This window comes from Rhizobium sp. CFBP 8762 (assembly GCF_014841565.1).
Taxonomy (GTDB): domain Bacteria; phylum Pseudomonadota; class Alphaproteobacteria; order Rhizobiales; family Rhizobiaceae; genus CFBP-8762.
In genome coordinates, this window is the sequence record NZ_JACYUD010000012.1 from 1 (window position 1) to 53,750 (window position 53,750).

Here is a 53,750-nt window from a genome sequence, read left to right on the forward strand (position 1 = left end):
TAGCGTTCCCGGAAGACTCACATCTTGCAGGTTCTTAAAATCTCACCTATGTTGGGAATGAATTGAGACGGTTGTCTTTTCCCAACTTAGATTGCTGTCATCCAAAAACCCCTGCCGCTTCCAACGGCGGGGTTTTTATTTATGCCCTCATGTTTTCAAAATAAAACCTCACGGCTTCCTCGATCAGCGGCGCGCGCGAGGCGACGCCACGTTCTTTCTTCAGAGCGTCCAGCTTCTGGATCATCTCCGTTGATAGGTATGTGTTGACTTCCGAACGACCAGCAGCCGCCTGCTTCGCCCGATGGGCGGCGACCTTTTTACGAATCGTTTCGGCTTTATCTGTTGATCTGTTCATAGTTACTCGTAACTTGTTTTCAATTGATTCTACAACTGATCAATTCGACGTATCACTCATCACCCGGAAAATAGGGTAATTGCAAGGGCGGGGAGGGCAGGGCCAGTTGGTCAGACTTCGCTTTGCCTTTCGCCGGCCGAGGTTTACGCGCGGCGGCTTTCTGTTCGGCCTCGATCTCGTCCAGATGCCGCAACAAATAACCAAGGCTATAGTGATCGCGCACATCGATCTCGATACGCAGCATGGACTTGCCGCCCTTCGTGGTGGCGGAATAGCTTTTCAGGGAGCAATGCTCGTCCAGCCAGATAGAACTCATGATGCTTGATCCTCAATCCATGTTTCCAGCGCACCTTCCAGCGTATGAAGGGCATCATTCCAGCCTTCGCGGTAGCCTGCAGGCTTGGCGTCAAGGACGTTATCTTTCATCATCTCGGCCTTGGTGAGCGCGTAGTGCTTGGAGCACCAGGTGCAAAACTCGCGCATCTTCACCTCAAAGAGGGCTTCAATGTCTTGTTCGAGATTGAGACCCATCACCGGGCGTCCGCATCAATGTTGCGGCGCTCAACCCTGTAGCGATAAACAACGACCCACGGGTCTCTATCCCATGCGCCCGGGCCGTTGATCGTGTCCCAAAGCGCTGCATACCAGCCGATGGGATAAGCGTCACGGATCTCGGCAACGCCTGCCTGCGCCCTGTTTTCCGGCGCTGGCCAGCCTTCCGCCGCCGCATCTTCCTCGCTGATATTCTGCAGCCGCTCAATGCGGACCTCTTCAACCACAAGCGTCATGCGCGAAGCCCATCGGGGCATGTACCGCCCTGTTTTCCAAATCATCTGGACGTCATCCCACGTGGGATCGGCGCGGTATATGCAATGCGCTGGCTTGCGCAGTGCGTTCGGCACATCGGCCGCCTTGCATCCGCAGCCGCTCCATTGAACATAGGTGTAGGAATGATCGTCCCATGCGTCGTCGTCCGACGGTGGATCGGGAAGAAAGCACTCCTTGACCCAAAAACGGTCGCCGACGTTAACGGTCAACCGACCTTGCCATTGCGCCATCACGGCCGAGATTTGATGCGGCGCGGGATCTGTAACCCAAGTCAAAATCCCATTCAGATTTTGCGTTAATTCCACAGTTCGTGCCGGCTCCGATCTCGGATTTACGATGACTATTGTGCGGGATGCTGTGCTTGGCTTCGATATGCCTTCCGCTCATCTCTCTGCGCGTACGATCTTTGATGTGACGATGGCACACCTTGAATCCGATTTTGCCAAAGTTGTCGACGCTGCCTCTCTGTTCGCCGAGTAAGCAGCGCGCGCCTCAAACGCCGTTCTCAATCCGTTCTAAAAAGCCGGACAATCACATTACTTTCGTGTCGTGATGCCTTAGAGTGTCTTTTCGCCCCCAGCCGGAACCGACCCCATCATCGGGCACACCTATCTTTTCAATAAGCAGCCAAGCCAAAACCTCTTCCGCTGCTGTCATACGAGTATCACCACCATCTGCCATGGGAACGGTTCCATCGTAGAGGCGGGCATCAATCGCTTCCTGTTGTATCTTGCTCATGACTGTGCCCTCAAATTACGTTGCGCACGGCGCTGGCGCTTTGCCTCTGCGCGGCTAAGGTGAAGCTGTTTGCTTTCGTCTGATTGTTTTGGCGGGGCTGGTGGCAGCACGAGGTGTTGATCGGTCAAGCTCAAATTTACAACTGTGCCAAATATGCCAGCGGCACCCAGAGCATATAGCTCTCTCATGACTGTGTTCCTTCCTCAATAATCCAATCTGTGAGGCAGTCTTCACAAAGCGCTTCACCGTCGTCGTTGAAAGCAACAGCTACTTCCCCGCAACTTCTTGCTTCGCAAATTTGATTGCCAGAACCTTCGCAAGCTTCACATTCACGGTCCCGCCAGACGTCAGGATCGTTGCCGCCGTACTTCGATTTGTAGATAGCGCCTTCACCGGCGCACGTTGAGCACGCTAGTCTCATGACTGTGTTCCTTCATGGGGAGAGGCGGGGAGAGGCGCAGGCGGCAAGGGCTGCCAGTGGGTTGGTAGGTGCCAATTGCCTTCGTTGATAGAACTGTCAAAATAGTTGTCCCGGCCTGTACCAGCCCACCACCATTCGCCGTCTTCTGCACCATTATCGGGCTCCGGGTCGAAATACGCCTCGCCGACTAGGTAACCGTCCTGATCCTTGGTAGGCACAGCAATAAAGATGTGTGTCTTATCGCGCGGCGCTGTTTTAATAAGCCGCCACTGGCGCTCTGCTTCAAGCTCTGCGATGCGCTGGGCCATCTTGTCGAAAAGACCCTCAACCGCATTTACCCATTCTTGGCCTGTCACGTCTGCCGTTATATCCGCCAGCAATTGGCGGGCGTCTTTGTGGTTGGCCATCGCGTTGGCGATATCCAGCTGGTAGTGCAGCTGATCGCGAATGCGCATTGCTGTCAGGTCTGCCCAATGCGCCGGGTGGAATGACAGCCGTCGCCGACCCTGTTGGGTAATATCAAGCGGGTGATGTTCGGTGTCGTCGCAAATCTCGTTCCAGGCATTGAGCATCGCCGAGCGAACGATCTCGTTCGTCACGCTCTCGGGCAAAAGCGTCTCGGCGCAAGACGCTTTCTGCGCTGGCTGGGCAACGGCGATGGGCAGTGCTGACCCCGTGGGTTTCGCGGCCTGCTTTGCACGTATCTTGTCGATCTTCTCCCATACACGGGCAAGCTCCGCTTCCCCGCAGGTGTCCATGTCGAGGCCATTGGCCAGGCACAGGGACGCAAATGTCAGCTGGACGCCGCCCGCTTCCTGCTCGGGATCTCCGACCGGGCGGTTGAACACATACTCGACCAGCGCATGGGCGCGGCCGGCGCTATAGCCGGTGGCCTGCACCAGCTCCAGCGCCTCTTCGATAAAGCGGTCGTTCCGCTCTTGCCTGTCGGCCGCGATGGCTGGGCCAAAGCAGGCATCCAGCCAACGGCCGACGCGTTCCTGAAAACTGGCTTGGCCCATGGCCACAACGCCGTGATGCTCGATCTCGCTCATGCTGACGCCTCCTGAATGAAGCAACCAATGCCGTTGATGATGTCGAAGCGGAAATGGTACGGGCCGCTCCAGTGATAAGCGTTCACGTCAATCGGGCCGGGAGCGGCCTCTGCGGACTCAACCGCCCCTTTCACTGTGTCACTGAGAAATTCATCGTCATCATTGACGACAAAGTGGGTCGCATCGGCTGGAATGCCGCCTATGCCTTCGATAGTGCCGTCCTCGTGTAGAGTGGCCTCAAAATAACCGTAGGCGCGGTTAAGGTCGAACGGCACGATCTGGCCGGGCGTGAGCTGTTCGGACCAGCCGAAACGCTCTCTGTCATCTTCCGTCGCCGGCCGCATCCACCATTCGCCGTTGTCGCAATGCAGGAAGGCGTTGATATAGGCCTGCGGATCGGGGATGTGTTCACACACCCAATCATGAGGAAGCCACGTGTTGACTGCGGTCGCGGCGCTCATTTCGCACCGCCTTGCATGTACGGTCGGACAAGGTCCAGTCCGGTCTCAACGTCGCCTTCGTCCACACCGTCATCGCCATTTTCCATCACGGCATCGGCGGCTGCATCCAGCATGCGGTGCACCGCTGTCGTTCCATCTTCCTCTTCGCGCTTCAGCTGCTGGGCCATAGACTTGGCGAACTTACTGAGATCGCTCACATAGAAATCTTCCGGCCACGCATCCTGCATCTGAACAGTCCACGCTAGGGTGGCGATGCCTATCGAGATATGTAGCTGTCCCTCTTTGATGGATACGGATAACGCCTTCGCCATCTGCTTCTTAGTCGGCGCAACGGGCTTAAGCTTCAGGCCGCGATACATCGTGGTGCCAGTCGAGCGGTCGCTTTCAAACTTGGCCGACATTTCCCGCGCAAAGGCCGCAGGCCCTACGAAGTTTTCGGGGGCTGTGCACATGAAATCGCGATAGGCTTGATATAGCTCCCTCGTTGAAATCGCAGGCGCGTCAGGATCGAGCGCAATACGGGCCTCAACAAACGTGGACGTGTGGTCCAGCTTGAAATATCCACGGCCATCGCTGGCAACTCTGAACCGGAAATACAGCGGGCCGGACCAAAAGTTGCATTCGGCTTCATGGTGACCTGGTTCAAGTTCTTCCCATGTCGCCAGTTCGGCCAGCGTGTCGCTGCAGGTGTCACCATCTCCGGCAAGCCAAAACAAATTGGCGTCGTCAGGGATTTCGCGGTCGACCTTTATTGATAAGTCATCTGTCAAGGTGAAGGTGAATTTGCCGTACAGCCGCACCTGATCAAATGCGATGGCATCGCCCGGCGTCAGTCCAATGACATGCTGGGTGAAGTTCTCAGGATCGGCTGCATGCTCTGTGGGTTGAAGTGTCCACTGACCATCGACACGATGCAAAAAGTCGTTTGGGTTGATTTGAGGCGCGGGATATTTTTTCTCTACCCATTCGCGCGGCACATAAAGGGTGGGTGCATCGGGATTCATTTCGCTTCACCTTTGAGGAGTTCGCCAAGAGCCTTGAATGTGGCTGTCAGGCGCTGGTTTTCGTTCAATGCTTCAGTCAGGAGAGAACTGCTGTCCCCGGCGGGGCCGTAGTCTTCAAAGAACCATGCCGGGGGAATGCCGAGCGCCTTGGCGATCTGCACGAGGCGAGAGCAGCCCACGCGGTTCGCGCCGCTCTCGTATTTCTGGATCTGCTGAAAGGTGACGCCGCATTTGTGACCGAGCGCAATTTGCGACAAGCCGCGCTGATTGCGCATGAGCCGGATGCGGGCACCTATCGCGACATCGATGTGATGAGGATCGCGGGCGGACATCAGGCGTAGCCCTCCATGCGCGCTGTTTTAGTGTTGCGGAATACAGGTCCGGTCTGCATACTCGTGGGGCGGAGACGAGCGCCTTCACACGACGCCCGCCTCCTGTCATTCATCACTACAGGAGCCATCATGATGAACGATTTTGTAACCTCAAATCGCTTCGCAAAATGATACGCAGTCCGTATTCGAACGCGCCGGGGAAACCTGCGACGCACTATAGCTTCAGATGCCAGCATGGAATCGCGGAGATCATTTGGCGCTTCGACCGCGGTAGAATTGCGTGGCATTGCTACTTCAACGGGGAGTGGCTGGGCGCATATGTTACGAAGTATGTCGCCGTAGAGCAGGTTGCTGGCGGTTCCTGCAACTGGCCGTCCGCAGGCAACATCTACGAGTTTGGGATATCGGATGATCTTTCCGACTGGGCCTCGCGGTAGTACGTGCAAGCGTGCCGCACGTCCTTGGCTGCCGTTTCGTCGAGCAGGAGACGCAATACACCTTCCGGTGTTTCGAGCATGATTGCCACGACCTGCTTCACGCCGTTCCGCTCGGTATGTGTCGGAAAGCTTGTTCCAAGCCATTGAGCGGTGATGAAATTCGCAAAGGGTTGTTTTGGTGACATTGGAAAAGCGTTCCTTTCTCATGAATTGTCCCCTTTGATGACAAGGCGTTGGCGCGGCTTGGCGGTTGACCTCCAGAGTGACCAGACGCTGAATCCGACCCGATTTCTGTAGGCACCCGTATGCCTAATGCGGATTAAATTACGCGTCAATACAATGTGCGTAATAAATTACTTATCCGCGCGTAATATATTCCCGATTGAAGCGCTGCGGAAACCTGCTCTATGGTTGCAATTCAGCTTGGGAGAGGTGAGATGTTAAAGTTCGCAGTGAAGGGCACCACGAATCAATATGTTGTCACAGCTGACGGCCGGGGCGCGAACCTTCGGATGTTCTGCACGTGTCCGGCTGGGCGAAAAGGGGGGCTTTTTTGTAAGCACTCGCAAGCACTTGTGTTGGGTGACGTGACATCTCTTTTACAGCCTTCAGACGATGTCATGTTGCTGAAGGAGGCTGTTGTCGGAAGTAACTATGAACAGAAAGCTTTGAACCACGTGTCGCTCGAAGAGCGCAGGCCCAAAGTTGAGGGGATGAAGACCATCCATGATGTCAATGCAAAGTACGGCGACGCGCTCCGCAACGCTGGATACGTTGTGGAGTTGGTTGAAGAAACCGACCCTTGGCATTCTGTCCGACTAAACTGCTATGGCAGAGGCAAAAGCGGAAAGATGCTCAAGTATCCAGTTGTGGTTTTGGAATGGGAAGAAAAAATCGCTGATCATTCCCACGATGAACACGGAAAGCCTGCACTAATCAGGGTCCGGCCGCGTGTAAGGCCATATAGCGTTCGTGGTAAAAAAGGAGGGAATTGGGGCGATATCGGGAAAGCTACACATGCCTTTTTAATTGAGGCTGGCATCCCCGTCTAAGCACTACACCCCAAACAATTCGTTTATCGTCAACACCCTATGAATGCCCTTGACGATATCGCATTTTATTTCGATTTCAGCAGGCGGATTGTGTTTTCCGATGACAATCGCCTTCTCAGTCCTGCGGCGATATATGCCAATGCTGGCCTCATGTGGCTCGTGGTCACCGTTCTTACATTCTACCACGACAATATCGCCTGCTCTCGGAGGTTTGCGCGGGTTAACGTAAATGAGGTCTCCAGGGTGATATTGTGGCTCCATAGACGTACCTTCGACAAAAAGCGCATAGATATCCCTTGCCTCTGTCAATGCGGGAGGCCTCCGAACATAGTCGACAATCCCCCCTTCGAACTGAAAAGCACCTCTAGTGTGAGAGCCTGCAGCAGTTCCCATAACTGGTATGTCTAACGGCATAGTTACGCGAGACGGAAGGGTTGGTATCTCGCGGGTTGAGTTCTGAAGAATAGTGTTTACTTGCTCCGGCGTTCCGTCCTCCCCGGTTAGATACTGAGATGTCGTGCCCAGCACCGACGCCAACTTAGACACCGTATCAACTCTCGGGTTTTTTGTTGTCCCATCCAATATTTTTCGGACAGTATCGCGAGCGCCGGTCGCTTGGATCGACAGGCGGTTTGCGCTTATGCCATTCTCCTTCATTAGAGAATTAAGCCGATTTATCAAAGTGTTATTCATCAAGCGTAACATAGTACGCGATACCTCTCGGAGAAAGCGGATTAAATTATGTTGACCGGCGTATAAAATTACGCATATTCGCATGTATGAAGTTACGAGATCAGCTCCTTACTGCCGCCGATGCATACTGCGCAGCCACTGGCCTAAGCCGTGGTCGGGTATCGACTCTCGTCCTATCTGGAGGGCGGCGAATTGATACAATAGCGGCAGGCGGCGATATCGGAGTTGATCGTTTTGAGCAGGCGATGCTTTGGTTTTCTTATAACTGGCCAGACAACGCCCCTTGGCCGGGTGATGTACCCCGTCCCGCACACTGCATAGAGGCCGCCGAATGATGCGCCTCTTTCCCCTTTTCCATTCGCGGCTGGGCAAGTCCTCCCAAGGCTTGGCTGCGCATAGCCGGTGCGGCGCGTCCATTGCGCCTTTGGGGCTGCGCCGCACCGGCGTTTTGAACCTGCGGCAACTTTTATCCTGCGCAGTTGCCGCAATACATTGCCGGCGGGGTTTGAACATTGGCCCTGTCGGCAATGGTCCGTTTGATGTGGTGCGCGCATGTGGCCCTCCATGAGTTGATGCGCTGATCCTGACAGTTTCGAGAATTTCCCACTACGGGAAAACCCGCCACATTTTCCCATGGCGGGAATGACCTTTTTTTGCCTAGAGGACGCCGCGCCATGAAAGACGCCATGACAGACGCCTGGTTCCACCAGTTGAAAGCCGCGAACCGCCAGTTGATCAAGAAAAACGGTGGAATCGAACCTTCCGCCGAACTGACATCCCTTTCGAAAAGTCAGATCGGCCGCTGCAATTCATCCAACGACACGGAGTTGCTGCCCATACCCGCTGTGCTGCGGCTGGAGATGGAATGCGAAGACCCGGTCGTTACCCGCGTCATGGCTGCTTTGAATGGGTGCAAGCTGACCGATCCGAAAGCAATCGTGGGGGAGGGTGCCTGCCTGCTTCGCGAATCCATGGAGCTTTCCACCCGCCAGAACGCCTATCAAATGAATGCGTCTATTGCGTTCGCAGACCTCAATGTCAGCCCGAACGAAGGGCGCAAGTGCATGTCCGACCTCGACCGCGTGATTGAGCAGGCGACGGCGCTAAAGCGTGAGTATGCAACCATTGTGGCCAAGGGCGGCGTGGACGCGCCTGCGTTGAGGATTGTCGGCGAAGCGGAGTAAGTTTCCGTGTCGCCCTTGCCCCCATCCACTCGCGATCAAGTCCGCCTCCGGAAATTATCCGAGGCGGTCCTCGATCTATGGGCCAAGGGCGGCAAAAGCACGTTCTGCATTGCGCAGGAGCTGCGCGCCGATGAGCGCGACGTGTGCCAGATCATTCAGGACGCGCAGGAGCACGGGCCGAAAGGCGGGCGCGCATGACAGATATTCTCCTCCACATCGTGACTGACGATCCGGCGTTTGCCGCAATGGAGGTGCTCCAGTGCCGTCCGGCCGAGGTGCCCCTGTGGGCGAAGCTGGTAAGCGATCCGAAACGGATACTGGCTTTGCCAAAGGGCGCGAAGTGCATCGGCATCATGCACTCCATGCGTCCGCACCTCACTCTGGCGCACTGCGCGTGGCTGGAGCGTCAGGAGCGCAACGATCTCGCCCGGGGGCTGACCGATCAAGAGATCGATATCTACCGGGATTGGGTGCGGCGGGGACACACGCTGACCCCGCCGTCCGGCGACCGGAACCCTGCACCAGCGCAATCTGCCCCGCCCACTGCGCCGCCAGCGCCAGCCACAGACCATATCACGCCGCTACCGCCAGCCGTGGAGCCATCCAAGCCCAAACAACCGAGGTGGAAATGATCGGGATTTACGCGTTCGGGCAGCACTCGATACCGATCAGCCCCCATCTGTTTGCTGCCATGCCTCCGGTCATGCAGACGCTGGCCGTACGGCATATGGCCGACATTGGAATGCCCGCCGCGTTCATTCGATGGGCAACCGGGCTGAACCAGCGCCAGTTCGATGAGATCGCGCAAATGCACCATTGCGTGCCTGCAGCGGGCCTGATTGCCGACGAGGCCAGCGCCAAAGCCAAGGCGGGCCGTGAACCCGGCAGGCTCTATCCCGTGAATGCCGAAAAGGCTTTGCTTTGGCTGTGCAGTGAGGGTGGCCGGGTGCGGATTTCCTTCAAGGGTCTCGAAGCCTCGGCCGCACTTGCGCGGGGCAGCGGACGCGAAGCGCTCGGCTGGCTCCTGGACCGGGGCTATCTCGGCATTCTCGGCGACCAGCGCAACAATGCAGCCTCCACCTATCAGGTAACCCGACCCGGCTGGCGTCTTGCCAGAGCACTCGAAAAGGCAGGTGCGCCATGACGACTTCCACCGCCCCGAACATGGACATGCTTGTGCGGCTGCAGAACGGCCGCAGACTGATGCGGGCAACCGGCCCCGGCAAGGTTGTTCGCCATGGGCGGGATTATCCGTTTATCGAAGGCGATATTCTCATGTTGGGCGTCGGCGGCGAAATCATTGGCCCAACCGATAGCAAGCGACTGGTGCAGAATGCATTCGACATTCTCGGAGCAGCTCTGGGCGTTTACCCCATGGCATTGGTCGAGTTTGCAGCGGTCTTTTGCGCCTGTGGTTTTGATCTGCGCGAGTGCCCTCAAAATTTTGTCAGGTTCAGCAATGGCAGCGTTCTATCGGTTGCCGACCCTGACGAAATAACACGCGACCTCGGCGATCCGCTTTGCGGCGCGTCTGTTTTGCTGGTTTCCAAAAAGGGTGTGGCGCTCACCGACGCGGTGGATTTCAGCCAGGCGGTGCTGAAAGCCATTACGCTCTTGAACCAGCCCCGCATTGTCTATCCCGCCCTGCAGGTGGATTTCGCGATGACCCTGCTGGCCTTCGAAATCATCTCGGAAATGAACAGGCCCGCGCAACCGGCGCCGGCAAAAGCAGAGAGGGCGCACTGATGGCTGGATCGGTCAACAAAGTCATCCTCATTGGCAACCTCGGCGCAGATCCCGACATCCGCCGCACCCAAGATGGGCGGATTATCGTCAGCCTGAGTATCGCCACCTCGGAGACATGGCGCGACAAGGCCACAGGCGACCGGAAGGAAAAGGTCGAGTGGCACAAGGTTGTCATTTTCAATGAAAACCTTGCCAAACTGGCCGAACAGTATCTCAAAAAGGGTGCGAAGGTTTACATTGAGGGCCAGCTTGCGACCCGCAAGTGGCAGGACCGGGATGGTGCCGACCGCTATGCCACCGAGATCCTGCTACAGGGTTACAGCGGCAGCCTGACCATGCTGGAAGGCCGTCGCGACGGCTCCCGCCCACCCGCTGGTGACGCCGACGATTACGGCTATGACAGCAACCGCGCAGCCGGTCGTTCCTCCACATCATCATCCGGGGCAGGCTCCTACAGCCAGTCAATGGATGATGACGTGCCGTTCTAGCGGTGCAGGCAATGAACGCCCTTGCGCCGATCAGTCCCGCTTCTACCGATCTCGTCGGCGACCTCGACCGTGCACGGGCGCTGTTTGACGCCGGCGATGTGCAGGCGGCAAAGCAGCTGGCCGATCTCGTCTATTCCACCGTGAAGCCGTTGGGCGATGCGGTGGCTAAACTTAAACTGCAAGAATCCCTTGCCGCCTGCCGGCGCATTCAGGCCGATGCGCTGGAGCTGGTTAGCTATTCCGAAATCCGCATTGCAGATGAATGGGACCGGCTGGCCAAGGAAGGCAAGACGCTGCGCGGTCGCCCCAAAAGCGTCGTCAACGAAGACACTTTAACCGCCGATAGCATTGGCCTGACCCGTGACCAGATCCACAAGGCCCGCAAGCTGCGCGATAAGGAGGCGGCAAACCCCGGCTTTATCCGCCTCGTGATCGAGGAGAAGGTGCGCGAAGGGGTTTCACCCACGAAAGCCGCCATTCGCCACGCCATCGGCACCAAATCGCACACGGCGGCGGAGAAGGGCGACCAGCTTTACCAGACGCCGATTGAAGCCATGCGCACGTTGCTGGCGCTGGAATCCTTTTCCGGCGTGGTGAAGGAACCGGCCGTCGGCCTCGGCGCTTGCCTGCGCCCGCTGGAGGCGGCGGGCTACCGCGTCATGATTGCGGATCTGGTTGACCGGGGAATCGTCACGCAAGAGGGCGACTATCAGCAGGTTGGGGATTTCCTGCTGTCAGATGCAACGGGGTCTGAAGGTGTCGATATCGTCACCAACCCGCCTTACGACGATCTCGCCAATGCCTTTGCAGCCCATGCGCTGCGCGTTCACAAGCCGGGCAAGATGGCGTTGCTGTTGAACCTGAATTTCATGTGCGGTTTTGAGGATAAGAACCGCCGCTACGTGATGGATGAACACCCGCCATCGCGGATCTACGTATTTGCCCACCGCCTGCCCATGATGCACCGGGAAGGCTGGGAGGGAAACAAGGTCTCCAGCCAGATGAACACGGCGTGGTTCGTTTGGGAGCGCAATGAAGACGGCTCCTACGGGCAGGGCAATCCGCAGATTATCCGCGTCATGTGGGACGATTACATGAAGGCGGACCCCCGGCCCCCCGGCGCTGGCGGTCATGTTGCGCCGATGTCGTTTCGCGCGGCGTCTCCTCGTTCCGGGCCGGATGATGAATTTGCGCGTGAGACGGTGCGCAAGACCATGGAGGAGCGGATCGAGGAAGCGCAGGCGCGGGCCTTGATCTGGATCGGCGAACACGACCAGCCGTTCGACGCTGGCACCTTGCGACGCGGGATCGGCGTTCGGCCGTCCGTGGCGGATGCGTTGATTGCGGATTTTGCGGAGCGGGCGCTGATTGCGGCCGATCAAGATACATCCGGCGCGCCGAGCACCTGGAGCATCACAAATTACGGCTGGGAAGCGCTGCGCACGGCGGCGGCCGTGGTGCACCTGCGCGCCAGCTATCCAGCGGAGGATTCACGGCTATGACGCGTCTTGTAATTTTGGAAAGCCCCTATGCGGGTGATGTGCTCACGAATGAGACCTACGGGCGGGAGTGCCTGCGCGATTGCCTGCGCCGGGGCGAGGCTCCGATAGCCTCCCACTTGCTCTACACGCAACCGGGCGTGCTGGATGACGATGTGCCGGACGAGCGGGCGCTCGGCATTGCCGCCGGTTTGGCGTGGGGCCGCGTGGCGGATGCGACGGTGGTTTACACGGATCGCGGCATATCCAAGGGCATGCTGGAAGGCATTGAACACGCCAAGGATGCAGGCAGGCCGATAGAATATCGGGTGCTTGGGGGGTGGTGGTCATGACGCCAAAGCGCTTGCTCGCATCCTTTTCTTTTGCAATCGCGCCGGCGTCACCAAGAAGCGCGACGAGTTGCGGCCGCTGTTTTCCACCACGGAGATCTATCCATGAAAAACCGACTTATCGACCTCAACAACCACCTGTTCTCGCAGCTTGAGCGGTTGAGCGACGAGGGAATGACCGCTGAACAGATCGAGCAGGAGGTCAAACGCGCGGACGCCATCGTAGGTGTGAGCGAGCAGATCATCCGCAACGCGGACCTGTCGCTGAAAGCCGTGGCGCTTGTTGCCACACACGGCGACCGTTTCGCTTCAGCGCTGCCGATGATTTCGCCGCCGACCGCCCCGTCTCGAGACGAACCGCAAGTGCGCACACAGCGTCCACTGATCAAGGCAGCAGGCACATGAAGGGACGCGCGATCTCATACAGCGCCGAGGAAATGGCTTGGCTGGAGGAAAATCGCTCTATGATCATTAGTGATTACCATCGAGCGTTTCTTGCAGCATTCGGCAGGCCTGAAATCACGGCTCTCCACCTTCATGGCCTGAGAAAGCGGAAAGGCTGGTTTGTAGGCCGAAAGCCGGGTCGCTTCTTTGGTCGCCACAGGAAGTTTTCGGTCGAGGAAATGGCTTGGCTTAAAAATCACTCTGCCATGGTGATTGGAGAATATCACTCCGCCTTCAACGCGAATTTCCAGCGCGAAGATGTTACGCCGCAGAACCTGCACGCACTCCGCAAGCGGATGGGCTGGAAGACCGGACGAACCGGCCATTTCGTGAAAGGCCAGGTGTCTCCGAATAAGGGTACGACCTGTGCGCCTGGCACTGGAGGTCGTCACCCTAACGCGCAGCGCACTCAGTTCAAGAAAGGTAGGCTACCTCACAATCATCAAGGGGCAGGCCACGAGCGGATTGATAGAAAGGACGGGTACACCGTCATGATCATTGACGAGGTGAACCCATGGACGGGAGCCGCAACTCGCCCAGTGCATAAGCATCGGTATTTGTGGGAGCAGGCGAACGGGCCAATTCCCGATGGCTATGTCCTGAAATGCCTAGACGGCGACAAAATGAATTGTGCCCCCTCGAATTGGGAAGCGATCCCCCGCGGCGTTCTTCCGCGGCTTAACGGAGGTCGCTCTACTCGCGTCATGGCTTACGACACGGCCCCCGATGAATTGAAGCCAGCACTCCTGACGCTGGCACGCGTCGATCAAAAGGCGAGCGAACTGCGTAAGCGCAAAGGAACTCGCCTTGACAAATCCTGACACCCATACCCGCCCGATCTACGCCGAACTGTTCAAGTCAGAGGACATCTGCGCCATTTTCCATCGGTTCAAACCATGCAGCGTAAGCATACGTCTTAACATTCTTTCCCCTCATAAAGGATCAGGGCGCACCACAAGAGTGCGCCCTGATGTGCCCGGATTGCCTTTCGGTGGTCTATTCAGCTGCTTCCAAGCCCACGACCAGGCGCATGCCCATAACGGCCAGTGCCTGCGTCAACGGCTGCAGCTTCGTCTGGTGATTGGGGTCCAACATCCGGCGAACCTCTTTCTCGTCTTTGCCCAGCTGGCGGCCGAGTTCCGTTCTGGTCATGCCGCTTTCACGGAAAGTCTCGATCACGGCAATCTTGGCTGCAACATCAGCGTCCGGCGTAACGAACACGCCTTTCGCATCTGCGACGGGCAAGCTGCGACCCAGCTCGATGTACGTCAGAAGCGCCACGCCCAGCGCGTCCGCCGCCATTTCGCGGGCTTCCTTCATGGTGTCGCCTTCCGTGATGGCTTCCGGCACGTCATCAAACGTCACCACAAAGCCATCACCATCTTCCATCGGTTCAAACCGGGCTGCATACGCATACGTCTTCATGTTCTTTCCCTTCATGGCCAAACATGGCCTTGCAGTTACGGGCAAGGTGGCGAGGGGGCTTATTTCAGCCCCAACCCCTTTTTGATCTTCGATGCCGTTTTCGGGTCGATTTCTCGGCTGGGAAGAGTTGCAAACCTTTCTCCTATGAAAACCGTTGCATGCCCTCCTTTGCCTTTGCTTTTGTCGACCCGGAAAGAAAGACCCAATTCCTTGGCTTGCTCCCTGAGTTCGGCGATGAAGCGGTCTCGTTTGTCCATAACTGTCTCCGTTTCAATGAGATTGGTATCGGACATTTTTGTCCGTTTGTCAACGGCATTCGGACAATTTTATCCGAATATTTTGCGCATACTCTGGTCTCGAAAGGGATGGGTTCATGTCTGACGTTCTGGATGAATTCATAGAACGCGCCCGGGCCATATCCTTTGCGGATGCGGTTGACCGGCTGGCCATACCGGTACCGGCGCGGGGCAGGCCGGAATATGAGGGGCCGTGCCCGCGTTGCGGCGGTCGGGATCGCTTTGCGGTTAACCGCAAGAAAGCCGTGTGGGTTTGCCGGGGCTGCGGCGCTGGCGGGAAAGACGGGATCGGCCTTGCAGCCCATGTCCTGCATTATGAGGTGCGGTCGCGCACGGGCTTCCTCGGCGCGTGTTCGGCCGTGCTGAAAGAGCCTGTGCCGCAAGAGGGCGAACACGAGAGCGATGAACAACGGGCAGAGCGCCAGAGGCGCATTGCCGAGGCGCAGGCGCAGGCCGAACGCAATCGGCAAGCGCAGGACGCGCAAGGCAACATCCATCGTGAGCGCGAAATCAACAAGGCACGGGGCATGTGGCTGAAAGCCAGTACAGAGCGCGGCCGTGACATGGTGACGGCTTACCTGCAGGCGCGAACAGGCTTTGTCGTGCCGCCGGATATTTTCGACAACATTCGATTCATTGCCGATTGCGGCTATTATGAAGGCGAAGACGAGGGCGGTCGGCCGCTGGCGATTTATTCCGGGCCGGTCATGATCGCGCCTATTGTCGATCCATCCGACACCGTTATCGGGTGCCACCAGACGTGGATCGACCTGTCCAACGCCCGAGGCAAATCCCGGCCGGTGCTGTGGGGTGTGACGAAAAAGGGCAGAGAAGCCAGGCGCTCTTTCCTGTCCGACGCTGGCCGTCGCCGACCACCGACCCCCCTCGATGTCGAGGCGGGCCTCTATACCCTCCTGCCCACCAAAAAGATGCGCGGCTCCAAGAAAGGCGGGCTGATACCGATCCTCGGCGACCCGGACGCGAACCGCTGGCTGGGCGGCGAGGGCATTGAGAACGTGATGGCGGTCGCCGGCGCTGAAGGTTTCCGCAAGGATACGTTTTACTTCTCGGCCGGCGATATCGGCAATCTGGCAGGCCCGGCCGACCCCGATTCCGCGTTTCCGCATCCGACGCTCAAAAAGCAGATCGCGAACGGCCAATGGCGGCGCGTGAGCGTGCCGGGGCCAAAACCGAAAGAGGGGCAGAACCCCGCTGAAGCGCTCCAGGTGCGCGCCCATGTGCGCCAGCTGCTGCTGGTGGCCGATGGCGATAGCGAACCGCTGTGGACCGCCTCGGCCATGGCACGGGCGCAGGCACGGCTGGCGCGTGCGGATCTCGACATTCAGATCCTGTGGCCTCCCGAGGGCACGGATTTTTCTGGCGCTATCAGCGCCGCAATAGCAGTGCAGGGGCGTTAATGAGCAAAGACAAGAGCAAAAGCGGTGTGCCTGAGCCGGTTGTGGACATGCTGGCCCGCGCCAACATGCAGCGTGGGCTTTATAACCAACACCCGGACCCTTTGCCTGTTGTCGAGGCGGATGAAGAGGAACCGTCCCTTGTGCTTTCTCCCGAGGAAATCCTCGAAGAATGCGCGCTTGAGCCGGAAACCGACATCGGTAATGCCCGTCGGCTGATCAACCGTTATGGCGATGAAATTCTATATGTTGCCCGTGTTGGCTGGCACGGATTCGACGGGAAACGTTGGAAAGAGGATGAGGATGGGTCCGTTGTTCGGCCCTTGGCCCACCGCACGGCCGAATTTATTGACGATGAAGCCATTCTTCTCGATGCCACTGATGAGGAAAAGGCGATGATTGATGAAGGCCGGGCCGCGCAGGTTGCCATGAAGGAGTTGGGCAAACCCAACGAAAAGTGGCCGGTCGAGAAGCTGGAAAGGCATGAAAAGCTGCAGGAGGCCATCGACACTATGGCTGCTGCAAACAAGACCCGCAAAGCCCGAATGTCATCGCGACATAGCCATGCCAAAAGCTCGGCCGGAACCTCCAAAATCAACAATATGCTGCAGGAAGCTGCACCCTACGTCGCCAAGATGGTCAATGATCTCAACACTGATCTGTACGCCATCAACGTGCGCAACGGCACTTTGCGCTTCTTCTGCTCGGAGCTGGATGGCGTTGGAAAGTGGCAGGTGCGGATGGATCGTCATCGGCATAGCGATTACATCTCCAAACTTGCGCCGGTGGTTTTCGATCCGAATGCGATCTGCCCGGTGTTTGAACAGTTTTTCATAACCGTCATGCCAAACCCGGATATCCGGGCCTTCATGCAGCGCTACATTGGTTACTGCCTTCTCGGACTGACGGTCGAGCAATGCCTTCTGTTTCTTTACGGGGCAGGCCGGAATGGCAAATCAACCTTTGTCGATCTGATGGTCGATGTCCTCGGTGATTATGCGGTCACCCTGTCGATTGACAGTTTCGCCGGCGAGAACCGACGAGGGGGAGGCGATGCCACCCCTGACCTTGCCCGCTTGCCGGGCGCTCGACTGGTGGCAGCGTCCGAGCCTGAAATGGGCGTCAAAATGAAGGATGCCCTGATCAAGACGCTGACGGGTGGCGAGAAAATCGCGGTTCGACGCCTGCAACAGGATTTCTTCGAACTGATACCGCAATTCAAGATCCTGCTTCAGGGCAACCATAAGCCACGCGTTGACGACGATTCAGACGGTATATGGCGGCGCGTCCACTTGGTGCCGTTTGATATCCAGATCCCGGAAAACGAGGTCGATCCCGACTTGCCCATGAAACTGCGGCGGGAAATTCCCGGCGTGCTTGCCTGGGCCGTGCGGGGCGCTTTGGACTACCTGCAAAAAGGTTTGCAGCCACCCGCTGCGGTGAAGGCCGCGACGGCCGAATACCGCGAGGAAAGCGACCCGATAGGAGCCTTTCTGCGCAATGGCTGCCGCATAACCGGCAATGACAACGACATGGCTTCACCAGAGGATTTGTTCATTGCCTATTCGAATTTCGCCCGCAAGGAAGGTTTGCCAGAGTTCAAAAAGGACACGTTCAACCGGCGAATGCCGGGGCAGGCGCAGAAAAGCTTTAAGGGGGAGGACGGACGTATGCACCAGTTCCGCAAGGGCAAACGCGGGACCACGTTTTATTTCGGAATCGCGGTCAAAGACGAGTTCCTTGCACCGCAAGGCGATAGCCCGTCGCAGGGGCGCTTCAACGATGAGCCATGGCCAGATGACCGCTAACGGCGCACCCGGACCCTTTGCGTTTTGCTCAAAACGCCGCGCCCTACCGTCTCTATCGGCGAAATCAGGGAGCGTAGGGACGATAACGGCGGGATTTTGGGCGGAACAGTCAAGTCAAAGGGCGCGGGGATTCAAACACTTATGACGATAGGGAGGCTAGGGACGCTATCTGCGAGGCTTGCGTGAGGCGCGCGCGTGTATCTGTTGGCGACAATAGGGATAGCGAGGATTCAATCTCTCACATGTGTAGGCCGTTCTTTCATCCCTACCGTCCCTATCATCCCTCAAAATTAAAATTAACCAATAAAAACAATGGTCTTTATCTAAGTCATAGGGACGCAAGAACACTGATTAGGGACGCAAGGTCCAATATTAGGGACGCTAGGGAAAACATCATGAAACAGATCGGTATTCAAAAGCTTTTGGAATGGGCTTTCACCTATGAACTTCGGATGGTGGAACCAAAAACCTCTGTTTCCGGGCAGTCTTCATGGGGGGTCTTTATGGAGATGGCCAAGCTGGGGACCATTGTGGATCGGTCGCCTAGCGTGTTCGGGTTTGCCCTTGGCGGGGTGGAGCCAAGGGAGCCACATCCAGATGCGGTGCTGGTGGGCAATGCGGTGCGGGCGCTGGGCATGAACCGCTTCGAAATCCCGGAAAGCTGGAACCCGTTTCCTGACTTTGACGATCCCTACGGCGTGATTGCGGAAGACGTGGAAAGTGTCATCAGCGAAATACGCTTATCAGGCGAACGGTTGACCGGCACCTACATGACCGGACTGGTCATCTGTGCCGCCATCATGGGAAAGGGGCCGGACTGGCGGGCAGAAAAGCCGGAATTGCAGCTGGTTTCGGCCAATGGCAAGCCGCGCTGGTTTCTCCTCAAAAAGGGCCGTGACGAATTCGGGCGAAACTATTGGTTTGAGGTCAATGGTTACGACAAAAAACGCAAGCGTCCGATGCGCAATGCCTACCAGAAATGTGAACTGGTGGAATCCACGCGCAACGATGTCCTGTCCCGGCTCGACTGGCAGATATGGCAATCCGCGCTCGATAGCCTGACGGCCAGCCTTTCCGGCCGTCTTTCGACCTATCGGCTGATGCCCTTCGATTCTGTGATCGAGCCATGGTGCGATTCCTGCACTTTTTCACCTTCCTCACAAGCCATTGAAAACGTTTATGAATAAATTAGAAAATACCCCCTACTTTGCGGCAGTCGCTTGACATAGCTTTGAAGAGTAGAAAAGGGTCTCGACAAACCCGCTGGTTAACCCCGGCGGGTTTTGCGTTTCTGCCCATGCGGTGGAGGTGGCTATGAAACTTGAAATCAGTTGGCAGGATGCGTCGGGCATTGAGCGCTTATCCAATGCTCTCGGTGTTCTCGATAGCCATAAGAAGCACTTGGCCCTGCAAAGAGCAGTCAACCATACGGGTGCCAAGGCAAAGACGCAGGTTATACGGGCGCTGGCAAAACAGACGGGTTTGAAGTCTGAGGTCATTCGCGCTGCGGTAAAGGTCAATAAAGCGTGGGGGGCAAGCGCTGATCCTGAACAATTTGCTCGTTCGTTAGCATCGAAGAATAGGGCACCCGGGGCACAATCGCTGCACTATTCGCTTACGACGCGGGGCGGCGACATATCGCTGAAACATTTCAAGGCTCGAGAAACCTTGAGGGGTGTAACTGCATCTCCCTTTGGTGAGCGCAAGCTTTTCCCCGGGACATTCATCAAAGGCGGGCGGTTCCCTAACCGTGTCACCGCATCTGGCTTGAACGGACACGTTTACGAACCCGAGAGCAACGCGAAGACCGGCAAATCAACATGGCGTCGGCCTGTTTCGTTCTACGATAGCGGTGTCATCATCCCTGTTGAAATGCTTAAAGGCGCCACGGCTGATGCATTCACATCCGTGGTCAACCGTCATCTGGCCAATCGGGTCAACCACGAAATCAACCGCCTATGCCCGGGCATCTTCGTCTAACCCTCAATAGGGCAGGTCAAGGGGGGGGTGTGGCGGTCCTGCCACACCCCCCCCCGGGGTTAGGGACCGTACCCCTGACCCACCCCCCACGGGCGGAGAACGGCCCGAAATCTCGCCAGTCTGAGGCTAAATTCAAAGCCTAAACTTCTAAAGACCGGCTAAAAAGCTAAAGAGAACGGTAAAGTCGGCATGGAAATCGCAGTCAGCAAAGGCGAATTTGCTGCGATGATCGGCGTCTCGCCGGGTCGCATCAGTCAGTACCTCTCCGAAGGCAAGATTTCGACGTCTGCCCTGTCCGGCTCTGGTCGAAACGCCAAAATCATTGTTGATCGGGCAAAACAGGATCTGCGCATCACGCTCGACGTGTCGCAGCGCCTCGGCAATGGGATCGACACCCGGCTGGATGACGAGCGGCCTCTACCCGGATCGGCTCCGTTGTTTAGTCAGCACAATCCGCCGCCGCCATCGTCGCAGGACGACCACATGCCGCGCGGGATCGACTACCAAATCAAACAGCAGAAGCTGGAGCAGGCGCGGCGCGCCAACCGCAACGCGGCGATAGAGGATGCACAGGCACGCGGCCAGCTGACCAACACCGACGAGATGCGCAACGGCATGGCGCGGGTCGCCAGCGCCATGATGGAAATCTTTGAGGGCGGTCTCACTGACATGTCGATGGCGATAGCAGCCGAATGGAAGCTGCCGCAGCGCGACGTGAAGCACCTCATGCGGCGTGAGTTCCGCAAAGTGCGTGAGACCGCCGAAAAGCAGATGACACTGAAGGCAATTGCGCTTCCCGACGTAGTTCAAACCGTGCTGGAGGCTGAAGAACCGGAAGGCGATATCCAATGAACATTATCACGGTCGATACCGCCAACGCGGAACGGATCGCCTACGAGGTTCTGGCTGACGTCATCAAGCCCCCGGAAAAGGTCGATTATCTGGCGTGGGCCGAGAACAACATCGTGTTCTCGGAGCTGGAAAGCCCGGATTATCCCGGCCCGTACAATCGCCGCCTGTTTCGGTACTTCGATGCGGTTCTGCAGGCGCTATCGCCGGACGATCTCTGCCGCATCGTGTCGCTGATGAAGTCGGCGCAGATCGGCGGAACGGTTGCCGCCAACATCTTCACCGGCGGCTCGATGGACATGGACCCGTCATGGTTTCTGTACGTCCACCCGACGGAAAACAACGCCGAGCGCTGGAGCAAGATGAAACTTGCGCCAATGCTGCGCAACACCACGAGCCTCACGTCGCTGTTTCCAAAGAAGAGCCGCGATGGGCTGGATTCGCTGCTGTACAAGGAGCGCGCCGACGGTCGCGGAGCCATTCAGATCTCCGGGGCGAACTCGGCCGCATCGTTGTCGCAGGTAACCATGAAGCGACAGGTGCAGGATGACCTGTCGAAATGGGAAACCAACACCGGTGGCGACCCGGAAACACAGGCCGATAGCCGCAGCCGTGGGGTGGAGGAGGCGAAAATCTTTAAGATTTCGACGCCGCTGGTTATGCCCGGGTGTCGGATTACGAAGAATTTCGAGGATGGCAGTCAGGAGTATCCTTACGTTCCGTGTCCGCACTGCGGGCATTATCAGGTGCTGGAATGGGAGAACATGCTTGCCAATCTGGATGAGGCTCATCCCGAAAAAGCGCATTTTACCTGTATCGAGTGCGGAACAGAGATCGAGGAATACCATCGCCAGACGATGCTGGATGGTTTGCAGTTTCGCCCGCACAACCCGTCGCAGATGCGGTTCCACCGGTCGTTTTACATCTGGTCGGCCTACTCGCCGCTGCAAAGCTGGGAGCGAATTGCCCGCGAATGGCTGAGTGCCCGAGGCGATCCGGCGTCTGAACAGACGTTTTTGAATGATACGGTCGGGAAAGCCTATGTGACGCTCGGTGAAGCGCCGCCGTGGGAGGCGTTGCGCGACCGGGGTGCGGCATCCGATTACCCACGCGGCAAGATCCCGGTCGGGGGTATCATCGTCACCATTGGGATCGACTGCCAAGGGGACCGTGTCGAATGGCAACTGGTGGTTTGGGGCAGGGATTTCCGGCGCTGGGTTGTCGATTGCGGCGTTATTCCTGGTCATATCACCGAGAAAAGCTGCCAGGAGCGGCTGGACGCGCTGGTCGCGCAGACCTGGACGAACAGCTACGGGCAGAAACTGGCGGCCGACAAGATCGCCATCGACGGTAATGCTTATACCGAGGATGTCTGGCTTTGGGCAAAGCGTCACCCTGCATCGCGTGTTGTCATGGTGCGCGGTGCAAAGAGTGAGTCAGCGCCATTGACGCAACGGGTGAAGAAGGAGCGAAACCACAAGACGGGTAAGATTCTGAATTACTCGAAGCGGTTTTATAACTTCAACGGCTCGATCCTGAAGATGGCGCTCTACCGCAATGTCGCCAAGCTGGACCCGATGGAGCGCGGCTTTGTCGGTTTTCCGACGGGTCTGGAAGACGAGTATTACCGCCAGCTGACCGCCGAGCGTCGTGTCCCGAAAAAAAAGAAAGACGGCTTTGTCGAGTACGTTTGGGAAAAAGACCCGGCGCAGGCCAACGAAATGCTCGACACGATGAACCAGGCCGAGGTGGCGGCAATCCTGTTCGGCGTTCGTGGCATGCCCGACAAAATTTGGGACCGGCTGGAATCCGAGCGGGAAGTGCATCCGCCTGAAGCACAGTTTGATTTCGAGGACGGGCTGTTCTCGGCCCTGAAAACAGCAGTGGCCGTCATAAAAGCCACTGCCGCGCCGCCTGTTCCGGCTGAACCGAAGAAACCACCGCGAACCAACCGATGGGCGAAACGAAAATGACAAAACCTCGTATGCGCGTTGCAGCGGGCAGTCACAGACTGCCCGCTCCGGCAACAATCGGTCGGGCTGTGCGCGCCACCAACGCTTACATGCGTGATAGCCAGTCCGGCGTGATCGCGGCCCGGCCTGCATCCCTGCAGGACCACCGGGACGAAGTGCGCCGGGTCTGGCGGCGCGCGGCCGGGCTGACCATGGACATGCTGCAAAACTCCGGCCGATTGAAAGGTGCGGTCGACCAGATCATCGTTGATACGGTCGGCGTCGAGCTAACGCTCAATCCGCAGCCGGATCTGGCTCGGTTCGGCTATGAGGAAGGGGAAGCAGCCGACTGGATTCGCATGCTGAAGAACCGCTTCAAGCTTTGGGCGTGGAATCCAGCGGAATGTGACTTTCGGGGCAAGTTTACCCTGCCGCAAAAGACCGATATCGGCATCCGCAACTGGCTCGGCTATGGTGAAAGCCTTGGCGTTGTCGAGTTCATGGGCAAGGCGCAGCGCAGACGGTACGGTATCAAAACAGGTACGAAATTCCTGCTTTTGTCGCCAGATCGATTGGTTCAGGACACAAACACCAACGAGCGGCTGTTTCAGGGTGTTCTGCATGACGAAAACGGCCGCGTTCGGGCGTATCGGTTCGAGGTGCAGAACGAATATGGCCTTACTGCCAAGCGCGATTTTCCAGCGCGGGACGCAGATGGCCGCGAACTGGTGATGCACGCGTTCGATCCGATCGGTGCCAACGACGTTCGTGGCATCACGCCGCTGGCGCCGACGTTCAGAAAATACCTCATGGGGGAAAATCTGGACGATGCCACCTCGCAAATGGCGTTTTTGCAGACGGTTTACGCCGCTGTTTTGAAGAGTGATCGACCCAGCGCCGATGTGTTTGAAGCGCTGGATGCGATGAAAGATACCGGGGCCGAAGGGGCCGAGGATCTGGCAGCGGATTTTGTTGACTACTTCAAGGCAAATCTCGACCGGGCAGCGGAGTCGGAACTCAAAATCGGCTCCGGCGTCGGCGTTTCGCAATTGGCTGTCGGCGAAAGCCTGACATTTGAGAATGCCAAGATACCGGGCCCGGATTATCTGCCGTTTTCGTCGGCGCTGCACCGCGAAACAGCCCGTGCGCTCGGTATCACCTATGGCGGCTACACCATGGATTATACGCAGGCGACCTACGCAAGCACGAACATGGAAAACGCCTCTGTGTGGCCGCTGGCCGTGCGGCGGACAGACAGGATTGCCGCGCCGCATATGCTTGTGCCGTTTGCGTCGTGGCTGGATGAGGAAATCGAGGAAGGACGCATCCCGTTCAAGCCCGGCGCTGAAGCCTACCGCCAGAACCGGGATGCGATCTTGTGGGCAACATGCCTCGGTCCTTCCAAGCCAACCGCCGACGACGAAAAACAGGCCAAGGCGTCAACCGAACGCATGCTCAACGGCACCACGACGTGGGAAGTCGAGTGCGCTGCGCGCGGTATCGACCCGGAAGAAAGCTTCGAAAGCCGCAAACGGTGGCACCAGCGTCACATCGAGGCGGAAATGCCGTCGCCCTTTGCCCGCAAGATGGGCAGTGAACCGACGATGGACAACGGCGAGAAGAAGAAGGCGGAACGCTGATGGCAAACATCATCAAACTCGCCGGCGTCTCGGTTGACGCCGACGACCCTTGCGCCTTGAAAGCCGTGCTTGAAGTTGTTCGCCTCAAGCTGGTGGCCGGGGAAAACACCGAGGAATACTCCCTCATGTCGCCAGTCACGCGGGAAACCGTGCGGTTTTCGCCCGGAAACCTGAAGGCGCTGGATATGGAAATTGACCGGCTCAATCGGGCCTGTCTGGTTAAGCAGAACAAGCGCCCGCCGTCCCGACGCCGGTTGCTGCGCTACTAGAGGAAATCATTATGGCTGTTCTGGTGAACGGCGAACTCGTTTTGTACGGGTTCGTCGGCGATAACTATTGGGATCAAGGCTTCACTTCGCGCGAAGTCATTGATGCGCTGGCCGAGATCGGCCGGGATACAGACGTCAACGTCCGGATCAATTCGGGCGGCGGCTATGTCGATGATGGCGTGGCGATCTTCAATGCGCTTTCACAGCATAAGGGCAAGGTCACCGTCATTGTCGATGCGATGGCAGCGTCCAGTGCCTCTATCATTGCCATGGCGGGTGAGGAGCGGATCATGCGCAAGGGCGCAATGATGATGATCCACGACCCGGCCTCTGTGGTGTGGGGTACAGCCGACGATATGGCCAAGGCGGTCAAGATGCTGGAAAAGCACGCCGTCAGTTTCGCCAGCATTTACGCCGATGTGACCGGTGAAGACATCGACGACATCCGCGCCGACATGAAAGACGAGTTGTGGCTGACCGCCGACGAGGCTGTCGAGCGTGCTTTTGCAACCTCGGCCAATGACAACAAGGCCAAGCCAGCCGCTGCCCACGATTACAGCGTCTACGCAAAAGCCCCACAGCGCTTCGTCGCGCTGGCGGGCAAGAAAAACTGGTCTCACACCGGGGCCGAGAACCGGGCACTGGCGTCCACCACTGCCGCAAACCCTTCCAAACAGGAGAACCGTTCCATGGCGAACGATAAACCGGCTGTCACCAGTGACGCCGACGCTGACAAGGCGGTTGCAACCGCGACGAAAGACCGGATCAAGGCCATCATGAACTGCGATGATGCCAAGGGCCGCGAGGCGCTTGCCAACCATTTTGCCTTTGAAACCGACATGACGCCGGACGCTGCTATCGCCGCTTTGAAACTGGCAGCCCCGGCGACCGCCACCACGCCACCGGAACCAACCTACGAAGAACGGCGGCTGGCAGCCGCTGCTCTGGCCCAGCCGGGCGGCGGGGGCGGCGGCACCCAAAGCAAGCCCGCTGCCAATCTCAATGCGAGCGAGATTTACGCGCGCCGAAACATGAAAGGTGCCTGATGATGAAGACGGTTCACGAAACAGCCCGTCCGCTGGCGTTCCTGCTGACGGAAGCCAACGGGTATATCTCGCGTGAGGTTCTGACTATCGCGGCGGGATCTGGAAAGCTTGAAGCCGGGACAGTTCTCGGCAAGGTCACCGCGACCTCAAAGCATATTCCATCACCTGCGGCCCTCGTTGCAGGCAGTGAGGGCGCTGAAACTGCAAATGCCGTTCTCGGTTACGGCGTGGATGCAACAACGGTCGACGTCGAGGTTGTCTGCATTACCAATGATGCCGAGGTCAAACGGCCCATGTTGATCTTCCATCCGAGCGTCAACGATGCGGGCAAGACCAACGCCAAACTCAACCAGCTGCGCAGCGTCACCATCAAGGCGCGATAGGAGAATCCGATTATGACAGTTCCAAATATTCACGGCGGCGATCCCTTCAGCCTTGAGAGCCTGACCGCCGCAGTTAACGTCGGCACCTACCGGCCCGGCCAGATTTCCGCATCCGGTCTTTTTGATGAGGACGGCGTATCAACAACTACGATTTCTGTCGAAATGCGCGACGGCAAACTGGCGCTTGTCGAACCGAGCGCACGCGGCGGCGCGGGTGAAACGACAGACGACGAAAAGCGCAAGAAAGTCCCTGTCAACATTGAACACTACCAGCGTGATGATTCCATCCTTGCGGATGAAGTCCAAGGGGTTCGTGCTTTCGGCTCTGAATCGGCTGCAGAAACCGTCGAGAACCGGGTCAATGGAAAGACACAGCGACACGCAGCTGACTTGACCATGACCTTGGAACATCAACGTGTCGGTGCCATCAAGGGGATCGTTACCTCCAAGTCCGGCGGCGTTCTGGTGGATCTCTACAAGACGTTTGAAATCGCTGTTCCTGCCCCAATCTCTTTGGGATTGAACGACCCGAACACGCTGGTCACAAAACTGTGGCAAGAAGCTCTCTACGGCTTAGAGGATACGCTAGACGAACCCTATGATGGGATACATGTTTTCGCCGGCCGTACACTCCATCAGGCCATGTGGCAGCATAAGAGCGTGCGTGAAACCTTCCTCTACGGTGGTGGTGCTGCCGTTCTTCGCCAAGACGTGCCCGATGTGTACGAGTTTGGTGGGGCAACGTGGGAACGCTACAAAACCGGTGCGAAGGCTACGAAGGATCTTGGCTCGCCGTACATTGCCCATGACCGCGCTCGCGTCGTGCCGAAAGGCGTCGCGGATCTGTTTATCACCCGTTTCGCACCCGGCGATTACAATGAAACGGTGAATACCAAAGGCCTGCCATTCTATGCGCGCGCCATCGAGAAGCGAAACGGCAAGGGCTACGATCTCGAAGTGCAGATGAACGCGATTTCCATCTGCACCCGCCCACAGGTTCTGCGCGAACTGACCTTGTAAGCGCCGCTTGTCTTTCAAACCAAAGGCCGGGCGTGGGTCCGGCCATCTGCAAATGGAAAGAAACCGCCATGACATTGAAGACAATGCGGGTTGCCTCCCCGCGCGGCATCATCATCCCGGGCACAGTGCTTGGACTGCCAAAGGATTACTCGACAGATCCTCATGAGGCTGTCGACGTGCCAGAAGACTATGGACGTATGCTGGTTGAAAATCGCTTTGCCCATGAAGTGATCCAGTCCGAGGACGCGGGCAGCGCTGATAAGCCGAACGGCCCGGAAAAGCCGAAAGGCAAAGGACGCGGCAAGGCGTCTGTGCCGCCGTCTAGTCCAGCAGCTCCTGAGACAAAAGAAAACACGCCGCAAGGGCAGGACAATCCTGCAGCCGACGTGTCCAACGCTCATGTAGATCCGCAACAGAGCGGCTTGCCACTGGATGGCACCACGACATTGGAGCAGGAACCGGACCCGTCCAACGACGAAGGCGCAGATGAGGGCGAAGACGACACCTCGTCTTCTGACGCATAAGGCTTTCGAGAATGGACCTCGAAGCTGTGCGCGCCTCACTGCCGGGCATGCTTCGGGATGTTTTCGGCGAACCCGTGACCATCCTTGCCATGCGCGAGGGCAAAATGTCGGCCGTTGCGGACGACACCCGCCCGCGCATGGACGCCGTCCCGGCCAGATATGACCTCGGCATCGACATCGAGACGCTCGGAACCGGGCGTAAAGTTGCCGGTGCCTCCCATGCCGATGATGAAACGCCATCGATCAGCATCGCGCTTGACCGCCTCGCATGGCAGCCACGACCGGGCGACCATGTCATCCGAACACCGAAACAGGGCGGCGGCCCCATCACCTACCGCGTCACCCGCCCGTTCAATCTGCCGAACGGGGTGTTGCTGCTCTACCTGCAAAGGATTTGACCATGAGCGTTGTTCGACAACTGGTTGTGACCTCGGCCGTCGAGGCTTTACGCGGACGTACGGTTGCAGGCGACTGCGTCTATGATAGCCGCATTGATAGTTTTCGGGGGCTGGTCAATGAAGATGGTCAAACCGCGCTGATTATTTCCTGCGAGGAAGCCGAGCAGGATGGAACGGCTCACAGCGACGGTGGGTTTCTCGGCCGATCCACCGAATTGCGGCTTCTGATTCAAGCAATTGTCGTCTCCGTTTCTAAAATCAAGACGGAGGACGGTGAAGCTCTTGTGTCTGATATTGCCGAGACAGATGCGGCCTATGAGGCGGTGCTTAATATTCTTGATCGTCAGTGGCGCGCTGTACTGCATGATTACGATGTCGCATGGTGTCGTGTGTTTCGCGGCCTTGTTTTAGGTGTCGGCAAAATCATCGATACCCGCGCAGTCGACCCGGAGGTCGGCCGCAAATACGCCTGCCGCTATACACAAGTGAGCCTGAAGGTTGTGCATGAGCCAATTCCCGGACGAAACTTGCCGCCGTGTATTGAAGCCGGCTTGGCGGCGATGGAAGCCGACGGGGATAAAGGTTTCGCCAATATTGCGATGAACTTCAGGGCGGCACTGGCCGACGGTTCTGACCAGCCAGACTGGCGTAAGCTGCAATCGCGGCTGTTTGCTACGCGCGCGGACATGGATGCGTTGCTGCTGACGCCGCTGGTGACCGAGGAGACATTGATCGATGATCCCACACACACTGCCTGACCAACTTGCCGACCTTTATTCCCGCGTCAACGAGATCGAGCGCCGGGCACGCAACCGCAAGCGCACCGGCACCATTGCCGAGGTCGATCACGAACAGGGCAAGTACCGCGTGATGCTCTCCAGTCCGAACGGCAAACCGTACCTGTCGCCGTGGATTCGATCCCGGTCGCTTGGGGCAGGCGGGGTGAAGATCGATGTGCTGTTGACCAAGGGCGAACAGGTCGATGTCGTCTCCGAAAGCGGCGATCTGACCGACGCCGTGATCGATATGTCGACCTACAGCAACGCCAACGCCCGCGAGAACACGTCCTCGCCGCTGCATATCAAGATCGGCGACACGGTGTTTGCAGCTGACGGCGGCGCTCTGACACTGGTGTCCGGCCAGATTGTCATGAACGGCGATGTGACGATCACCGGCAATGTGGCGATTGAGGGCGGTTCGCTCACCCACAACGGCGTCAACATTGGCAGCACCCACATCCACGGCGGTGTGAAGCGCGCCGGCGAGAAGACAGATCCGCCAATCCAATAGCTGACAGTTTTTTCCAGGAGGCAAATATGGCGTTTTCAACCGGTATCGACGCCTCGACCGGCGCGGCTTTGAGCGATTGGGACCATGTGCAGCAATCGATTGCCAAGATCCTGACGACACCCATCGGGTCGCGGGTCATGCGGCGCGATTTTGGTTCGCGTCTGCCCGATCTGATCGACAACAAACTGACGGCGCGCAATGTGTTGCAGCTGTTTTCCGAAGCGGCGGTCGCCATTGCCCGCTGGGAGCCACGTTTTCGGGTGGAGGAATGCGCCGTTGACGAGGCCGGTCCATCGGGCCGCATCACGCTGGCGCTTTACGGCACATACTTTCCGCGCGGTCACCTCGGCGACTTCACCAACAGTCAGGCAATGACAACGCGCCCGATCCTGCAGCGATTGGGCTAATCAGTCAGGACGGTCCACCATGGCCTTTGTTTCCGATACCCTCGATCTATCCCGGCTTGGCGCTGCTGAACTGGTTGGCGTCAATTTCGAAGCCACTCTCGCGGCGCGCCTGATCCTGCTTCAGCAGTTCTGGAATGCGGCGCGCGAGAAGAACCCGGACCTGCCGGCGTTCAACGTGGCGATGCTGGAAAGCGATCCGGCGATCATTCTGAATGAGGAATTCGCCTATTCGGAAACGCTGATCCTGCAGATGATCAACGATGCAGCCAAGGGTTTGCGACTGGCGCAGGCCACCGGGGCCAATCTCGACCATCTGGCAACGACCTATCACCGCACGCAGCGCCGGGTGATCGTTGCGGCAACCGAGCGCACGGCGGCGCAGATGGAAACAGACGAGGCGCTGCGCTCGCGCGCGCAACTGGCACCCGAAGCGCTGGCCGATATGGGGCTGACACCGGGCGGCTATGTCTATCGCATCCGCACGGCGTTTGCCCAAGAGATCAAACATGCCTGGCCGATCCATCGGGGTGCTGGCCGCGTCGAGGTCCGGCTGCTCGGCCGGTCCGGGGATGGCATGATCGGCCCCGATCTGATTGCCGAGATCGTTGCGGCGTTTTCCGCCGAGGACGGTCAGCAATCGACCGATGTCGTGACGTTCCTGCCCGCCGAGATCGATGCGCAGGATTGGACGGTGACATTGGTTGTTCCGAAAGGCCCGGACCTGTCCGTGGTCCGGGCGCAGGCCGAACGTGGGCTTTGGGCGCTGGCTGACAGTCTCCACCGCATCCATGCAGCGGTGTTTCGTGAAGCGATCAGTGCGGCCGCCCATGTCGGCCCGGTCATCACCGTGCGCGTCAACGCGCCGGTGACCGACAGACCGGCGCGGCCCGAAACCGTGCCGCATGTGCGCTCGATCACGGTCGAAACGGAGGTGGTGTGATGGCGACCACACTGTTGCCGGGCGCATCCGGCGCGTTCGAGACCGTCATGAGCCAGACCAACCGGACCCGGCTTGATAGGGTGCAATCCTATCCGGCCATTCTGTCCACGCTCTGGAACGCCGACACATGCCCGGAAAGTGAGCTTAGTCTTCTGGCCTGGGCCTTGTCGGTCGATATCTGGGATGAGGCGTGGTCGGTTTCGCGCAAACGCCGCGTGGTTGGCGAAAGCCTTGCCTATCATCGGGCCAAGACCACGCCAGCCGGGGTGCGCATGGCGCTGTCCTACCGCGACGCCGATCTTGTGTCCTACAATCTGCCCCGTCACGGGCTGTTTGTGGATCGTGCGGTTTCGCGCAGTGACGAACAGGCATGGCGCGCGCGTTTGCCCGAGCTGCGCATTCACGATGGCGCAACTTTCACGCTGGCCGGATCGGTTCGTCGCTTTGTCGGGCGCGACTGCTTTGTGCGCGGCGATGCGAGGCTTGCCCGGCGCGCTGTGATGGTGCGTGACGGGATGGAAACACCGCTTGTCATTCAGCCGCGCGACGGGTTTGAGCGCATCACCTTGCCGGTGGCCCGTCAGGCCATGACGATCTGCGGACGGGGCGCGATGGTTCGCCTTGCCGGTCCGCTCACTCTGCCACTCGATGTGCTGGCCGTGCGTCCGCTGACCGGATCGCAAACGGACGTGCGCAGCGTGGTTTCACGCGGAGATCGCCAGATCGTCGCCCATGCCGCACGCCGCCAGATTGATGGTGCCACGGCAATCTTCAAGCCGGTCGGACGCAGCGGCCGTCAGGTTGTCGCACCGGTTACGGTTGCCAATGGTTATATCGCCATGCGCTTCAGCTATAGCGCCGGGCGCACCACGGCCCACAAGCCGCTCAACATCGTCGGCCGGTCGCGTCTTATGCGCCCGGCCTATACCGCCGCCTGGACGGTGGACTGGAGCCGTCCGATTGCACCATCCCGGTTTCCAACAGGCCGCAAGGTTGCCGGTTCCAGCACTGCCCAGGCCGTTCGCCTGATGACGGCCATCCAGTCGGCCGCAGCGCTGCGCGACGTCAACGCCATCGATTTTAAAGCCACAGACAGACTGACCTATGCGGATCTGCACGCCATTCGGCCAGCCACCCGCTACGGCCAGAGAAAAAGGAAAAGCTGATGTATCAACGTGTAGTGGTCAAAGAAGGCCAAGGCGTCAACGAGGTTGATTTTGAGCGCCTCGGCACATTCCCGCAGACCGGTATCGACCTGTTGACCCGCGACCTCATGGCCTCGGCGCTGGTCTATTCCGGCCTGCTGGTCACGCAGTCCGGTTCGGTCACGGTGCAGATTGCGCCCGGTCGTCTCTATGACAACGGTCGCCAGTTTGCCTCCGAGGTGACGGAGGAGCGCTCCTTTGCCGCGTTCGTGCCGGTCACGGCCGGACAGTCGGTCATTTGCCTGATCGTGGCGCAGGGGCAGGAAGTCAGCGACGATGTCGAGGATCGTTATTACGAGCGGCCCATCGATCCCAACAATCCGGCCAGCGGCACCCAGCAAAGCATTGACGATGGTTATCGCACCAAAAACCGCAAGGTTGTTCTGACCGTTGCTCCCGGTATTGAAGGCGCGCGGCCTGTGGCACCGGTTGCCCCGATTGGCGCGGTGGCTGTTGCCGAGGTGCTGGTGACGACATCGGGCATCCAGTCGGTGACCATGCGCACCGATAGCCAAGCGCAGCGGCTGGAGCGCGTAGCAGGCCAAGTTAACGACGTTGCCAAAACACTGGCACTGATCACGCAGGCCATTGAGGGCCTTCGTGCCGATCAGGCCGGCATCAAGGCGTCCCTGCTTGGCTCGGCTTCCAAGGGCGCGCTGGCTGCGCTGCAGGTCGATATGGCGCTGATCAAGGATCGTTTCGATATCTCTGACAACAACAGCCCGTATTGGGGAGATCGCTTCCTCGATCTGCGCGAGACCGATATCAAGCATCCCGACTACAAGGCGCTGGTGGAAGAAGGCATTCGCTTTCCGTATGCCAACATTACCGAAGTGCCGCTTTCGGTCTACAATCCCAACGACCCGAACCTGTCTCATGCAGGCTCCGGCCTGATTTGCCCGCGCTATGTGGCAACCGATGGCATCACGGTCACGGCTGCGACCGGGGAAATGCCGCTTGGTGGCATTGCGGTCCAGACGATTACCGTCGAGCAGCTCGTGGAAAAGCGTGAGCGAGTGCGCGTCGGCTCGACGTTTACGATCTGCAACAATAACCAGTGGTGGCAGTCCGGTCGTTACGATCCGATTGCAGGCATCTTCACCTCGGCAACCGGCGAGACCTACAAGGCAGCAACGGATCATTACGATCCCGTCAATGCCAATCATCGGATCATGCGCGTTCAGCAGTACTGGACAGATACGATTGACGTGCCTTACGAGAAGTTCACCGCCAACCAGAAGACGGTCTCGGGTGTCATCAAGGCGCAGTCCTTCCTTGTGCATCAGGAGCGCTGGACGCCGCGCACATGGCTTGGCATCAAGCGCTGGGGCAAGGGTGCTGCGGTCACCGCCGTTCTTGTAGAATGCCGCGACGATGGCACACCCGATCCGACGCGGGCACTGGCAACCGTCCACAAAAGCGAGGCCGACTTCAAGGCATGGCCAGAGCGGACCTACTTCCCGTTCGACAAACCGCGCTTTCTGGCACCGCTGGCGGGAAGCCAGAGCCGGGCACGCGCCTATGCGATGATGTACTTTGTCACCGGCGACGTGGATGTGGCAACCGCAGACGGTCAGTCCTTCCTTGGCGGCAACCTGTTCTCGACCACGGACGGGCGCTACTTCGACGGCGATCTCACCCGCGATCTGGTGTTCGGGATCGACTTCTGCTCGTTTGAGATCACGCAGATCCCGGTCAACCTGACGGCGTGGAATCTGGATGGCGGCATTCAGGGCATCGATATTCTGGCGCCGACCATCGTGCCGTCTGCCAGCAATATCGTCTACGAGATCAATGTCGGCGGGGTCTGGCGACCCTTGTCTGATCAGACCATCGGCGGCGGCATTCTGGATGGTGTGACCGTCTACTATCAGTCGCGCGTCGTGCTGACGGGAACGCAGTGGGCCATGCCGATCATCGAGACCGGCAACAGCCGCGTGCGCCTGACCCGCAATGGCGACAAGCTCACATGGGTGTCGGCCGACTGGTTGATCGGCGAACAGGCCACCGAGTTCAGCTTCCGCGTCGTGGTGGCAGCCCACGATGCAGACCGCCATACGCTCAACGCCAAATGCCTGCACGGGGCTGGCTACAAGACGGCCACGGCCGCCGTCTCCGTCACCAGCCGCGTGGTGGCAGGCCGCGAGGTGGCGAGGCCCGATCAGGAATATGCTGTCGAGATGGAATGGACGTTCAAGCTGCCGGCAGCCGTCGACCGCGCCAAGTTCCGCCTCGACGGCTCCACCAGCAATCACCGCCTTCCCTACAACGTCGAATGGGCAGCGGCACGCAAGACGGCGTAAAGGAGCTGACATTGCGCAAGTTTGAGAAAGACTACCGCTTGCGCGAAAGCGACGATGTGCTTTCGCGCGAGAATGCCATTCACCTCGATCTCGACATGCGTCTCGACGCGGTCGAGCAGGTGGCAGAAGCCGTTCGGGACGGCAACCGCGAAGACGTGAACCTCTTAATCCAGAAGATCGATCAGACGGTATCGCCGCTGACGCAGGCCATGAAAGCGGTGATCGAAGAACAGGGCAAGGGTTTTACCCCGGACCGCATTGCCGAAACCGCCGACAAGCGCTTTACCAGTGAGCGGGAAATCGGTGCGCTTCACACCGAGATGCAAAACCTGAACGTCCAGGCGGAGCGCAACAAGGCTCAGATCGAGGCCCGGGTGGCTGATGCTCTTGACGATCTCGTCAATGGTGCACCCGGCACGCTCGATACCTTGAAGGAGTTGGCAGCGGCGATTGGCAACGACAAGGATTTTGGTGCGTCGATTGCCGCGCAACTGGCCAAAAAAGTCGATCTGACTGGCGGGACAATGACCGGGCCTCTTACGGTCAAACAGCAGGTTGTCATCAACGGAATTGACGGCTCGGTGCGTCGCTTGTTCAACCAAGACGGCACAATTGGCGTAACCGGTGGTGACGGCAAATGGTCCACGCGGTTCAGCGACACCGGCGAAATCTGGACAAAGCAGTACGGCAATCTGTCAGGGTATTTTGCAACCAAAGCGGAGTTTTCCACAAAGCTCAACCGTTCTGGCGGCACATTGACCGGTGATCTTGAAATTCAGAAAACGCAACCCTCCTTGATGCTACACTATCCGAGCGTTTCCTGGTGGAAGCTCCAAGTAGCAGCTAACAGCGGTCTTTATTTCACGAACAATCTGACAGGCGATAATTTCATATTCGGCCAAGGCGGCGACATTTGGACCCGTCAGTTTGGAGATTTGAATACCCGCATCGAAACCCGCGCCCGTGAGTGGGCAAATGATCGAGCCCAACGGCTATCGGCACGTTTGGCCTTCGCTGGCGACGTGGACGCCCAATGGGGGGTTATGAGCGAACCTTATGGAGGCGCGGTCATAACCGGAGCTGAAGGAAAATCTCAAACGGGTGGGCGATACCGCTTCCGTTACCTTCAAATGAAGAGCATCTTCGACCAGTGGTATACCGTTGGATACGCTTAAGGATCACCCAATGACATACGCACTTAAAAACCTTGGGTTCTGGGAAGCCTACACGCCCACAACCCTACCGCCCGGCGCTCCTGAAAACGCCATGTTCGCCCGCCGTGTCAGCGACGGAAAGGACTGGTACGAACTCGCCCATGATCCGACGACATGGACGCCGTATAGCGTGACGGCAACACTCATGCCGACCCCGACCGGGCTTCTCGTCCAGTCGGTCGTGCGCGATGCGTCGGCAATCTTCCCGGCCGGTTCCCATCTGATCGAGATCATCGGGATCGATCCGGCAATCGAAAAACCACACAAGCTGTTTGAGCAACAGATTTGTGATATTGAAGCAGGCACATTCGCACCGCCGCCTTTACCCGCGCCGCAGACGATATCGGATCGCCAGTTTTTCCAGTTGCTGGCCGAGCGCTGCATCATCACCGAAGCAGAGGCGCTCAATGCGGTCGGTCCCGGCATCATGCCGAAAGCCATGATGGCGCTGATCGACAAGCTACCGCAGGACAAACGCTTTGCGGCAAAAATGCTGGTGACCGGCGCATCGACCTATGAACGGTCATCACCCTTTGCCACCCTGATCGGCCAGCTTTACGGCTGGAGCGACGCCGATATCGATCAGGCGTGGCGGGATGCGGACGGCCTTTAACACCGGCTAGAGTCACACCAACAAGACCCGCCCACAAGGCGGTTTTTTTATGCCCATTGTCAACCTTGAAAGGATCGCCCCATGGCTGACCTGTCTTATAACCACGGCGTCAAAGTCACCGAAAGCACGGCCACGCCCTCGCTTCTGCGTGTCACCAACTTCGGCGTCACATTCATCAACGGCACGGCTCCCGACGCCGACGACGCCGTGTTTCCTGTCAATCACCCGACGCTCGTCACCTCGCAGACGCAGGCGGCCGCGCTGGGGGCAAAAGGCACGCTGCTTGACGACGTCAACACCATCTTTGACGAGGGCGGTTCGTCCGTCATCATCAACCGCGTTGAGGATGACGCGGACGAAGCCAAGCTTCAGGCCAACCTGATCGGCGATGCGGAGGAGCGCACAGGACTTTATTCCGTCCTGCGGGCAAAGTCCCTTTGCGGCATCCAGCCGCGTGTGATCATCACCGCTGGCAAGACTGGCGTATGGGGCGAGGACGGGCTCCTGTCTGTCACGCTAACGGCCAACGGCTCCAAGCTGACAGAGGTTCCAGCCGTCAAGTTTGCCAATGGGGGCAACGATCCGGGCAAGACCCTGCCGACCGTCGTGGCGGTATTGGGAACGGGTGACAAGGCCGGACAGGTCGTTGACATCGAAATCACAGCGCCCGGCAAACGCCTGACCGAACCGCTCACCATCACGTTCGAAGGCGGCGGTGCGGATGCGGGCAAGGTGTTGCCAAAAGCCACCGCCAACATCGGTGACCTTGGCAACCCGTTTGTCTCGGCGCTGGCCACCATCACCCCGCAGATCCGTGCGCGCGCCTATATCAATGGCCCGAACACCAGCAATGCCGAAGCCATACGCTTTCGTCAGATGGTCAATTCGGATCGCATCCTGATTATCGACCCGATGGGCCTGAAGAACGTCAACGGCAAGCCAGTCGAGGTTTCGTCAGCGGCTGTGTTCGCCGGGGTGCGCGCTCGCGTTGTGGCGTCTGACGAGGGCGTGTCCGGATCGGTCTCCAACAAGATCATCCGTTCGCTTGATGGCGTTGCCCGTGCCATCCAATACCCGTATGACAGCAACTATCTTAACGAACAGCACGTCTCGACCATCATCAACGAGCGTGGCGGACTCCGTACCTGGGGATCGCGGCTTGCCACCGATAAGCTGATATGGGCATTCGACAGCGTCCGTGCCACCGCCGACATGATCAACGAAGCGCTGGAAGACATCTACTTCCAGTGGGCCGACAAGAAGTTCACCGTCGCCAACCTCAAAATGATGGTTGAGGACGGCAACGCGGCGCTGCGGGCCTTCAAGAGCAACGACGACATTCTCGGCGGCCGGGTCTGGCTGTCAAAACAGAACACCCCGACGCTGAACGCGGGCGGCAAGGTGTTTCTGGATGTCGAGTATGAGCCTGTCGGCCTCATGGAACAGATCAACATCACCGCGCACCGTAACATCTTCTACTACCAGCTTGTGCTGGATGAGGTGAAGGGTGCCATCGACAACGGCCCGCTGACGCTGGCGCAATAAGGAGATGAGACAATGGCAGAGAAACTTCGATATGTGCTGCGCAACTGCACCTTATGGGCAGATCGAGAATCCAAGGTCGGGCAGGTAAGTGAAATTACCTTGCCCGTGCCACAGGCCAAAATTGAAGAGGTCCGCAATTCGGGCATGGCTATCCCTGCTCAAATCGTCATGGGATACGAAAAGCTGGAATTCAGCTTCAAGATGACGGGGTTTGACCCGCAGATCCTGAAACTGTTCGGCCTGAAAATCGGCAGTGAAACACCTTTCATGATCACGGGATCGCTCGTGGATGAGGATGGCACCTCCCGCAATGCCACAGCTACCATTCGCGGAATTTTAAAACAAGCCGACGCCGGTAGCTGGAAATCCGGAGAAATGGCCGAAACCGATTATCAGGTCTCCGTCAACTATTATAAGCTGGAAGTGGAAGGCGAAGAGCTAATCGAGATGGACGCTTTCGATATCAAGATCGGCGGCGTCTCGCAGTACGGAGATGTCCGCCGCGACCTGCTGCTTTAGACCGGAACCCAATTAATCACCCCACAATCAGCCCGCCTTAAGCGGGCATTTTTATGGAGCATTCGCATGGATACCACCATTCCTGACAGCATTACCGTGAAACTGTCCAAACCTATTGAGCATGCCGACAAGCAGTACGACGAACTAACTTTTGAAGAGGCAACCGCTGGCGATCTGGCAGTTGTTGACTCTGTCAGCGGCGAAACAACTCGCATGCTTGCCATCCTTGCCAGCATGTCGGGTGTTCCGTTGCAGGTCATCAAAAAGATCAAGGCACGCGATTTGACCCGCATCATCAAGGAAGTTGAACCCCTTATGGGGGAGCAGGAACCACCGGCTGGACAGACATCATAGCCGTTGTTGCCAGTGAGCTTTCCACCTCGATTATCGACGTGGAAAGCATGCGGCCCGCCAAAGCGTTGCGGTATTACGATGCTGCCGCCCGCTTGATCAAAGCCAAAAACAGGACAAACAAATGACCGTCTTGCAATCCACTCTCAGACTGTCTTTGCTGGATATGGTCACTGGCAAGGCAGCGGGAATATCGCGCGCCCTGACCAGCCTGAACAATGCTGCAGCCCGCAACAGTGCCGCCATGGACCGCATGCGCGGGCGCATGGCCGAAAGCCTTGGTGCTGGCTATGCGCTGGCACAAGCTTTGTCAGCGCCGATCAAGGCAGCGGTGGATTTCGAATCCACGATGGCCGATATCAAGAAGGTTGTGGACTTCCCGACGCCGGTTGCTTTTGCTCAAATGGGTAAGGACATTCGCGATATGTCCTTGCGCATTCCCATGGCGGCGGACGGGATCGGCCAGATCGTGGCGGCGGCTGGGCAGTCCGGCATAGCGAAGGCCGATTTGCTGGCCTTTACCGAAATGGCGGCAAAGGTTGGTGTGGCGTGGGATGTTGCTGCGGGTGAGGCGGGTGAATCCCTTGCCAAGTTGAAAACTGCGACAGGACGGTCGGTCGCAGACGTCGGAAAACTGGCCGACGCTATCAACCACCTCGGCAACAATAGCGCCGCTGGCGCGCCACAAATTCTGGACGTGGTCAAGCGTGTCGCACCAATGGCGAAACAGTTCGGCATGACGGCTGAACAGGTTGCCGCGCTCGGCGCTGCTATGACCGGCTCCGGTTTCGAAAGTGAAGTAGCAGCCACGTCTATCCTCAATGTCGGTCGCGCTTTGACGAAAGGGGGTAGCGCCAGCACCCGGCAGGTGAAAGCCTTCAAGGCACTTGGACTGTCGTCAAGGGGGGTCGCCAAGTCCATGCAGAAGGACGCTATGGGCACGCTCCAAAACGTGCTCACACGGATCGGCAAGGTTCCCGCTCATCTGCGCGCCGCACTTGTCTCTGATATCTTTGGGGACGAGGCGCGTGCGCTTGGCCCGCTTATCAGCAACAGCAAGCTTTTGGCTGAAACCCTGGGAATGGTAGCCGATGAAACGCAGTATGCCGGATCTGCGCAAAAGGAGTTTGAGACGCGCTCGGACACCACTGCCAATTCTATGCAGTTGTTTAGAAACCGTGTGAACGATCTGGCGATATCAGTAGGCAACGCCCTAATCCCACCGCTGAATAAGCTGATGGATATCTTTGGGCCTATGATTACCGATCTGCGCGATCTGGTGGATCGATATCCAAAGCTGACGGCCGGGATTATCGGTGCGACTGCTGCCGTTATCGGTTTCCGCGTGGCAACGACTGCGGCTGCATGGGCAGGGCTGTTCATGAAGGGAAGCCTTATTGCGCTGACAACAGCATTTCTAAATGTCGCCCGCGCCACTGGTATCTTTGCCGTCGCTTCGTTGTTCACAAAAGCTGGTCTGGTAGCAGCCGGTACAGCCGTGCTCGGCTTTGGCCGCAAGTTACTCGGATTGGCTTTTGCGCCTGCCATTGTTGCCTTCAAGGCATTGCGCACTGCGGTCATTGGATACGCCGCGAGTGCTGCTATTGCGGGGCAGGGCACAGCCTTGGCATTGCTAGGTCGATCATTGCTCGGACTTTTAAATCCGATGGCACTTGTGCGCGGTGCATTTGTAGCATTGCGAGTGGCGCTGATCTCAACGGGGCTTGGTGCAATTGTTGTTGGATTAGCTGCGGCTGGTATTTGGATTTACAACAACTGGAACGGCATTTCCCGGATGTTCAGTGCGTTCGGATCGGCATTCATGACGGCAATGAAACCCGTCATGCCTGTTATCCAGCCGGTTATAGATGGTGTTTCCAATCTTTGGGCAAAGGTCACCAACTTGCTCGGCCCGGTCGATGGTCTGGGCAAAAGCTGGTTTGAGATGGGTCGTATAGCTGGCACGGCTGTCGGGGAGTTTGTTGTTGCGGGCATCACAAAGCTGACCGAGTTCGTTCGGTGGGTGTCCGAACTGCCGGGTAGGATAATGGCGTTCAGCTCACAATTGTACGGTGTCGGTTCGCAGATGATCCAGAATCTGTGGGATGGCGTGACCGCGAAGTTCAATCAGCTACTTGCATGGTTCAAAGAGATGCCATCGCGGATCGTGGCGGCTATTGGCACAATTGATTTATCCAATATCTTTAAACTGCCATCTATCCCGTCGCCATCCAGTTGGGGTTCTGGCGGTGGCAACAACGCCTTCGGCGGTGGAACACCACCCGCAACTGGACCAGGCACTGTCGCTGTAGATGGCGCTCGTGCTGACGGTGGGCCGGTTCGTAGCGGCAAGACGTACCTTGTCGGGGAGCGCGGCCCGGAGTTGTTCTCTCCTCGCCAGTCTGGCGTGATTTCGCCAAACGAGGTCTATCGGCAAGCGCGTGCGGCGAACGCGCCAGTTGCCACCGCGACCAGTCAAGTACCTGTGTTAAACCTGTACGCCACGTTCAATGTTAACGGAAACTTTGATCCGAGAATGGCCGCAGAAGAAACATTACAGAAATTAGGTGGGTCAGTGCGCAACGCCGTTGAAGCATCATTTGGAGCAAGCTGAGGCGGGTGATTCAACATCAGCCGTCAAAACTTGAAGGTAGAGTTGTCATTGCGTTGTTTGCTCTCGCTCTCTTGCGACAAGCATTGTTCCAAAATGACGTAGGAACCATCACTACCGGTACGAGCAACCTCGTCACACCATTTCCGTGACTTAACAGGAAAGGTCGACCACGTGTCCTTGAGTGTGTCGTAAGACGATTGTTCACCTCGGATACATTCCGCTTTGATGACTTCGGACATGCCACCTCCCGTCGAAGCGACTTCGGTGCACCATGCAACTGGATCGTAACGGGGCACGTCACTTGCGGTAGCCGGTAATGTCAAAGCCAACAAACTCGCAAAATGCAGAGCTAATACACGCACAAGCATACGGGCCTCCGAACGTTAGTAGAATTCAACGCTTGTCTCATTCAACACGACTCGCAAAACTCGGTACAGGTATAAAAATGAAGCAAGTCCTAGCGTGATTAATATCAACACAGCCCAAACGACAACGTGCCCGATTGAGTGTCCGATATTGAAAGTGCAGTTAAGCCGACCGATAGCCCGTCCTGAAACATCTACTAATTCAGTTTTGTTCAGAACCGCACGATTGAAATAATAAGGAAATACGATCAACGCCAGACCAAGCGTAACGACCGTTAGGACAATCCATAGGATCACACTGCCGATTGCCTCAGTGGTGCTGAACCTGCATTTAAGTTTGGCTACGCGAGCCGCGCTATTCACTATTTCTGCCACTTTAACTCCAATCAGACACGTGATTGCGTTTGGTTATGACATCGCCGTGTCTATGTGCGGTCGATTCAATCTAAGATTGATCGAATATTAGAAACCATTAACATCTGTCAACCTGTGAGGCACCATGTCCGGTCCTGTCGCAATGATGCTCGGAGACTATGGCTTCGAGTCCCTTGGCTTTGGCTATCAGGGGTTAACCCGCCGCATCCAGACACCTTGGGTCGATGTGCAGGTGGCCCAAACACTCAACCAACAACAGTGGACCGGCCCAACCTCGGAAGAGGTGACGATTACCGGCGCGCTGTTTCCTGTCCAGTTCGGCGGGCAAGAAAGCCTCGACGGCATCATCGCGGCTGCCAATGCCGGCACGCCGATGATGCTGGTATCGGGATCTGCGCAGGCGGGGAAAATCCACGGCATGTTTACCGTGCAGGGCGTGGACGAGGACCGCAGCTTTCATGACCGGTTCGGCCAGGCGCACAAGAACACCTACAGCATCGCCCTGAAGCGATACCAGCAGACGCAAACCGCCACATCCAGTGGCGCTAGAGACTCCCTCGCCGAATTGTTTCGGTGATGTCGTACCGCTTAGACAGGAGATTTATTAATGTTTCCCAAGCCCTTTCAGATTGAGCTTCACAAATGCGCGGATGGCCACCAGCGTTTCTTATTTTCCAGAATGGATGGGACCATCATCCGTCCAGAAGAACTTGACGATTTCATCAATGGCAGCCTTCGCAACGCCATGCTCCATTTCATAAGAAAATCCATAAAAATCTTCGTTTCGAAGCTCCGCCGCAAGCTCATCACCAATCGCGCGTAACTCACTGTCTGTTGTGCCCCGCTTCCCAAGTTCGTTGCAGAGCTTTCTTGCAAGAAGATGGTAGCCCAAAATGACACCAATAACCTGGAATTTCTCTGCTGGAATAGTGACCATTCAATTCCCCTCTTATACCTCTTTGTGGAGGATAATCTAATATGACGAACAGATACACCATGAAACAGGGCGAGACGGTCGATCTGGCGTGTCTCGCCTTTTATGGCCGCACGCGTGACGTGGTCGAACAGGTGCTGTCAGCCAATCCCGGACTCGCCAGTCTTGGCGCGGTCCTGCCGATGGGCACCACCATCCTCATGCCCGACGCGCCCACGGCCAGCCGTGCCCGTCCACTTGTCAGCCTTTGGGAGTAACGCCATGACACCCGTTGTAGAAATTACCGTCGATGGTAAGCCTGTCGCCGGCGCATTTTATGAGCGCCTCGTGTCCCTGACCGTGACCGACAAGGAAGGGGTCGGCAGTGACACCTTCGATATGGAGCTGTTCGACAGTCCGGAGGCGTTCCTGGCTATCCCGAGGAAGGGCGCAAAAGTCGAGATACGGCTGGGCTATGGTCAGGCCGGAAGCCTCGGCCAGTTCACGGTCGACAAGGTCAGTATCAAATGCCTGCCCTACTCGATGTCGATCTCCGGTAAGGCGGCGGACCTCGCCAGCGGCAAGCTGAAGGAGCGGCAAGAGCGCCATTGGGATGGCAAGACCGTCAAAGAAATCGTGGACGATATTGCAGCGGAAAGCGGGCTGACGGCGTCCGTCGATCCGGAGCTGGGCAAACATCGGTACGAATGGCTTGGCCAGCAGGACGAAAGCAACGTGCAGTTCATGCGCAGGCTGGAGCAGCGCCACAATGCTCTGTTCACCATCAAGAATGGCAGGTTGGTGTTTGCCAAGCGCGGATCGGGCCTGTCGGCATCCGGCGCGTTCGTCGGCACGGTCACCATCACACCGGATATCATCTCGCCGGGATCATGCTCGTTTGAGACCAACGACCGCACCCGCTATTCCAAGGTTGTGGCCTATAGCCAAGACAAGGACAAGGCCGAGCGGGTTGAGATTGAGGCGGAAGCCGATGCGGAGGGCGATAGCGTCTACCGCATTCCCGAACCCTATGCGGATCTGGCAGAGGCCGACAAAGCGGCGCAGGCCAAGGCCAAAGACCTGAAACGCGGCGAGGGGTCGGCCTCGGTCAAAGTGGTGGGTGACACGTCTATCACGGCCGGTGCGCCGCTGTTGTTTTCGAACGTGCGGCCGGGGCTGGATGGCGTGCCGTACATCATTGAGACTGCGACCCATACCTTCAGCAAGGGCGGTGGTTATATGACCGAAATCAGCGCCAAGCTGTATGACGGCAAGTCCACCGACGAAAATGCGGCCGACGATACCGACGACGCCGGCACATCAGCGTCCGACACCAAAGGCACGGTCGCAAAGGACAGTGCCAAGGGCACGCCCTACACGCCGTCACAATGGGCCTTGCAACGCCGCAGCGGGCGCACTGACGATAACTGACCGGCAGGCCGCAATGCCTCTCTGTTCACCTTCCCCGACCGCCCTTTGAGGCGGTTTTTTTGTATCTAGAGGATATCGCTATGACGACATCACCTTTGCGGGTTCTCCCCGTCGAGTGGCTTCCGGCTGCCCAGATGAAACGCATTATCTGCCACTGGACGGCGGGCGGACATAAGGCCACCGAGTTCGACCGTGGGCATTATCACATCCTGATTGAGGCGGATGGGCGCGTGGTGCGCGGTACGCCATCCATCGACAAGAATGCCGCGCCCGTGAAGGCCGGTTATGCGGCCCACACGCTGAACTGCAACAGCGGTTCCATCGGCGTGTCGCTGTGCTGCATGGCCGGGGCCGTGGAATCCCCCTTCAATCCCGGCAAGGCCCCCATGACCAAAGCACAGTGGGACAAGCTGGCCGTTGTCGTGGCTGATCTGTGCCAGCGCTACGGCATCCCGGTCACTCCTCAAACCGTGCTCAGTCATGCCGAGGTGCAGGCCAATCTCAAGATCCCGCAGCGGGGCAAGTGGGACTTCACCCGCCTTGCCTTCGATCCATCCATCATCGGCGCAAAGGCCTGCGGTGACCGCCTGCGCGCCGCTGTGAGTGCCCACCTCAAAACAACAAAGGAGACATCATGAATATCTTTCTTTCCAACCTGTGGCTCATCTTAGAACCGTTTGTGGAGACGTTCACCATGATCGTTGGACCTGCGCTGGCGGCGTGGCTGGCCACCCGCATGGTGCTGTTTCTCAAGATCGACAACGAAGCCAGAAAGCTGCAAGTCGAACAGCAGCTGCGCGATGCCCTTCACAAGTCAGCAACGAACGCCATCCACATGGCGCTCACCAAATGGGGCCACCCGGCCGGGGCAGTTCCATCTGCCGACGTCATCGCCAACGCGGTCAATTATGTGCGCACCAACAACCCGGACGCAGTTGCCCGGTTGAACGTCAGCCAGACGGCGCTGGAAGATATCATCTTGAGCAAGGTGCCCCCGCTGTTTGCAGGCCAGCAGAAAGGGGGAGGCTGATGTCGCTCGGCGAATTTCTGACGTCGCTCGGTATCAATCTCAACATTGTGCTGGCGGGGCTTGCCGGTGGCCTGCTGCGGGCTTTGTCCCGCAAAGAGTACAAGCCCCGCGAAATCATCGTCTCGCCTTTGTGCGGCACTCTGGCGGCGGTGAATCTGTCGGCGGTTGGTGTCCACACCATCACCAGCGTGGCCAGCTTTATGGGCTGGGCCATGCCGGCCGATGCCCTGTCGACCGAGCGGGCCGTGGCGTTCCTTATCGGCGTCAGCGCCATGTGGATCTCCGACATCGTGTTCGACCTGGTTGCCCGAAAGCTGAAGGCGATCTGACCGAGACCACACGAACAGTCGGCCGGTGGGTTTATCCCTCCGGCCTTTCTCTTGTTTCTTGGAGTGAGCGATGAGCAAAAACACAGCCGGTTTCGGCACGGCCTCGGCCCTGACGCACGCCGAAATGGGTAATGGCACCTATACCGAGCGCATGCTGGCGCTGGCGATCCCCTCGCAGATCGACAGCAACGGCTACCCCGTCAATCCCGATGGCATGGCCCAAACGCTGGCCTATACCGGCGATAACCTGACCTCGATACAGGCGAGCGATGGCGTGGGCGTATGGGTGAAAACCTTCACCTACACCAATGGCAAGCTGACCGGCGTCAGCGCGTGGGTCAAACAATGACAATCGTTCGCGCCGGCAACCTGACGCGATATATCGGCGGGCAGCCTTTGGGTGTTGGTAGCGTGCGAACGCGGGTCGATCCTGTCAGTGGCCTGCCCGTTGTCGATATCGGCATTGGTTCGGGGCTTGGCTTACGTGTGCAGGGCGGCGTTGCACCGGCTGCCACCATTGCCGGTCTCGATCTGGATTTTGCAAACGGACGCTACGCCTTCAATGGGCCTTACGTGGCGGACATTTCGGCCTTGCCCGGCTGGGCGTTTGCCCGCAACAGTCAGGCAACGGCGCAGACAGAAGCGCGCGAGGTGAGGACGTTTGGCGTCAACGTGCCTGCGATCACCGACCGGGGCCTGTTGATACAGGAGGCAAGTGGCGGCCGCGACGCCGACCTTGCATCCATTGGCGGCTTGCTGGCGCTGTTAATAGCGCCCTTCGTGATGTTTGGCGAATGGACGGTCGGGACTGTGCCGGTCGGATCGACGGCGCTGTTGACACAGTTAAAAGGACCGACGCTTGGCATCGATCCCGCACGGGTCAAGATCAGCTATCCGGGCGTGGCCGATATTGTGACCATACAAGGCGCACTGGCGGCGAGCACACGCAACCGGATGGCAGGGCGGTTCAAGCCCGGCGATTATGCCGTGTCGATCAACGGCGCAATTGCCAAGTCAACCAGCACCCGCGCCGTATCAGCGATTGAGCGCATGGATATCGGCAAACAGGCGCGTTTCCTGAATGGCTATATCCGTCGCCTTCGCATCATCCCCGGCGACATGACGGACGCGCAGCTGCGCGACCTGACGACTTAACCACAACACTTTCACAGACATCGGCCGGAGGGGTAACTAAAGCTGAAGTCGATCTGCTCGACACCACGCAAAATCAGCCGGGGCATGCTTCCCGGCTGAACAGTGACTATTCTTTGTCTGTTATGGTTTTGGGTGTCTGTTCGTGTGCTGCTAGACCGATTTCACATAGGCGGCGCATAGCTTCAGCGCGGCTACGAATGCGGTTTGAAAATCCCCAGTTATCAATCAGTTCTGCTTCTCTAGGCGACAGCATTAGCTGAAATTTTATTGTCTTCATTTCGTCGGGCATTTGCATTTCCTTTTTCAGCTACCTTTGCCACATATCCAGCCGTGCCTATCGTGGCAGCCTCCCCGTAAAGAACCGATTACCCTCCCGACTTCCGCATTTGGCGCAGCGTATCTTGAAGGCAATCTGCCCAAGGCTGGCATACTTGCCGAACCGACGCTCCAATGCCCAGCGGTCGAGCCAGCCCTCGCGCTCGCAACGTGGGCAATATGCTCCGAGCCTCTCCCATTCCTTCAGCTCGGCCAGTGTCTGGCCGCTGATATCCTCGATCTCGGGTTGTCGCAGATCGATTGACCGCCGGTGCTTCATACCCGCACCACCGGCAGGTCAGACAGGCGTGTGGTGTAGCGCGGTGACCGGAAGTCCGCCTTCGTTGCCCAGGTTCGTTTGAAGCCCTCGCTGGCCAGTACCATCGTTTTTTTGCCGAAGCGGTCGTTGACCTGATCGAGTGCATGCATCAGCTGGGCGCTGCGCGGGTTCTCAATTTCAAACAGTTGTTTTGGTGCATCCTGTTCTGCGATCAGATCCTCGAGGATGACACCGGCCTTGGTATAGCCATGACCATTGCCACCGCGATCTCCCTTCCAGCCGCGCTCGATGCAGCGCCGGGCTGATGACACCAGCGCAAACGTGTTGTTGGACGGCGGTGAGATGTCCGTGGACCGCGAGGCGGAATGTTGCGGTCGTTCTGGCTTGTGTGGGTTTGTGTGGAAGAACGCTGTCAACTGATTGGCTACCAGCCCGTGACGGCGAAGCTTTTGCGCTGCCCGGGTGGCGTGGGCCGTGACGGCTTGCATCAGTTGATCGAACGTCACCATCGGTTCGCCGGCCGAGCGTGTAACGGCGGTGCCCTTGCGCTGCGGCTCCACGTCCTGCAGATCCATGCAACGCACCCCGCGCAACTCTGCGACAGTTCGCTCCAGCACCACCGAGCCGATCTTGCGCGCCAGCGGGAAGGGCATGTCGCGCAGCTGTGCCACGGTGTTAATACCCTGCGCATGCAATTTGGCTTGCGTCTGTCGACCAACGCCCCATACTTCACCCACAGCAATACGATTCATGCAAAAGGCTGCGACCCGTTCGTCTGTCATGTCACAGATGCCGCCGAACACAGGGTTCTTCTTGGCCGCATGATTGGCAAGCTTCGCCATGGTCTTTGTCGGTGCGATCCCGACACAGGTAGGGATGCCTGTGCGCTCTCTCACGCAGTCGCGCATATCAGCTGCCTGGCGCAGCATACGCCCGCCAAAGCCGCTCATATCAACGAACGTTTCGTCGATGGAATAGACTTCGACCGATGGCGAGAACTCGTTGACGGCATCCACCACGCGGCGGCTCATGTCGCCATAGAGGGTATAGTTCGATGACAGGGCACGAATGCCGTGGCGCTGGACGGTGTCGCGGATCTTGAACATGGGATCACCCATCTTGATCCCAAGTGCCTTGGCTTCCTCCGAGCGGGCAATGGCACAACCGTCATTGTTCGACAGCACGATAACGGGAACGCCAATCAAACGACGGTCGAATACCCGCTCGCAGGACACATAGAAATTGTTGCAGTCGATCAGGGCAATAGGATCGGCCATGGTCAGTCAATCGGGTAGCGGCGCACGACACCCGCAACGACGCCCCAAAACTCTGTGGTCTCGGTCACAAGGATCGGCTTGTAGGCCGGGTTGTCGCTGCTTGGGTCCAACCACAGGCGACCGTCACGACGGGCAAGCTTCTTGATGGTTACGCCGCCATCAACCACTGCCAGCACGATCCGCCCCGGTGCTTTCTTGCCTGCGCGATCCACGGCAATGATATCGCCGTCGAGAATACCTTCGTGCTGTAAGCTCTCGCCAGAGACCCGCCACCAGAACGTCGAGCTTTCCCGACGAACCACCCAGGCAATCGGATCAATGCTGTCTTCCAGATCATCGGCGGCAGGCGAGGGGAAGCCAGCCGGGACAATGATGCTCGAGAGACGGACAAGCTGCGGAATATGTTCGACAGCAACCGGCGTCAACGTCGGTTCAGGGGCATTGGAATTTGGGCGCACGTAGTTGTTCTCCTGTGATGGGTCACAGTCGGGGTGAGGTTTAACGATGTCGGGTTCACGCCGTAATGGCGCTATGTTCGCAACATGTTCCAACTAGGAATGAGTGTCAAGCTCAGGAGGATCGCGTTCCTAGATGATTGAGACGTATGGTCTAAAAAACCAGTTTAAAATCATGGGATTGTGAGAATGAAATTTTTCTTTGACGATATGACGACGTCATCACTGGTTGGTGACGACATGTTTCACCTTAAGCGAAACTAAATATCCCGATAAATCCTATGGTTGCTTATATTAATTGTATGTGTTTTAGTTATGGCGCACGTAATCCTCACTGTTGGAGATGAATATGACTGATTTCGCCGCAGCTTTGCAGGAACTGAAAGATCATCACATCAATAACATCAAGCAAGGAAAGCGCAGATATTACGTCCCGTCTGAACGCGTCAGAAAATTCTACGAACTAGAAATCAATGTAAGTAACGATAACAAAGACATCATTGAACTCCAGAATCTTTCACAGGATTTGGGTCAGCAACAATCTAATGATAATCGTACGGCAATCTCCAGCTCAACGGAGGCTTATCAAAATGCAGGAGCGACACCTGCTGCTCAAAGTACTTTTAGTGAGCAACTTGAAAAGCAACGTCAAGCAGCGATAGAACAGGCCGTCGATCACGTAAATAAAATCTACGACAAGGCGGCAATTATTGCTGAAAAACATCCCGACCTTCAACCTTTAATTTTATCAACACTTGATACTATCTCCAAACTATTCGAAGAATTGTACAACAAGCTTTCAGACTTTATATCAGGTGTAATTGATACGATTGTCGAATGGCTTGATCACGCCTGGAAAACTATAAAGGACACATTCAACGCATTTACGAGCTGGATATCTCATTGGTTCTAGATACAGATCAATGAGACTGGAAGCAGTTTGAGTTTGGTTGGTAGAGCGGGGGTGCCCCGCCTCTACCAATCACAGACTACCAACAACGCGCATGATAGTCTGTCGGCTGGTTTGGTATTTCCGCGCCATTGCCGAAATTGACATCCCCTCCCCCGCATCTTTTTTCACATCATCTTTCTGTTCCTCGGTCAGCGACCCCGGCCGACCGATTGCTTTTCCCTGCGCCCTCGCCCGCTTCAATCCGGACTGTGTTCGCTCGATCAGCAGATCCCGCTCGAACTGTGCGACGGCATTGATGACGTTCATCGTCATCATGCCGACCGAGCTGGTGAGATCGACGCCACCTAGCGCTAGGCAATGCACCCTCACCCCCATGCCCTCCAAACGCTTCACTGTCTGGCTGACGTCAATGGCGTCCCGGCCGAGCCGGTCCAACTTCGTGACGATTAGCACGTCACCCGGCTCCAGCCTGTCCAGGAGCTTCATAAACCCGGTGCGCTTGGCGATAGCCGTACTGCCTGACACGGTCTCGGCGATGATGCGGAATGGCTCGACCTGAAACCCGGCCGCTTCGATTTCATGGATCTGGTTTTCCGTCGTCTGGCCGACGGTGGAGACGCGGACATAGGCAAAGGTGCGAGGCATGGTCAAATCTATCCGAAACGAGTGTCCATAAGTGGCTATCTGTTCATAACCCAAACCACCTATGTTTTGAACAGGGTAAAAGCAGACCTGTTCAAAGCGCTCGGTTTCGGACAGTTTTGATTAGTCCAAAGCCTTAAAGTTTTCCCGCAGTCCAACTATCACTGAACTCTCTTTGTTAGAAAAACATTGATCTGTTGCAGACCACCCTAGCGATGCTGAATGCATACGACGCCGCAACCGATCTGCGATTTTCTACTTGAAGGTAGCCGCACCCGCTGCAGCTGCTATTATACTGGCCGTAACAGTACGTAACTCTTGGCCAACCAAATCAACAAAAGAGTTTGCTGACTGATAGAGTTCATAAATCTCAGTCGGAGTCAGGTCGATAAACAGGCTGGCGTAATCACCATGGACAAGCCGATTGCGCTCGCTGCCGATTTTTAAGAACGACTTGACGGATTTCGCAAGATCTGCGTCGCTGGCAACTTTAGTTGTCATATAGTTCTTAAATGTTTCACCAAACATTCCAAAGAACTTATTTGCATTAGGTTTGTCCCATTCGAACCATGTATGGTACTGACGAGATATCGCTTTTTGCTGAACGAGCGCTCGGATTAGTTCGTTTCCCGAAGTGATCTCATCAGTAAACGCTCCAACTTCCCGTATCAGCCGAACCTCGAAATAGCTTGCGGCACCCAGCAACAAAGTTTTCCGTAGGTTCGCTTCCAACATAACATGAAGTGATATCTCGTTGGCGGCTTTCAAAACTGCTACAGCATCTTGGAACTCGTCATATATGTTGTCAACAACAGCCATTACAGTGCGCTCAAAATTGCTTCAGCGCGGTTGATCCGCTGCAATACGTTCGCAGTCCTTGTTGTGCCCTCGACCGATGCTGCTATGAAATGTTCATCCACAGAAAGGTTGGCAACCTGGGTAGCGTCAATCACTCCTTTGAGTCCGCGTCTCTCATGAAAAGCATCTTTGCAGACTGCAGCGAACGTTGCCTCGAACAAGGCCAAATTGAACCTGTTATTGCGCGCGTTGATGAAGGCGTTGTCAGGTAAAAGACTACAGCTTTCTACAAACGTTAAAAATATTGTTTCCAGCAGCTTATTTTGATCATCGGTGTGAGTTTCACAACGCCGGGAAAACTGGTTGAGAAAACGCACCAAAGAAGGAGCATAGTTATGGCCTTCGATTAACATAGCGAAGCCACGGAGCATGACTTCAACGTCTTTCATGTGAATATCTGGCTGGTCGTCCTGAATTATTCGTCGCCAGCGGACGTCTTGATTCACACGATAAAGCATGCCGTAAAAGTTGGAATGATACATGCTTGTACGTATTTCCTGTGGTCGCAAGTTCACACCGCCAGTATTCAGCCGATTAAATACCTCGTATATTGAGGAATCGTCATCACTAGGGGCATTCTGTTTTACAACAATGTTCCGAATAGGGCGCAAATCAAGCTGCGTTTTGTAATCTCCGAGCGTTGCATAATTTAGACCGTTGAATCTATTTTTTGCATTAGGAAGCTTTTCGGATAGCTTTAGTTTAAAATCTTCAAAATATTCATCATTGGCTAATATTTCCGACGGAATCATTCCATTTTGGTCAAAAATGGTCCTAAGTTCAACTCGCTTCTCTTTTCTGGGAAAACGACGCTTTATAAAATAGTAGATTGTCATCAAACGTTGTTGACCGTCAATTACAAGAAACTTATTCCGCGATTGCTCATAGAGAAAGAGTTGTGGCACGGGAATCCCCATTATCAAGGATTCAATAAGCTTCGACGCTCGTACCCGGTCCCAAACAAAATTTCGCTGAAAGCCTGGAATTTTAACTGCGCCTGATTCAATAAAGCTGAAAAGTGTTAGAACGTTAAAATCGTTTGGTGAAGCTGTAATGTCGTATTCATCAATTTGCGCCTCATCGTCGCCATCCGCATAGTCTTCAAACCAACTGTTATCTTTATCGCCAGCAGCCATATTTATCTTTGCCTCTATTTTGTGCTAAATTTTATTACAAATGTATGCCTTAACTTCACCGAAACCTTGATTATGGTCAATCGTATTCAGTAACGGACTTTTACTAAGCACGCTCGCTTTCCTCCACTGGTAACAATCATTTGCAAGTCACCTATCGATTTAAAAAACCGGAGCTGAGGTCCAAAATAATCTTTTGAAGAACGCGCGTTAACGCAAATGCGTCAATCAATTTTTGCTCGATCCATTAACTCTTTTAATGCCTCCGGATAACTTAGTCGGTTTTGCATCGCCCAAGTCACAAAGCGATTGTAGGTTGAAACCGGCGGCCGAATATTGAGGTTCGCTGACGGTTCAGCCTCTTTCCGACGCACAACTTTTTGAATTGGCTCCCGCGCGACAAAACCATGACGAGCCGCAACTTCATCAATCTTATGGTCAGGCACTGAAACTTCAGGCTCTGGATCCGGCTTAATGTCTGCCAAGCGTTTCGTAAAACCAAGGTTCTTCACGCTACTTTCTCCTTCTCCATAACCATTGCTACGAGTTCCTCGGTCAACTGGAGCGCATTTTCTCGCGCTTTTGGCAGACCGTTCACCTCGGCTTCGTCCAACTCGTCCAGATCCAGCTGGTGATAGAACATGCTTTTGAATGCAGCGCGTTCATTCAAGTGATGCTTGAACTGCGGTATATCGCCATCCTTTAGTTGGGCGAGAATGGCACGCTCCAGTTTCGTCGCAATGACCGGCGAGGTGCGGGTGAACAGAACCCGATACGGGATGACCTTATCGAAGGCATCCCCCTCGTCGTTGATAAGGTGGATCGCGCGCGCGGCCAGTTCGGCATCCGTTGGGCTGGCCTGAATTGGTATGATAACCAAATGCGCGCGAAAAAGCGCACGCGACATGAGGCGGCTGGCCGTGCCTTCCAGGTCGACAAACACAAATTGTTGCGTCCGCCGATGTGCATCGAGCTTTTCTTTGAAAGTCTCCTCATCGATGGCGCTATCAACCACCACCGGGTTTTTGGACCCCCCTCCCCTCCAGCCGGCAATAGGCTGATTGCGGTCGCAGTCCAAAATCGTGACGCTCGCGCCCTGACGGGCAAGCGTTGTGGCGAGCACCAGCGTCGATGTCGATTTTCCGGCCCCACCCTTCGGGTTGGCCACGGCGATAACAGGCATTCGTATCCCCTGTAGTTGCAAGCGTCA

70 protein-coding genes are annotated in these 53,750 nt (G+C 57.1%); 46 read left to right on the forward strand and 24 right to left on the reverse strand.

All coding sequences use genetic code 11. The features are described from left to right. Window positions 1-139 precede the first annotated feature (139 nt). The 4 genes from IFT84_RS20365 to IFT84_RS20380 are packed head-to-tail and all read right to left on the reverse strand — an operon-like array spanning window position 140 to window position 1,392. Entirely contained in the window at window positions 140-355 is a 216-nt protein-coding gene (locus IFT84_RS20365) for a ribbon-helix-helix protein, CopG family (RefSeq protein ID WP_192122464.1), read from the reverse strand. A 52-nt stretch (window positions 356-407) separates the two neighbouring features. Then, complete coding sequence (locus IFT84_RS20370) at window positions 408-671, reverse strand: hypothetical protein (RefSeq protein ID WP_192122465.1); 264 nt, start codon at window positions 669-671, stop codon at window positions 408-410. After that, window positions 668-886, reverse strand: a complete 219-nt coding sequence (locus IFT84_RS20375) for a hypothetical protein (protein ID WP_192122466.1) — start codon at window positions 884-886, stop codon at window positions 668-670. The genes IFT84_RS20370 and IFT84_RS20375 overlap by 4 nt, the downstream gene beginning before the upstream one ends. Continuing rightward, window positions 886-1,392: a hypothetical protein gene (locus IFT84_RS20380; protein ID WP_192122467.1), complete on the reverse strand. Its 507-nt coding sequence runs from the start codon at window positions 1,390-1,392 to the stop codon at window positions 886-888. The genes IFT84_RS20375 and IFT84_RS20380 overlap by 1 nt, the downstream gene beginning before the upstream one ends. Before the next feature lie 127 nt (window positions 1,393-1,519). On the opposite strand from IFT84_RS20380, the gene IFT84_RS20385 reads away from it, so the two are divergent. After that, window positions 1,520-1,663, forward strand: coding sequence for a hypothetical protein (locus tag IFT84_RS20385; RefSeq protein ID WP_244651322.1), 144 nt, complete (start codon window positions 1,520-1,522; stop codon window positions 1,661-1,663). A gap of 51 nt (window positions 1,664-1,714) precedes the next feature. Here IFT84_RS20385 and IFT84_RS20390 read toward each other — a convergent pair whose 3' ends face one another. The 6 genes from IFT84_RS20390 to IFT84_RS20415 form a co-directional block, all read right to left on the reverse strand. After that, window positions 1,715-1,921: a hypothetical protein gene (locus tag IFT84_RS20390; protein WP_192122468.1), complete on the reverse strand. Its 207-nt coding sequence runs from the start codon at window positions 1,919-1,921 to the stop codon at window positions 1,715-1,717. A 417-nt stretch (window positions 1,922-2,338) separates the two neighbouring features. Beyond that, window positions 2,339-3,394 carry a DUF551 domain-containing protein gene (locus tag IFT84_RS21365; protein WP_197975624.1) on the reverse strand — a complete coding sequence of 352 codons (1,056 nt, stop codon included), beginning with the start codon at window positions 3,392-3,394 and terminating at the stop codon, window positions 2,339-2,341. Then, window positions 3,391-3,855, reverse strand: a complete 465-nt coding sequence (locus tag IFT84_RS20400; protein ID WP_192122469.1) for a hypothetical protein — start codon at window positions 3,853-3,855, stop codon at window positions 3,391-3,393. Before IFT84_RS20400 ends, IFT84_RS21365 begins: the two co-directional genes overlap by 4 nt. After that, complete coding sequence (locus IFT84_RS20405; protein ID WP_192122470.1) at window positions 3,852-4,859, reverse strand: hypothetical protein; 1,008 nt, start codon at window positions 4,857-4,859, stop codon at window positions 3,852-3,854. Before IFT84_RS20405 ends, IFT84_RS20400 begins: the two co-directional genes overlap by 4 nt. After that, window positions 4,856-5,191 (reverse strand): helix-turn-helix domain-containing protein, encoded by a 336-nt coding sequence (locus IFT84_RS20410; RefSeq protein ID WP_192122471.1) that lies wholly within the window; start codon window positions 5,189-5,191, stop codon window positions 4,856-4,858. Before IFT84_RS20410 ends, IFT84_RS20405 begins: the two co-directional genes overlap by 4 nt. A gap of 388 nt (window positions 5,192-5,579) precedes the next feature. Beyond that, complete coding sequence (locus tag IFT84_RS20415) at window positions 5,580-5,813, reverse strand: hypothetical protein (protein ID WP_192122472.1); 234 nt, start codon at window positions 5,811-5,813, stop codon at window positions 5,580-5,582. Window positions 5,814-6,035: 222 nt separating this feature from the next. On the opposite strand from IFT84_RS20415, the gene IFT84_RS20420 reads away from it, so the two are divergent. Then, a complete protein-coding gene (locus IFT84_RS20420; protein WP_192122473.1) occupies window positions 6,036-6,680 on the forward strand; it encodes an SWIM zinc finger family protein in 645 nt (214 codons plus the stop codon). Window positions 6,681-6,683: 3 nt separating this feature from the next. On the opposite strand, the gene IFT84_RS20425 is transcribed toward IFT84_RS20420, so the two are convergent. Continuing rightward, on the reverse strand, window positions 6,684-7,373 hold the full coding sequence (locus IFT84_RS20425) for a S24 family peptidase (protein WP_192122474.1): 690 nt from the start codon (window positions 7,371-7,373) through the stop codon (window positions 6,684-6,686). Window positions 7,374-8,047: 674 nt separating this feature from the next. Between IFT84_RS20425 and IFT84_RS20430 the strand changes: the two genes are divergently transcribed. From IFT84_RS20430 to IFT84_RS20475, 10 genes are all read left to right on the forward strand, one after another. Continuing rightward, entirely contained in the window at window positions 8,048-8,557 is a 510-nt protein-coding gene (locus IFT84_RS20430) for a hypothetical protein (protein WP_192122475.1), read from the forward strand. A 6-nt stretch (window positions 8,558-8,563) separates the two neighbouring features. Further along, on the forward strand, window positions 8,564-8,755 hold the full coding sequence (locus IFT84_RS20435) for a hypothetical protein (RefSeq protein WP_192122476.1): 192 nt from the start codon (window positions 8,564-8,566) through the stop codon (window positions 8,753-8,755). Next, on the forward strand, window positions 8,752-9,189 hold the full coding sequence (locus IFT84_RS20440) for a hypothetical protein (protein WP_192122477.1): 438 nt from the start codon (window positions 8,752-8,754) through the stop codon (window positions 9,187-9,189). The genes IFT84_RS20435 and IFT84_RS20440 overlap by 4 nt, the downstream gene beginning before the upstream one ends. After that, a complete protein-coding gene (locus IFT84_RS20445; RefSeq protein WP_192122478.1) occupies window positions 9,186-9,701 on the forward strand; it encodes a hypothetical protein in 516 nt (171 codons plus the stop codon). The genes IFT84_RS20440 and IFT84_RS20445 overlap by 4 nt, the downstream gene beginning before the upstream one ends. After that, a complete protein-coding gene (locus IFT84_RS20450) occupies window positions 9,698-10,303 on the forward strand; it encodes a hypothetical protein (RefSeq protein ID WP_192122479.1) in 606 nt (201 codons plus the stop codon). The genes IFT84_RS20445 and IFT84_RS20450 overlap by 4 nt, the downstream gene beginning before the upstream one ends. After that, the gene (gene ssb / locus IFT84_RS20455; protein WP_192122480.1) at window positions 10,303-10,791 is read left to right on the forward strand and encodes a single-stranded DNA-binding protein; all 489 of its coding nucleotides are present in this window, start codon (window positions 10,303-10,305) and stop codon (window positions 10,789-10,791) included. The genes IFT84_RS20450 and ssb overlap by 1 nt, the downstream gene beginning before the upstream one ends. A gap of 11 nt (window positions 10,792-10,802) precedes the next feature. Further along, window positions 10,803-12,293, forward strand: coding sequence for a hypothetical protein (locus IFT84_RS20460; protein ID WP_192122481.1), 1,491 nt, complete (start codon window positions 10,803-10,805; stop codon window positions 12,291-12,293). Beyond that, a complete protein-coding gene (locus IFT84_RS20465; RefSeq protein WP_192122482.1) occupies window positions 12,290-12,622 on the forward strand; it encodes a DUF7768 domain-containing protein in 333 nt (110 codons plus the stop codon). The genes IFT84_RS20460 and IFT84_RS20465 overlap by 4 nt, the downstream gene beginning before the upstream one ends. Window positions 12,623-12,724: 102 nt before the next feature. Next, window positions 12,725-13,024 carry a hypothetical protein gene (locus IFT84_RS20470; RefSeq protein WP_197975625.1) on the forward strand — a complete coding sequence of 100 codons (300 nt, stop codon included), beginning with the start codon at window positions 12,725-12,727 and terminating at the stop codon, window positions 13,022-13,024. Then, window positions 13,021-13,884: an HNH endonuclease signature motif containing protein gene (locus IFT84_RS20475; RefSeq protein WP_197975626.1), complete on the forward strand. Its 864-nt coding sequence runs from the start codon at window positions 13,021-13,023 to the stop codon at window positions 13,882-13,884. The genes IFT84_RS20470 and IFT84_RS20475 overlap by 4 nt, the downstream gene beginning before the upstream one ends. 175 nt (window positions 13,885-14,059) lie before the next feature. Here the strand turns inward: IFT84_RS20475 and IFT84_RS20480 are convergent, their stop codons facing one another. Beyond that, on the reverse strand, window positions 14,060-14,488 hold the full coding sequence (locus IFT84_RS20480) for a type II toxin-antitoxin system HicB family antitoxin (RefSeq protein WP_192122483.1): 429 nt from the start codon (window positions 14,486-14,488) through the stop codon (window positions 14,060-14,062). A gap of 59 nt (window positions 14,489-14,547) precedes the next feature. Beyond that, complete coding sequence (locus IFT84_RS20485) at window positions 14,548-14,781, reverse strand: hypothetical protein (protein WP_192122484.1); 234 nt, start codon at window positions 14,779-14,781, stop codon at window positions 14,548-14,550. An 80-nt stretch (window positions 14,782-14,861) separates the two neighbouring features. Here IFT84_RS20485 and IFT84_RS20490 point away from each other — a divergent pair, with 80 nt between their 5' ends. The 25 genes from IFT84_RS20490 (at window position 14,862) to IFT84_RS20610 (ending at window position 41,069) form a co-directional block, all read left to right on the forward strand. Next, the gene (locus IFT84_RS20490; RefSeq protein WP_192122485.1) at window positions 14,862-16,202 is read left to right on the forward strand and encodes a DUF7146 domain-containing protein; all 1,341 of its coding nucleotides are present in this window, start codon (window positions 14,862-14,864) and stop codon (window positions 16,200-16,202) included. Then, window positions 16,202-18,007, forward strand: a complete 1,806-nt coding sequence (locus IFT84_RS20495; protein ID WP_192122486.1) for a DNA primase family protein — start codon at window positions 16,202-16,204, stop codon at window positions 18,005-18,007. Before IFT84_RS20490 ends, IFT84_RS20495 begins: the two co-directional genes overlap by 1 nt. A 395-nt stretch (window positions 18,008-18,402) precedes the next feature. Continuing rightward, window positions 18,403-19,194 (forward strand): hypothetical protein, encoded by a 792-nt coding sequence (locus IFT84_RS20500; RefSeq protein ID WP_192122487.1) that lies wholly within the window; start codon window positions 18,403-18,405, stop codon window positions 19,192-19,194. A gap of 127 nt (window positions 19,195-19,321) precedes the next feature. Further along, window positions 19,322-19,987 carry a phage tail protein gene (locus IFT84_RS20505; protein ID WP_192122488.1) on the forward strand — a complete coding sequence of 222 codons (666 nt, stop codon included), beginning with the start codon at window positions 19,322-19,324 and terminating at the stop codon, window positions 19,985-19,987. Between the two features lie 189 nt (window positions 19,988-20,176). Further along, the gene (locus IFT84_RS20510) at window positions 20,177-20,839 is read left to right on the forward strand and encodes a hypothetical protein (RefSeq protein WP_192122489.1); all 663 of its coding nucleotides are present in this window, start codon (window positions 20,177-20,179) and stop codon (window positions 20,837-20,839) included. After that, complete coding sequence (locus IFT84_RS20515; protein ID WP_192122490.1) at window positions 20,836-22,809, forward strand: phage terminase large subunit family protein; 1,974 nt, start codon at window positions 20,836-20,838, stop codon at window positions 22,807-22,809. The genes IFT84_RS20510 and IFT84_RS20515 overlap by 4 nt, the downstream gene beginning before the upstream one ends. Then, window positions 22,806-24,428 carry a phage portal protein gene (locus IFT84_RS20520; protein WP_192122491.1) on the forward strand — a complete coding sequence of 541 codons (1,623 nt, stop codon included), beginning with the start codon at window positions 22,806-22,808 and terminating at the stop codon, window positions 24,426-24,428. Before IFT84_RS20515 ends, IFT84_RS20520 begins: the two co-directional genes overlap by 4 nt. Further along, on the forward strand, window positions 24,428-24,697 hold the full coding sequence (locus IFT84_RS20525) for a hypothetical protein (protein ID WP_192122492.1): 270 nt from the start codon (window positions 24,428-24,430) through the stop codon (window positions 24,695-24,697). The genes IFT84_RS20520 and IFT84_RS20525 overlap by 1 nt, the downstream gene beginning before the upstream one ends. An 11-nt stretch (window positions 24,698-24,708) precedes the next feature. After that, window positions 24,709-25,743, forward strand: a complete 1,035-nt coding sequence (locus IFT84_RS20530; protein WP_192122493.1) for a head maturation protease, ClpP-related — start codon at window positions 24,709-24,711, stop codon at window positions 25,741-25,743. Window positions 25,744-25,745: 2 nt separating this feature from the next. Continuing rightward, window positions 25,746-26,126, forward strand: a complete 381-nt coding sequence (locus IFT84_RS20535) for a head decoration protein (protein ID WP_192122526.1) — start codon at window positions 25,746-25,748, stop codon at window positions 26,124-26,126. A gap of 12 nt (window positions 26,127-26,138) precedes the next feature. Then, a complete protein-coding gene (locus tag IFT84_RS20540) occupies window positions 26,139-27,146 on the forward strand; it encodes a major capsid protein (protein ID WP_192122494.1) in 1,008 nt (335 codons plus the stop codon). 68 nt (window positions 27,147-27,214) lie between these two features. Continuing rightward, a complete protein-coding gene (locus IFT84_RS20545; protein WP_192122495.1) occupies window positions 27,215-27,670 on the forward strand; it encodes a hypothetical protein in 456 nt (151 codons plus the stop codon). An 11-nt stretch (window positions 27,671-27,681) separates the two neighbouring features. Next, window positions 27,682-28,068, forward strand: a complete 387-nt coding sequence (locus IFT84_RS20550) for a hypothetical protein (protein ID WP_192122496.1) — start codon at window positions 27,682-27,684, stop codon at window positions 28,066-28,068. A 2-nt stretch (window positions 28,069-28,070) separates the two neighbouring features. Further along, window positions 28,071-28,826, forward strand: a complete 756-nt coding sequence (locus IFT84_RS20555) for a hypothetical protein (RefSeq protein ID WP_192122497.1) — start codon at window positions 28,071-28,073, stop codon at window positions 28,824-28,826. Beyond that, the gene (locus IFT84_RS20560; protein ID WP_192122498.1) at window positions 28,804-29,358 is read left to right on the forward strand and encodes a phage baseplate assembly protein V; all 555 of its coding nucleotides are present in this window, start codon (window positions 28,804-28,806) and stop codon (window positions 29,356-29,358) included. The genes IFT84_RS20555 and IFT84_RS20560 overlap by 23 nt, the downstream gene beginning before the upstream one ends. A gap of 26 nt (window positions 29,359-29,384) precedes the next feature. Beyond that, a complete protein-coding gene (locus IFT84_RS20565; RefSeq protein ID WP_192122499.1) occupies window positions 29,385-29,765 on the forward strand; it encodes a GPW/gp25 family protein in 381 nt (126 codons plus the stop codon). 19 nt (window positions 29,766-29,784) lie between these two features. Continuing rightward, window positions 29,785-30,705 carry a baseplate J/gp47 family protein gene (locus tag IFT84_RS20570; protein WP_192122500.1) on the forward strand — a complete coding sequence of 307 codons (921 nt, stop codon included), beginning with the start codon at window positions 29,785-29,787 and terminating at the stop codon, window positions 30,703-30,705. Continuing rightward, window positions 30,705-31,871, forward strand: a complete 1,167-nt coding sequence (locus tag IFT84_RS20575) for a phage tail protein I (protein WP_197975627.1) — start codon at window positions 30,705-30,707, stop codon at window positions 31,869-31,871. The genes IFT84_RS20570 and IFT84_RS20575 overlap by 1 nt, the downstream gene beginning before the upstream one ends. Continuing rightward, window positions 31,871-34,213, forward strand: a complete 2,343-nt coding sequence (locus tag IFT84_RS20580; protein ID WP_192122501.1) for a hypothetical protein — start codon at window positions 31,871-31,873, stop codon at window positions 34,211-34,213. Before IFT84_RS20575 ends, IFT84_RS20580 begins: the two co-directional genes overlap by 1 nt. Before the next feature lie 11 nt (window positions 34,214-34,224). Next, window positions 34,225-35,388 carry a hypothetical protein gene (locus IFT84_RS20585; protein ID WP_192122502.1) on the forward strand — a complete coding sequence of 388 codons (1,164 nt, stop codon included), beginning with the start codon at window positions 34,225-34,227 and terminating at the stop codon, window positions 35,386-35,388. Between the two features lie 10 nt (window positions 35,389-35,398). Beyond that, a complete protein-coding gene (locus IFT84_RS20590) occupies window positions 35,399-36,040 on the forward strand; it encodes a hypothetical protein (protein WP_192122503.1) in 642 nt (213 codons plus the stop codon). Window positions 36,041-36,121: 81 nt separating this feature from the next. Beyond that, complete coding sequence (locus IFT84_RS20595; RefSeq protein WP_192122504.1) at window positions 36,122-37,585, forward strand: phage tail protein; 1,464 nt, start codon at window positions 36,122-36,124, stop codon at window positions 37,583-37,585. A 12-nt stretch (window positions 37,586-37,597) separates the two neighbouring features. Continuing rightward, window positions 37,598-38,104 (forward strand): phage major tail tube protein, encoded by a 507-nt coding sequence (locus IFT84_RS20600; RefSeq protein WP_192122505.1) that lies wholly within the window; start codon window positions 37,598-37,600, stop codon window positions 38,102-38,104. 66 nt (window positions 38,105-38,170) lie between these two features. Then, a complete protein-coding gene (locus IFT84_RS20605) occupies window positions 38,171-38,458 on the forward strand; it encodes a phage tail assembly protein (RefSeq protein ID WP_192122506.1) in 288 nt (95 codons plus the stop codon). A 121-nt stretch (window positions 38,459-38,579) separates the two neighbouring features. Further along, window positions 38,580-41,069, forward strand: coding sequence for a phage tail tape measure protein (locus IFT84_RS20610; protein ID WP_192122507.1), 2,490 nt, complete (start codon window positions 38,580-38,582; stop codon window positions 41,067-41,069). Window positions 41,070-41,452: 383 nt separating this feature from the next. On the opposite strand, the gene IFT84_RS21815 is transcribed toward IFT84_RS20610, so the two are convergent. Next, entirely contained in the window at window positions 41,453-41,809 is a 357-nt protein-coding gene (locus IFT84_RS21815; protein ID WP_446737632.1) for a DUF6693 family protein, read from the reverse strand. A gap of 124 nt (window positions 41,810-41,933) precedes the next feature. Between IFT84_RS21815 and IFT84_RS20615 the strand changes: the two genes are divergently transcribed. Then, entirely contained in the window at window positions 41,934-42,386 is a 453-nt protein-coding gene (locus IFT84_RS20615; protein ID WP_192122508.1) for a phage tail protein, read from the forward strand. Window positions 42,387-42,476: 90 nt separating this feature from the next. Here the strand turns inward: IFT84_RS20615 and IFT84_RS20620 are convergent, their stop codons facing one another. After that, window positions 42,477-42,746 (reverse strand): hypothetical protein, encoded by a 270-nt coding sequence (locus tag IFT84_RS20620; RefSeq protein ID WP_192122509.1) that lies wholly within the window; start codon window positions 42,744-42,746, stop codon window positions 42,477-42,479. A 41-nt stretch (window positions 42,747-42,787) separates the two neighbouring features. On the opposite strand from IFT84_RS20620, the gene IFT84_RS20625 reads away from it, so the two are divergent. The 7 genes from IFT84_RS20625 to IFT84_RS20655 all read left to right on the forward strand — a co-directional run bounded on the left by IFT84_RS20625 (window position 42,788) and on the right by IFT84_RS20655 (window position 46,667). Next, the gene (locus IFT84_RS20625) at window positions 42,788-43,000 is read left to right on the forward strand and encodes a tail protein X (protein WP_197975628.1); all 213 of its coding nucleotides are present in this window, start codon (window positions 42,788-42,790) and stop codon (window positions 42,998-43,000) included. Window positions 43,001-43,004: 4 nt separating this feature from the next. Further along, window positions 43,005-44,153, forward strand: a complete 1,149-nt coding sequence (locus IFT84_RS20630; protein WP_192122510.1) for a phage late control D family protein — start codon at window positions 43,005-43,007, stop codon at window positions 44,151-44,153. Window positions 44,154-44,233: 80 nt separating this feature from the next. Next, a complete protein-coding gene (locus tag IFT84_RS20635; protein WP_192122511.1) occupies window positions 44,234-44,791 on the forward strand; it encodes a peptidoglycan recognition protein family protein in 558 nt (185 codons plus the stop codon). Continuing rightward, window positions 44,788-45,183 carry a hypothetical protein gene (locus IFT84_RS20640; RefSeq protein WP_192122512.1) on the forward strand — a complete coding sequence of 132 codons (396 nt, stop codon included), beginning with the start codon at window positions 44,788-44,790 and terminating at the stop codon, window positions 45,181-45,183. The genes IFT84_RS20635 and IFT84_RS20640 overlap by 4 nt, the downstream gene beginning before the upstream one ends. Further along, entirely contained in the window at window positions 45,183-45,512 is a 330-nt protein-coding gene (locus IFT84_RS20645; protein WP_192122513.1) for a hypothetical protein, read from the forward strand. The genes IFT84_RS20640 and IFT84_RS20645 overlap by 1 nt, the downstream gene beginning before the upstream one ends. A gap of 70 nt (window positions 45,513-45,582) precedes the next feature. Continuing rightward, complete coding sequence (locus tag IFT84_RS20650; protein ID WP_192122514.1) at window positions 45,583-45,861, forward strand: hypothetical protein; 279 nt, start codon at window positions 45,583-45,585, stop codon at window positions 45,859-45,861. Next, window positions 45,858-46,667 (forward strand): hypothetical protein, encoded by an 810-nt coding sequence (locus IFT84_RS20655; RefSeq protein WP_192122515.1) that lies wholly within the window; start codon window positions 45,858-45,860, stop codon window positions 46,665-46,667. Before IFT84_RS20650 ends, IFT84_RS20655 begins: the two co-directional genes overlap by 4 nt. Window positions 46,668-46,773: 106 nt before the next feature. Here the strand turns inward: IFT84_RS20655 and IFT84_RS20660 are convergent, their stop codons facing one another. Genes IFT84_RS20660 through IFT84_RS20675 form a run of 4 tightly spaced genes read right to left on the reverse strand, consistent with a single transcriptional unit; the run spans window position 46,774 to window position 48,997 of the window. Then, on the reverse strand, window positions 46,774-46,956 hold the full coding sequence (locus IFT84_RS20660; RefSeq protein ID WP_192122530.1) for a hypothetical protein: 183 nt from the start codon (window positions 46,954-46,956) through the stop codon (window positions 46,774-46,776). Window positions 46,957-47,001: 45 nt separating this feature from the next. After that, a complete protein-coding gene (locus IFT84_RS20665; protein WP_192122516.1) occupies window positions 47,002-47,262 on the reverse strand; it encodes a hypothetical protein in 261 nt (86 codons plus the stop codon). Continuing rightward, the gene (locus IFT84_RS20670) at window positions 47,259-48,539 is read right to left on the reverse strand and encodes a Y-family DNA polymerase (protein ID WP_192122517.1); all 1,281 of its coding nucleotides are present in this window, start codon (window positions 48,537-48,539) and stop codon (window positions 47,259-47,261) included. Before IFT84_RS20670 ends, IFT84_RS20665 begins: the two co-directional genes overlap by 4 nt. Window positions 48,540-48,541: 2 nt before the next feature. Further along, a complete protein-coding gene (locus tag IFT84_RS20675) occupies window positions 48,542-48,997 on the reverse strand; it encodes a LexA family protein (RefSeq protein ID WP_342212898.1) in 456 nt (151 codons plus the stop codon). 346 nt (window positions 48,998-49,343) lie between these two features. Between IFT84_RS20675 and IFT84_RS20680 the strand changes: the two genes are divergently transcribed. Beyond that, window positions 49,344-49,907 (forward strand): hypothetical protein, encoded by a 564-nt coding sequence (locus IFT84_RS20680; protein WP_192122518.1) that lies wholly within the window; start codon window positions 49,344-49,346, stop codon window positions 49,905-49,907. A gap of 69 nt (window positions 49,908-49,976) precedes the next feature. On the opposite strand, the gene IFT84_RS20685 is transcribed toward IFT84_RS20680, so the two are convergent. The 5 genes from IFT84_RS20685 to IFT84_RS20705 form a co-directional block, all read right to left on the reverse strand. Then, complete coding sequence (locus tag IFT84_RS20685; RefSeq protein WP_192122519.1) at window positions 49,977-50,552, reverse strand: recombinase family protein; 576 nt, start codon at window positions 50,550-50,552, stop codon at window positions 49,977-49,979. Window positions 50,553-50,804: 252 nt separating this feature from the next. Beyond that, window positions 50,805-51,368, reverse strand: coding sequence for a HEPN domain-containing protein (locus IFT84_RS20690; protein ID WP_192122520.1), 564 nt, complete (start codon window positions 51,366-51,368; stop codon window positions 50,805-50,807). Beyond that, window positions 51,368-52,543: a DUF262 domain-containing protein gene (locus IFT84_RS20695; protein ID WP_192122521.1), complete on the reverse strand. Its 1,176-nt coding sequence runs from the start codon at window positions 52,541-52,543 to the stop codon at window positions 51,368-51,370. Before IFT84_RS20695 ends, IFT84_RS20690 begins: the two co-directional genes overlap by 1 nt. A 221-nt stretch (window positions 52,544-52,764) precedes the next feature. Beyond that, window positions 52,765-53,052, reverse strand: coding sequence for a hypothetical protein (locus IFT84_RS20700; protein ID WP_192122522.1), 288 nt, complete (start codon window positions 53,050-53,052; stop codon window positions 52,765-52,767). After that, the gene (locus tag IFT84_RS20705; protein WP_192122523.1) at window positions 53,049-53,723 is read right to left on the reverse strand and encodes a ParA family protein; all 675 of its coding nucleotides are present in this window, start codon (window positions 53,721-53,723) and stop codon (window positions 53,049-53,051) included. Before IFT84_RS20705 ends, IFT84_RS20700 begins: the two co-directional genes overlap by 4 nt. Window positions 53,724-53,750: the final 27 nt, after the last annotated feature.

Bases quoted from the DNA above. Each gene is read 5' to 3' on its own strand.
- IFT84_RS20450 (WP_192122479.1), top strand. From the start codon at position 9,698: ATGACGACTTCCACCGCCCCGAACATGGACATGCTTGTGCGGCTGCAG.
- IFT84_RS20530 (WP_192122493.1), top strand. From the start codon at position 24,709: ATGGCTGTTCTGGTGAACGGCGAACTCGTTTTGTACGGGTTCGTCGGC.
- IFT84_RS20480 (WP_192122483.1), bottom strand. From the start codon at position 14,488: ATGAAGACGTATGCGTATGCAGCCCGGTTTGAACCGATGGAAGATGGT.
- IFT84_RS20650 (WP_192122514.1), top strand. From the start codon at position 45,583: ATGAGCAAAAACACAGCCGGTTTCGGCACGGCCTCGGCCCTGACGCAC.
- IFT84_RS20640 (WP_192122512.1), top strand. From the start codon at position 44,788: ATGAATATCTTTCTTTCCAACCTGTGGCTCATCTTAGAACCGTTTGTG.
- IFT84_RS20670 (WP_192122517.1), bottom strand. From the start codon at position 48,539: ATGGCCGATCCTATTGCCCTGATCGACTGCAACAATTTCTATGTGTCC.
- IFT84_RS20520 (WP_192122491.1), top strand. From the start codon at position 22,806: ATGACAAAACCTCGTATGCGCGTTGCAGCGGGCAGTCACAGACTGCCC.
- IFT84_RS20705 (WP_192122523.1), bottom strand. From the start codon at position 53,723: ATGCCTGTTATCGCCGTGGCCAACCCGAAGGGTGGGGCCGGAAAATCG.
- IFT84_RS20515 (WP_192122490.1), top strand. From the start codon at position 20,836: ATGAACATTATCACGGTCGATACCGCCAACGCGGAACGGATCGCCTAC.
- IFT84_RS20490 (WP_192122485.1), top strand. From the start codon at position 14,862: ATGTCTGACGTTCTGGATGAATTCATAGAACGCGCCCGGGCCATATCC.
- IFT84_RS20615 (WP_192122508.1), top strand. From the start codon at position 41,934: ATGTCCGGTCCTGTCGCAATGATGCTCGGAGACTATGGCTTCGAGTCC.
- IFT84_RS20620 (WP_192122509.1), bottom strand. From the start codon at position 42,746: ATGGTCACTATTCCAGCAGAGAAATTCCAGGTTATTGGTGTCATTTTG.
- IFT84_RS20545 (WP_192122495.1), top strand. From the start codon at position 27,215: ATGACATTGAAGACAATGCGGGTTGCCTCCCCGCGCGGCATCATCATC.
- IFT84_RS20610 (WP_192122507.1), top strand. From the start codon at position 38,580: ATGACCGTCTTGCAATCCACTCTCAGACTGTCTTTGCTGGATATGGTC.
- IFT84_RS20630 (WP_192122510.1), top strand. From the start codon at position 43,005: ATGACACCCGTTGTAGAAATTACCGTCGATGGTAAGCCTGTCGCCGGC.
- IFT84_RS20660 (WP_192122530.1), bottom strand. From the start codon at position 46,956: ATGCCCGACGAAATGAAGACAATAAAATTTCAGCTAATGCTGTCGCCT.
- IFT84_RS20695 (WP_192122521.1), bottom strand. From the start codon at position 52,543: ATGGCTGCTGGCGATAAAGATAACAGTTGGTTTGAAGACTATGCGGAT.
- ssb (WP_192122480.1), top strand. From the start codon at position 10,303: ATGGCTGGATCGGTCAACAAAGTCATCCTCATTGGCAACCTCGGCGCA.
- IFT84_RS20525 (WP_192122492.1), top strand. From the start codon at position 24,428: ATGGCAAACATCATCAAACTCGCCGGCGTCTCGGTTGACGCCGACGAC.
- IFT84_RS20665 (WP_192122516.1), bottom strand. From the start codon at position 47,262: ATGAAGCACCGGCGGTCAATCGATCTGCGACAACCCGAGATCGAGGAT.
- IFT84_RS20600 (WP_192122505.1), top strand. From the start codon at position 37,598: ATGGCAGAGAAACTTCGATATGTGCTGCGCAACTGCACCTTATGGGCA.
- IFT84_RS20570 (WP_192122500.1), top strand. From the start codon at position 29,785: ATGGCCTTTGTTTCCGATACCCTCGATCTATCCCGGCTTGGCGCTGCT.
- IFT84_RS20400 (WP_192122469.1), bottom strand. From the start codon at position 3,855: ATGAGCGCCGCGACCGCAGTCAACACGTGGCTTCCTCATGATTGGGTG.
- IFT84_RS20470 (WP_197975625.1), top strand. From the start codon at position 12,725: ATGAAAAACCGACTTATCGACCTCAACAACCACCTGTTCTCGCAGCTT.
- IFT84_RS20690 (WP_192122520.1), bottom strand. From the start codon at position 51,368: ATGGCTGTTGTTGACAACATATATGACGAGTTCCAAGATGCTGTAGCA.
- IFT84_RS20565 (WP_192122499.1), top strand. From the start codon at position 29,385: ATGGCGTTTTCAACCGGTATCGACGCCTCGACCGGCGCGGCTTTGAGC.
- IFT84_RS21365 (WP_197975624.1), bottom strand. From the start codon at position 3,394: ATGAGCGAGATCGAGCATCACGGCGTTGTGGCCATGGGCCAAGCCAGT.
- IFT84_RS20365 (WP_192122464.1), bottom strand. From the start codon at position 355: ATGAACAGATCAACAGATAAAGCCGAAACGATTCGTAAAAAGGTCGCC.
- IFT84_RS20505 (WP_192122488.1), top strand. From the start codon at position 19,322: ATGAAACTTGAAATCAGTTGGCAGGATGCGTCGGGCATTGAGCGCTTA.
- IFT84_RS20625 (WP_197975628.1), top strand. From the start codon at position 42,788: ATGACGAACAGATACACCATGAAACAGGGCGAGACGGTCGATCTGGCG.
- IFT84_RS20425 (WP_192122474.1), bottom strand. From the start codon at position 7,373: ATGAATAACACTTTGATAAATCGGCTTAATTCTCTAATGAAGGAGAAT.
- IFT84_RS20465 (WP_192122482.1), top strand. From the start codon at position 12,290: ATGACGCGTCTTGTAATTTTGGAAAGCCCCTATGCGGGTGATGTGCTC.
- IFT84_RS20510 (WP_192122489.1), top strand. From the start codon at position 20,177: ATGGAAATCGCAGTCAGCAAAGGCGAATTTGCTGCGATGATCGGCGTC.
- IFT84_RS20410 (WP_192122471.1), bottom strand. From the start codon at position 5,191: ATGTCCGCCCGCGATCCTCATCACATCGATGTCGCGATAGGTGCCCGC.
- IFT84_RS20390 (WP_192122468.1), bottom strand. From the start codon at position 1,921: ATGAGCAAGATACAACAGGAAGCGATTGATGCCCGCCTCTACGATGGA.
- IFT84_RS20405 (WP_192122470.1), bottom strand. From the start codon at position 4,859: ATGAATCCCGATGCACCCACCCTTTATGTGCCGCGCGAATGGGTAGAG.
- IFT84_RS20440 (WP_192122477.1), top strand. From the start codon at position 8,752: ATGACAGATATTCTCCTCCACATCGTGACTGACGATCCGGCGTTTGCC.
- IFT84_RS20580 (WP_192122501.1), top strand. From the start codon at position 31,871: ATGTATCAACGTGTAGTGGTCAAAGAAGGCCAAGGCGTCAACGAGGTT.
- IFT84_RS20555 (WP_192122497.1), top strand. From the start codon at position 28,071: ATGAGCGTTGTTCGACAACTGGTTGTGACCTCGGCCGTCGAGGCTTTA.
- IFT84_RS20375 (WP_192122466.1), bottom strand. From the start codon at position 886: ATGGGTCTCAATCTCGAACAAGACATTGAAGCCCTCTTTGAGGTGAAG.
- IFT84_RS20595 (WP_192122504.1), top strand. From the start codon at position 36,122: ATGGCTGACCTGTCTTATAACCACGGCGTCAAAGTCACCGAAAGCACG.
- IFT84_RS20560 (WP_192122498.1), top strand. From the start codon at position 28,804: ATGATCCCACACACACTGCCTGACCAACTTGCCGACCTTTATTCCCGC.
- IFT84_RS20550 (WP_192122496.1), top strand. From the start codon at position 27,682: ATGGACCTCGAAGCTGTGCGCGCCTCACTGCCGGGCATGCTTCGGGAT.
- IFT84_RS20495 (WP_192122486.1), top strand. From the start codon at position 16,202: ATGAGCAAAGACAAGAGCAAAAGCGGTGTGCCTGAGCCGGTTGTGGAC.
- IFT84_RS20485 (WP_192122484.1), bottom strand. From the start codon at position 14,781: ATGTCCGATACCAATCTCATTGAAACGGAGACAGTTATGGACAAACGA.
- IFT84_RS20680 (WP_192122518.1), top strand. From the start codon at position 49,344: ATGACTGATTTCGCCGCAGCTTTGCAGGAACTGAAAGATCATCACATC.
- IFT84_RS20685 (WP_192122519.1), bottom strand. From the start codon at position 50,552: ATGCCTCGCACCTTTGCCTATGTCCGCGTCTCCACCGTCGGCCAGACG.
- IFT84_RS20475 (WP_197975626.1), top strand. From the start codon at position 13,021: ATGAAGGGACGCGCGATCTCATACAGCGCCGAGGAAATGGCTTGGCTG.
- IFT84_RS20460 (WP_192122481.1), top strand. From the start codon at position 10,803: ATGAACGCCCTTGCGCCGATCAGTCCCGCTTCTACCGATCTCGTCGGC.
- IFT84_RS20605 (WP_192122506.1), top strand. From the start codon at position 38,171: ATGGATACCACCATTCCTGACAGCATTACCGTGAAACTGTCCAAACCT.
- IFT84_RS20445 (WP_192122478.1), top strand. From the start codon at position 9,186: ATGATCGGGATTTACGCGTTCGGGCAGCACTCGATACCGATCAGCCCC.
- IFT84_RS20575 (WP_197975627.1), top strand. From the start codon at position 30,705: ATGGCGACCACACTGTTGCCGGGCGCATCCGGCGCGTTCGAGACCGTC.
- IFT84_RS20540 (WP_192122494.1), top strand. From the start codon at position 26,139: ATGACAGTTCCAAATATTCACGGCGGCGATCCCTTCAGCCTTGAGAGC.
- IFT84_RS20500 (WP_192122487.1), top strand. From the start codon at position 18,403: ATGAAACAGATCGGTATTCAAAAGCTTTTGGAATGGGCTTTCACCTAT.
- IFT84_RS20385 (WP_244651322.1), top strand. From the start codon at position 1,520: ATGACTATTGTGCGGGATGCTGTGCTTGGCTTCGATATGCCTTCCGCT.
- IFT84_RS20655 (WP_192122515.1), top strand. From the start codon at position 45,858: ATGACAATCGTTCGCGCCGGCAACCTGACGCGATATATCGGCGGGCAG.
- IFT84_RS20420 (WP_192122473.1), top strand. From the start codon at position 6,036: ATGGTTGCAATTCAGCTTGGGAGAGGTGAGATGTTAAAGTTCGCAGTG.
- IFT84_RS20590 (WP_192122503.1), top strand. From the start codon at position 35,399: ATGACATACGCACTTAAAAACCTTGGGTTCTGGGAAGCCTACACGCCC.
- IFT84_RS20645 (WP_192122513.1), top strand. From the start codon at position 45,183: ATGTCGCTCGGCGAATTTCTGACGTCGCTCGGTATCAATCTCAACATT.
- IFT84_RS20535 (WP_192122526.1), top strand. From the start codon at position 25,746: ATGAAGACGGTTCACGAAACAGCCCGTCCGCTGGCGTTCCTGCTGACG.
- IFT84_RS20415 (WP_192122472.1), bottom strand. From the start codon at position 5,813: ATGTCACCAAAACAACCCTTTGCGAATTTCATCACCGCTCAATGGCTT.
- IFT84_RS20370 (WP_192122465.1), bottom strand. From the start codon at position 671: ATGAGTTCTATCTGGCTGGACGAGCATTGCTCCCTGAAAAGCTATTCC.
- IFT84_RS20635 (WP_192122511.1), top strand. From the start codon at position 44,234: ATGACGACATCACCTTTGCGGGTTCTCCCCGTCGAGTGGCTTCCGGCT.
- IFT84_RS20430 (WP_192122475.1), top strand. From the start codon at position 8,048: ATGAAAGACGCCATGACAGACGCCTGGTTCCACCAGTTGAAAGCCGCG.